Annotated in this window: 46 protein-coding genes; 19 read left to right on the top strand and 27 right to left on the bottom strand. The window is 71.2% G+C overall.

Annotated elements, in window-relative coordinates; genetic code table 11:
• Positions 1-505: 505 nt before the first annotated feature.
• Positions 506-1,504, top strand: coding sequence for a tryptophan--tRNA ligase (trpS, locus tag IE262_RS38805; protein ID WP_134042649.1), 999 nt, complete (start codon positions 506-508; stop codon positions 1,502-1,504).
• A 58-nt stretch (positions 1,505-1,562) separates the two neighbouring features.
• Here the strand turns inward: trpS and proC are convergent, their stop codons facing one another.
• The 5 genes from proC to IE262_RS38780 all read right to left on the bottom strand — a co-directional run bounded on the left by proC (position 1,563) and on the right by IE262_RS38780 (position 5,851).
• Entirely contained in the window at positions 1,563-2,375 is an 813-nt protein-coding gene (gene proC, locus IE262_RS38800) for a pyrroline-5-carboxylate reductase (protein ID WP_134042647.1), read from the bottom strand.
• Between the two features lie 244 nt (positions 2,376-2,619).
• Positions 2,620-3,459: an ABC transporter permease gene (locus IE262_RS38795; RefSeq protein ID WP_189880314.1), complete on the bottom strand. Its 840-nt coding sequence runs from the start codon at positions 3,457-3,459 to the stop codon at positions 2,620-2,622.
• A complete protein-coding gene (locus IE262_RS38790) occupies positions 3,456-4,250 on the bottom strand; it encodes an ABC transporter ATP-binding protein (protein WP_134042645.1) in 795 nt (264 codons plus the stop codon). Before IE262_RS38790 ends, IE262_RS38795 begins: the two co-directional genes overlap by 4 nt.
• Positions 4,251-4,784: 534 nt before the next feature.
• Entirely contained in the window at positions 4,785-5,285 is a 501-nt protein-coding gene (locus IE262_RS38785; RefSeq protein ID WP_134042661.1) for an EamA/RhaT family transporter, read from the bottom strand.
• A 188-nt stretch (positions 5,286-5,473) separates the two neighbouring features.
• Positions 5,474-5,851: an SH3 domain-containing protein gene (locus IE262_RS38780; protein ID WP_189880312.1), complete on the bottom strand. Its 378-nt coding sequence runs from the start codon at positions 5,849-5,851 to the stop codon at positions 5,474-5,476.
• A 178-nt stretch (positions 5,852-6,029) separates the two neighbouring features.
• Between IE262_RS38780 and IE262_RS38775 the strand changes: the two genes are divergently transcribed.
• On the top strand, positions 6,030-8,315 hold the full coding sequence (locus IE262_RS38775; RefSeq protein ID WP_189880309.1) for a serine/threonine-protein kinase: 2,286 nt from the start codon (positions 6,030-6,032) through the stop codon (positions 8,313-8,315).
• Positions 8,316-8,447: 132 nt separating this feature from the next.
• Here IE262_RS38775 and ilvD read toward each other — a convergent pair whose 3' ends face one another.
• The 4 genes from ilvD to IE262_RS38755 all read right to left on the bottom strand — a co-directional run bounded on the left by ilvD (position 8,448) and on the right by IE262_RS38755 (position 13,015).
• The gene (ilvD, locus tag IE262_RS38770; protein ID WP_189880307.1) at positions 8,448-10,301 is read right to left on the bottom strand and encodes a dihydroxy-acid dehydratase; all 1,854 of its coding nucleotides are present in this window, start codon (positions 10,299-10,301) and stop codon (positions 8,448-8,450) included.
• Between the two features lie 135 nt (positions 10,302-10,436).
• The gene (locus IE262_RS38765; protein WP_134042637.1) at positions 10,437-11,051 is read right to left on the bottom strand and encodes a TetR/AcrR family transcriptional regulator; all 615 of its coding nucleotides are present in this window, start codon (positions 11,049-11,051) and stop codon (positions 10,437-10,439) included.
• A complete protein-coding gene (locus tag IE262_RS38760; protein WP_134042635.1) occupies positions 11,048-11,872 on the bottom strand; it encodes a sugar phosphate isomerase/epimerase family protein in 825 nt (274 codons plus the stop codon). Before IE262_RS38760 ends, IE262_RS38765 begins: the two co-directional genes overlap by 4 nt.
• A 210-nt stretch (positions 11,873-12,082) precedes the next feature.
• Entirely contained in the window at positions 12,083-13,015 is a 933-nt protein-coding gene (locus IE262_RS38755; RefSeq protein ID WP_134042633.1) for a Ppx/GppA family phosphatase, read from the bottom strand.
• Positions 13,016-13,085: 70 nt separating this feature from the next.
• Between IE262_RS38755 and IE262_RS38750 the strand changes: the two genes are divergently transcribed.
• Positions 13,086-14,039 (top strand): DUF3109 family protein, encoded by a 954-nt coding sequence (locus tag IE262_RS38750; protein ID WP_189880305.1) that lies wholly within the window; start codon positions 13,086-13,088, stop codon positions 14,037-14,039.
• Positions 14,040-14,107: 68 nt separating this feature from the next.
• On the opposite strand, the gene IE262_RS38745 is transcribed toward IE262_RS38750, so the two are convergent.
• Entirely contained in the window at positions 14,108-15,808 is a 1,701-nt protein-coding gene (locus tag IE262_RS38745; protein ID WP_189880303.1) for a BACON domain-containing protein, read from the bottom strand.
• Positions 15,809-16,025: 217 nt separating this feature from the next.
• On the opposite strand from IE262_RS38745, the gene radA reads away from it, so the two are divergent.
• On the top strand, positions 16,026-17,435 hold the full coding sequence (gene radA / locus IE262_RS38740; RefSeq protein WP_134042626.1) for a DNA repair protein RadA: 1,410 nt from the start codon (positions 16,026-16,028) through the stop codon (positions 17,433-17,435).
• A gap of 81 nt (positions 17,436-17,516) precedes the next feature.
• Entirely contained in the window at positions 17,517-18,641 is a 1,125-nt protein-coding gene (gene disA, locus IE262_RS38735; protein ID WP_134042624.1) for a DNA integrity scanning diadenylate cyclase DisA, read from the top strand.
• Between the two features lie 100 nt (positions 18,642-18,741).
• On the opposite strand, the gene IE262_RS38730 is transcribed toward disA, so the two are convergent.
• Positions 18,742-19,575 (bottom strand): hypothetical protein, encoded by an 834-nt coding sequence (locus IE262_RS38730; RefSeq protein ID WP_189880301.1) that lies wholly within the window; start codon positions 19,573-19,575, stop codon positions 18,742-18,744.
• A gap of 188 nt (positions 19,576-19,763) precedes the next feature.
• Here IE262_RS38730 and IE262_RS38725 point away from each other — a divergent pair, with 188 nt between their 5' ends.
• The 5 genes from IE262_RS38725 to cseC all read left to right on the top strand — a co-directional run bounded on the left by IE262_RS38725 (position 19,764) and on the right by cseC (position 24,503).
• Positions 19,764-20,693: an HhH-GPD family protein gene (locus tag IE262_RS38725; RefSeq protein ID WP_373305238.1), complete on the top strand. Its 930-nt coding sequence runs from the start codon at positions 19,764-19,766 to the stop codon at positions 20,691-20,693.
• Between the two features lie 373 nt (positions 20,694-21,066).
• Positions 21,067-21,618, top strand: coding sequence for a SigE family RNA polymerase sigma factor (locus IE262_RS38720; protein WP_134042619.1), 552 nt, complete (start codon positions 21,067-21,069; stop codon positions 21,616-21,618).
• Positions 21,606-22,313 carry a hypothetical protein gene (locus IE262_RS38715; protein ID WP_134042616.1) on the top strand — a complete coding sequence of 236 codons (708 nt, stop codon included), beginning with the start codon at positions 21,606-21,608 and terminating at the stop codon, positions 22,311-22,313. Before IE262_RS38720 ends, IE262_RS38715 begins: the two co-directional genes overlap by 13 nt.
• Positions 22,314-22,322: 9 nt before the next feature.
• Positions 22,323-23,030 carry a two-component system response regulator CseB gene (gene cseB, locus IE262_RS38710; RefSeq protein WP_134042614.1) on the top strand — a complete coding sequence of 236 codons (708 nt, stop codon included), beginning with the start codon at positions 22,323-22,325 and terminating at the stop codon, positions 23,028-23,030.
• 63 nt (positions 23,031-23,093) lie between these two features.
• Positions 23,094-24,503: a two-component system sensor histidine kinase CseC gene (gene cseC, locus IE262_RS38705; RefSeq protein ID WP_373305237.1), complete on the top strand. Its 1,410-nt coding sequence runs from the start codon at positions 23,094-23,096 to the stop codon at positions 24,501-24,503.
• A 68-nt stretch (positions 24,504-24,571) separates the two neighbouring features.
• Here the strand turns inward: cseC and IE262_RS38700 are convergent, their stop codons facing one another.
• The gene (locus tag IE262_RS38700) at positions 24,572-26,179 is read right to left on the bottom strand and encodes an MDR family MFS transporter (protein WP_189880298.1); all 1,608 of its coding nucleotides are present in this window, start codon (positions 26,177-26,179) and stop codon (positions 24,572-24,574) included.
• 239 nt (positions 26,180-26,418) lie between these two features.
• On the opposite strand from IE262_RS38700, the gene IE262_RS38695 reads away from it, so the two are divergent.
• The 5 genes from IE262_RS38695 (at position 26,419) to IE262_RS38675 (ending at position 36,671) form a co-directional block, all read left to right on the top strand.
• Positions 26,419-27,003, top strand: a complete 585-nt coding sequence (locus IE262_RS38695) for a TetR/AcrR family transcriptional regulator (RefSeq protein WP_134042657.1) — start codon at positions 26,419-26,421, stop codon at positions 27,001-27,003.
• Between the two features lie 109 nt (positions 27,004-27,112).
• On the top strand, positions 27,113-29,671 hold the full coding sequence (locus IE262_RS38690; RefSeq protein ID WP_134042610.1) for an NACHT domain-containing protein: 2,559 nt from the start codon (positions 27,113-27,115) through the stop codon (positions 29,669-29,671).
• Between the two features lie 3 nt (positions 29,672-29,674).
• Positions 29,675-32,278 (top strand): NACHT domain-containing protein, encoded by a 2,604-nt coding sequence (locus tag IE262_RS38685; protein ID WP_189880296.1) that lies wholly within the window; start codon positions 29,675-29,677, stop codon positions 32,276-32,278.
• A 229-nt stretch (positions 32,279-32,507) separates the two neighbouring features.
• Positions 32,508-33,497 (top strand): PDDEXK nuclease domain-containing protein, encoded by a 990-nt coding sequence (locus IE262_RS38680; RefSeq protein ID WP_229877976.1) that lies wholly within the window; start codon positions 32,508-32,510, stop codon positions 33,495-33,497.
• A 27-nt stretch (positions 33,498-33,524) separates the two neighbouring features.
• Complete coding sequence (locus IE262_RS38675) at positions 33,525-36,671, top strand: NACHT domain-containing protein (protein WP_189880295.1); 3,147 nt, start codon at positions 33,525-33,527, stop codon at positions 36,669-36,671.
• Between the two features lie 115 nt (positions 36,672-36,786).
• Here IE262_RS38675 and IE262_RS38670 read toward each other — a convergent pair whose 3' ends face one another.
• Positions 36,787-39,312, bottom strand: a complete 2,526-nt coding sequence (locus tag IE262_RS38670) for an ATP-dependent Clp protease ATP-binding subunit (protein ID WP_134042606.1) — start codon at positions 39,310-39,312, stop codon at positions 36,787-36,789.
• Positions 39,313-39,753: 441 nt separating this feature from the next.
• On the opposite strand from IE262_RS38670, the gene IE262_RS38665 reads away from it, so the two are divergent.
• Positions 39,754-40,386, top strand: coding sequence for an SCO3374 family protein (locus IE262_RS38665; protein WP_189880293.1), 633 nt, complete (start codon positions 39,754-39,756; stop codon positions 40,384-40,386).
• On the opposite strand, the gene IE262_RS38660 is transcribed toward IE262_RS38665, so the two are convergent.
• The 10 genes from IE262_RS38660 to IE262_RS38615 all read right to left on the bottom strand — a co-directional run bounded on the left by IE262_RS38660 (position 40,365) and on the right by IE262_RS38615 (position 49,067).
• On the bottom strand, positions 40,365-40,700 hold the full coding sequence (locus IE262_RS38660; protein ID WP_134042602.1) for a histone-like nucleoid-structuring protein Lsr2: 336 nt from the start codon (positions 40,698-40,700) through the stop codon (positions 40,365-40,367). The genes IE262_RS38665 and IE262_RS38660 overlap by 22 nt on opposite strands.
• A gap of 280 nt (positions 40,701-40,980) precedes the next feature.
• A complete protein-coding gene (locus tag IE262_RS38655) occupies positions 40,981-41,514 on the bottom strand; it encodes an amino-acid N-acetyltransferase (protein ID WP_134042600.1) in 534 nt (177 codons plus the stop codon).
• Positions 41,515-41,523: 9 nt separating this feature from the next.
• A complete protein-coding gene (locus IE262_RS38650; RefSeq protein WP_134042655.1) occupies positions 41,524-42,030 on the bottom strand; it encodes a BlaI/MecI/CopY family transcriptional regulator in 507 nt (168 codons plus the stop codon).
• Between the two features lie 134 nt (positions 42,031-42,164).
• Complete coding sequence (locus tag IE262_RS38645; RefSeq protein ID WP_189880291.1) at positions 42,165-42,350, bottom strand: hypothetical protein; 186 nt, start codon at positions 42,348-42,350, stop codon at positions 42,165-42,167.
• Between the two features lie 79 nt (positions 42,351-42,429).
• The gene (locus tag IE262_RS38640) at positions 42,430-43,200 is read right to left on the bottom strand and encodes a hypothetical protein (protein ID WP_373305236.1); all 771 of its coding nucleotides are present in this window, start codon (positions 43,198-43,200) and stop codon (positions 42,430-42,432) included.
• Between the two features lie 281 nt (positions 43,201-43,481).
• Complete coding sequence (locus IE262_RS38635; RefSeq protein WP_134042596.1) at positions 43,482-44,279, bottom strand: type III pantothenate kinase; 798 nt, start codon at positions 44,277-44,279, stop codon at positions 43,482-43,484.
• Positions 44,280-44,293: 14 nt separating this feature from the next.
• Positions 44,294-45,283 carry a carboxylating nicotinate-nucleotide diphosphorylase gene (gene nadC / locus IE262_RS38630; protein ID WP_134042594.1) on the bottom strand — a complete coding sequence of 330 codons (990 nt, stop codon included), beginning with the start codon at positions 45,281-45,283 and terminating at the stop codon, positions 44,294-44,296.
• A 7-nt stretch (positions 45,284-45,290) separates the two neighbouring features.
• The gene (locus tag IE262_RS38625; protein WP_189880289.1) at positions 45,291-47,123 is read right to left on the bottom strand and encodes an L-aspartate oxidase; all 1,833 of its coding nucleotides are present in this window, start codon (positions 47,121-47,123) and stop codon (positions 45,291-45,293) included.
• On the bottom strand, positions 47,120-48,121 hold the full coding sequence (gene panC / locus IE262_RS38620; protein WP_134042590.1) for a pantoate--beta-alanine ligase: 1,002 nt from the start codon (positions 48,119-48,121) through the stop codon (positions 47,120-47,122). The genes IE262_RS38625 and panC overlap by 4 nt, the downstream gene beginning before the upstream one ends.
• Before the next feature lie 28 nt (positions 48,122-48,149).
• On the bottom strand, positions 48,150-49,067 hold the full coding sequence (locus IE262_RS38615; RefSeq protein ID WP_134042587.1) for a Rossmann-like and DUF2520 domain-containing protein: 918 nt from the start codon (positions 49,065-49,067) through the stop codon (positions 48,150-48,152).
• A 205-nt stretch (positions 49,068-49,272) separates the two neighbouring features.
• On the opposite strand from IE262_RS38615, the gene IE262_RS38610 reads away from it, so the two are divergent.
• Positions 49,273-50,520, top strand: a complete 1,248-nt coding sequence (locus IE262_RS38610; protein WP_189880316.1) for a threonine aldolase family protein — start codon at positions 49,273-49,275, stop codon at positions 50,518-50,520.
• On the opposite strand, the gene IE262_RS38605 is transcribed toward IE262_RS38610, so the two are convergent.
• Positions 50,495-50,719: a hypothetical protein gene (locus IE262_RS38605; RefSeq protein WP_189880287.1), complete on the bottom strand. Its 225-nt coding sequence runs from the start codon at positions 50,717-50,719 to the stop codon at positions 50,495-50,497. The genes IE262_RS38610 and IE262_RS38605 overlap by 26 nt on opposite strands.
• Positions 50,720-50,948: 229 nt before the next feature.
• Here IE262_RS38605 and IE262_RS38600 point away from each other — a divergent pair, with 229 nt between their 5' ends.
• The gene (locus tag IE262_RS38600; protein WP_134042585.1) at positions 50,949-52,070 is read left to right on the top strand and encodes a DUF5937 family protein; all 1,122 of its coding nucleotides are present in this window, start codon (positions 50,949-50,951) and stop codon (positions 52,068-52,070) included.
• 88 nt (positions 52,071-52,158) lie between these two features.
• Here IE262_RS38600 and IE262_RS38595 read toward each other — a convergent pair whose 3' ends face one another.
• The 3 genes from IE262_RS38595 to IE262_RS38585 all read right to left on the bottom strand — a co-directional run bounded on the left by IE262_RS38595 (position 52,159) and on the right by IE262_RS38585 (position 54,792).
• Entirely contained in the window at positions 52,159-52,791 is a 633-nt protein-coding gene (locus tag IE262_RS38595; RefSeq protein WP_189880286.1) for an AAA family ATPase, read from the bottom strand.
• An 82-nt stretch (positions 52,792-52,873) separates the two neighbouring features.
• Complete coding sequence (locus IE262_RS38590) at positions 52,874-53,545, bottom strand: response regulator transcription factor (RefSeq protein WP_131564143.1); 672 nt, start codon at positions 53,543-53,545, stop codon at positions 52,874-52,876.
• A 44-nt stretch (positions 53,546-53,589) separates the two neighbouring features.
• Positions 53,590-54,792 carry a sensor histidine kinase gene (locus tag IE262_RS38585; protein ID WP_134042582.1) on the bottom strand — a complete coding sequence of 401 codons (1,203 nt, stop codon included), beginning with the start codon at positions 54,790-54,792 and terminating at the stop codon, positions 53,590-53,592.
• Between the two features lie 118 nt (positions 54,793-54,910).
• Here IE262_RS38585 and IE262_RS38580 point away from each other — a divergent pair, with 118 nt between their 5' ends.
• Complete coding sequence (locus IE262_RS38580) at positions 54,911-55,948, top strand: SAM-dependent methyltransferase (RefSeq protein ID WP_189880285.1); 1,038 nt, start codon at positions 54,911-54,913, stop codon at positions 55,946-55,948.
• The last annotated feature ends 51 nt before the right edge of the window (positions 55,949-55,999 follow it).

Here is a 55,999-nt window from a genome sequence, read left to right as displayed (position 1 = left end):
GTGTTTCCGACTCTATCAGATCCTTTCGGGCCTGATTCCCAGTCGGCGGGAGTTTGTCTTCGCGGCCGCTGGGCCGTTCCGACGAGTGAGACTTTAGCGGATTCCCGGCTCCCGAGCTAATCGGGGGCTGCGTCCTTTCGAACGCGGATTCCTCATTCCGTAAATACGCATGACAATGCCACGACGACGGATCGCCGTTTGTCGGTTGGTACCTGCGGAGTGGCTGCCCGGGGACCGACCGGAGTCGGCGCTCACGTCGGGCAACCCGGAGAACACTACGTACCGCGTCAGGGCGTGTCAACTCGCTCACGGGGGCCACTCCTGGGGCGTAGTCTGGCCTCCATGACTACGCGTACGTACACCCAACTGTGGTGGGCCGCCTGACGGCGGCCGTACGCACGTATGCACTCAACGGCCGCCGCTTCGGCGGCCGTTCTTGTTTCTCCCTCCTGGAGGACCCGGCCGGCGGGCAGTGGCGGTCCTGACCGGAGAGGTGGAGAGGGAGATGACGCGGGTCTTCAGTGGGGTGAAGCCGACCGGGCATCTGACGCTGGGGAACTATCTGGGAGCCATGCGGCGGTGGGCTGCGGTCGACCAGCACCAGGCGGATGCGCTGTTCTGCATCGTCGATCTGCACGCGCTGACCGTGGACCATGATCCGGCGCGGGTGCGCAGGCTCAGTCGGCAGGCCGCGACGCTGTTGTTGGCGTCCGGGCTCGATCCCGAGGTGTGCACCGTGTTCGTGCAGAGTCATGTGGACGAGCATCCGCGGTTGTCGTACGTGCTGGAATGCGTCGCCACTGATGGGGAGATGCGGCGCATGATCCAGTACAAGGAGAAGGCGGCGCGCGAGGGGGCGCGGGGTGGGAGTGTGCGGCTGTCGTTGCTGACGTATCCCGTGCTGATGGCGGCCGACATCCTTGCGTACGGGGCCGACGAGGTGCCGGTGGGCGACGATCAGGCGCAGCACGTGGAGCTGACCCGGGATCTGGCGGTGCGGTTCAACCAGCGGTACGGGCACACCTTCGTGGTGCCCCGGGCGACGCATCCGAAGGTCGCGGCGCGGGTCATGAACCTGCAGGAGCCGACGGCGAAGATGGGGAAGAGCGAGGACGTCGGGCCGGGGATCGTCTATCTGCTGGACGAGCCCGACGTCGTGCGGAAGAAGGTCATGCGGGCCGTGACCGACAGCGGTCGGGAGGTCGCTTACGACCGGGAGGGGCGCCCGGGGGTCACGAATCTGCTGGAGATCCTCGCGGCCTGTGAGGGTGGGAACCCCGAGGACCTGAGCGGTGTATACGAGTCGTACGGCGCTTTGAAGAAGGACACCGCAGAGGCCGTGGTCGAGGTTCTCAGGCCCGTACAGGAGAGGCACAAGGAGTTGTGCGCGGATCCTGCGTACGTGGAGGGGGTACTGCGGAATGGCGCGGAGCGGGCCAGGGAGATGGCGCGGCCGAGGGTGGACGCGGCGTATCGGGCGATCGGGTTGCTGCCGCCTGTATAAGGAGCGGCGCATGGAGCAGGGGTGGAGCAGGGGGTGGGCCCCGCTCCGCCCGGGGTTCCTAGCTGTTGCTGCCGGAGGCGAGCTCGCGGCTGCGGTCGCGGGCCGCTTCGAGGGCGGCGATGAGAGCGGCTCGTACGCCGTGGTTCTCCAGTTCGCGGATGGCGTTGATCGTGGTGCCTGCGGGGGAGGTGACGTTCTCGCGGAGTTTGACGGGGTGTTCGCCGCTGTCGCGGAGCATGGTGGCGGCACCGATGGCGGACTGGACGATGAGGTCGTGGGCCTTGTCGCGGGGCAGGCCGAGCAGGATGCCCGCGTCGGTCATGGCTTCGACCAGGTAGAAGAAGTACGCCGGGCCCGAGCCGGAGAGGGCGGTGCAGGCGTCCTGCTGCGTCTCGGGTACGCGGAGTGTCTTGCCGACGGCGCCGAAGATTTCCTCGGCATGGGCGAGGTCGGCCTGGCTGGCGTGGCTGCCGGCGGAGATCACGGACATGGCCTCGTCGACGAGGGCGGGGGTGTTCGTCATGACGCGGACGACGGGGGTGCCCTGGGCCAGGTGCTCCTCGATGAGGGAGGTGGTGATACCCGCTGCGCCGCTGATGACCAGGCGGTCGGTGGGGATGTGCGGGGCGAGTTCGTCGAGGAGGGTGGTCATGTCCTGGGGCTTGACCGTGAGGATGAGGGTTTCGGCGGTCTTGGCGGCCTCGGGGTTGGTGACCGGGGTGACTCCGTAGCGGGTGCGGAGTTCTTCTGCTCGCTCGGGGCGGCGCGCGGTGACCAGGAGGTCCTGCGGGGCCCAGCCTGCTCGGATCATGCCGCTGAGCAGGGCTTCGCCGATCTTTCCTGTGCCGAGGACTGCGACTTTCTGGGTCATGGTGCGGGTGCCCTCCGGGGGTGCGTCGTCCTGGGGTCATCCTCGCACTGGGGGTGCCGGTTGGGTGGGAACTGTCCGGTGGGCGGGATGTGGAGCCTGGGTGGCCCGGAGGGGGTTGGGCTCCCGCCGCCGCAGCCCGCCACCCTTCGAGGTCGCGCCCCGCCCCAGACTTCGGGGCTTTGACCCGGCCCCCTTGGGCGGAGCCCCCAGGCGGGACGGGTAGGGGACGGGGGCGCGGCACGAGTCATGTTGTTCGGCGCCTCAGGGTGGCGGCTCCCAGGCCCAAGACCAGGAGGGCGCAGCCGGCCACGATCAGGACGTCGCGGATGAAGTTGGCAGTCACGTCGGTGTGCTTGAGGACCTCGTTCATGCCGTCGACCGCGTAGGACATGGGAAGGGCGTTGGAGATGGCTTCCAGGACGGGGTGCATGTCAGGGCGCGGGGTGAAGAGGCCGCAGAGGAGGAGTTGAGGGAAGATCACGGCGGGCATGAACTGGACCGCCTGGAACTCGGAGGCGGCGAAGGCCGAGACGAAGAGGCCCAGGGCGGTGCCGAGGAGGGCGTCCAGGACCGCGACGACGAGGAGGAGCCAGGGGGAGCCGGTGACGTCCAGGTCCAGGAACCAGACGGCCAGGCCGGTGGCCAAGGCTGACTGGATGATCGCCAGGGTGCCGAAGGCCAGGGCGTAGCCCGCGATGAGGTCGGCCTTGCCGAGGGGCATGGTGAGGAGGCGTTCGAGGGTGCCGGAGGTGCGTTCGCGCAGGGTGGCGATGGACGTGACCAGGAACATCGTGATCAGGGGGAAGATGCCCAGCAGCGATGCGCCGATGCTGTCGAAGGTGCGCGGGCTGCCGTCGAACACGTAGCGGAGCAGGAAGAGCATCACGCACGGGATGAGGAGCAGCAGCGCGATGGTGCGGGGGTCGTGGGCCAGTTGGCGCAGGACGCGGGTGGCCGTCGCCGTCGTACGGAAGTAGTTGATCGCGCTCAGCGAGTTCCGCGAGTTTCGGGAGCCGGGGGCGGGTGCGGCGGTGTTCGGACTCGTGTGCGCGGTGGTCGTCGGGGGTGGGGGCGGAGTGGTCATCGGGCCCGCTCCTTCTCTGGGGCGCTCGCCGCGACGGCCTCGTCGACCAGGTGCAGGAACGCGGCTTCAACGGTCTCGGCGCCGGTGCGGGTGCGCAGGGCGTCGGGGGTGTCGTCGGCGAGGAGTTGGCCCTCGCGCATCAGGAGGAGACGGTGGCAACGCTCGGCCTCGTCCATGACGTGGGAGGAGATCAGCAGGGTCGCGCCGCGGTCTGCGGCGATGGTGTGGAACAGGGTCCAGAGGTCTCGGCGGAGGACGGGGTCCAGGCCGACCGTGGGTTCGTCGAGGACGAGGAGTTCCGGGGTGCCCAGGAGGGCGACGGCCAGGGAGACGCGGCTGCGTTGGCCTCCGGAGAGGTTGCCCGCGAGGGCGTCGGCGTGGGAGGTGAGGTCGACGTCGGTGATGGCACGGGTGACGCTTGCTCGGCGGCGCTCGGCGGCCGCGCGCCCGGGGTCGAGGATCGCGGCGAAGTAGTCGAGGTTCTGGCGGACGGTGAGGTCGTCGTAGACGGAGGGGGCTTGGGTGACGTAGCCGATTCGGGAGCGGAGGGGGGTCGCGCCGGCGGGGAGGCCAAGGACCTCCAGGGTGCCCATGACCTTGGCCTGGGTGCCGACGATTGCGCGCATCAGTGTGGACTTGCCGCACCCCGAGGGGCCGAGCAGCCCGGTGATCTGGCCGGGCGGGACAGTGAAGTCAAGGGAGCGGAGGACCGTGCGGGAGCCGCGGACGATCGAGAGGTCCTGGGCCCGGACGGCCGGGTGGTCGGGCGGGTCCGACACGGAATTCATCATGCGATGAATAGTGCGCGTGCGGGGTGGAGGCGTCAAGCCTCGCTCCTGGAATTCGCTGGGGCCTTTCGGCCCTCGCGCGTGCGAGGCGGGCATGGCGGGAGAAAGGAGATGGTGGTGTGCGGGTGACCATGGTGGTGCGGGTGACAGGCGGTGCCCAGACCCTGCGGTTTCCGGAGCCGCTGGACGGGTTCGCACCGCCTCCGTGTGCCGGCCTACCCGAAGATCTGTGGCCGCCGGACGGGACGAGGGTCAGGGCGAGGTACGAGATCAGTCCGACGTCGTAGACCTCTTCGGCCATGCCACTCAAGGACATGTCGAGGAGTAGGGCGCGCTCCTCGGTGAGGAAGGTGTGGGTGGCCTCCTCGCCGAGGACCAGGAAGACCGAGTGGCCGCCGAGGTACGCGTCGATGCGTTGGCTCTGGGCCTCTATCCACTGGGCCTCTATCCAGGGGGTGTCGGAGGCGCCGGTGTTTCACCGTAGGGGCCGGGCGGCCGGCGCCACACCGGATCCCCCCGGATTACCGCCGCACCGGCCTAACCGCGGCGGCGCGCCGGGTTGCCTGTGCGGCGGGTTGTGCGGCGGTCGTACTGGGCGCGGGCCTTCTCGTACTCCTCGCGGTGGAGCTTCTCGCCGGGGGCCTCGGTGAGGGAGCGGAGGAAGTAGGCAAGGAGGGAGCCGACGAAGCCGATGGTCATGAGGCCGCGCAGGGAGGCCTGGCGGTCGGGGTCGGGGCGCTTGGTGAACGCGCCCCAGGTGTGGCCGAAGGCCAGCGCACTGCAGGCCGCGAACATCACCACGATGAGCAGGCCGACCCAGCCGCCCACGGCCGCGATCTGCAGACCCTGGTAGGCCAGCCGGAGTACCACGCAAGCGGCCGCGGCCGCTGCGAGCGAGCCGGCGGACACCGCCGCGCGGCGGGCCCGGTAGCCGTTGTCGTGGTTGAGCCAGGTCGTCCCGAAGAACCGGATGGGTTCGGGGCGCGGGCCCTTGGGGGTCGCCGCGGTGGGATGGGCTGGAGTGCCGTTGACCGGTATGCCGCTCTGCTCGTCGCTCACGCGGCAATTATGGCTGCGGTCATGGAGGCGGGCTCCGCTGGGCCCGCAGCCGCTCCGGGTGACTCCATCAGCTGTCGCGCCACGCTGCCAGAGGTCCGGGGCCGGGGCCGTGCCCGCGTCTGTTGCGCGGGCACGGCGCGGGTAAGTCGAGTCCAGCCTGGCCGTCATTATGAGCAGCGCGGTGCCACGTACCCGTCGCTTCCCGTGTAGACGTACGCGTCTGAGACGTAGTCGCCGTCGGCGATGTTGTCCCAGAGGTTCGTGGTGCCGTAGGGGCCGCTGATCGTTTCGCCGGGACGCTGGCAGTAGATCGGGACTCGGGCGCCCTCGGGCAGGACGCGGACGAGGCTGTAGTTGGTGCCCGGGCCGCTGCGGACGTTGAGACGGACGCCCGGTGCGACCGAGTAGTAGCGAACGGCCGCGGTCACGGAGGCCGTGACCGCCTCCGAGTCTTCTTTTCCTTCTGCGCCCCCAGCGCCCCCGGCGCCCCCTGTGTCCCTTATGTCTTCTCTGTGCTCTGTCTCCTGGACGCGGTCAACAGACATGCGAATCTCCCCCGTTGAACCCATGATCGACATGGGGTCGCGATGATTCCCCTAAATCCGGCCACGCACACATGTGCGCTCTTGGCATGGCGAGGCTAGCAAGCCGCCTCTGTCCCGTACGAGTCATCGACTAGGCTCGTGCGTCGCGCGTGCGGACGAACAGCACGGGGGTGAGTCCATGACGCCACAGCCGAACGCCGGAACGGGCACGGAAGCGGAACTTCCCGAGTACGCCGGTCAGTACCGCCTGGAGTCGCGTCTGGGCTCCGGCGGCATGGGTGTCGTCCATCTGGCCAGTTCGGCCTCCGGGCTGCGGCTGGCGGTCAAGGTGGTGCACGCCGAGTTCGCCAAGGATCCTGAGTTCCGGGGACGGTTCCGGCAGGAGGTCGGCGCCGCGCGGAGGGTGAGCGGTGCCTTCACCGCGCCCGTCGTCGACGCCGACCCGGATGCCGCGCTCCCCTGGATGGCCACCCTCTTCATTCCCGCGCCGACACTCGCGGATCATGTGAAGCGGAACGGTCCGATGACTGCGGCCCAGCTGCGTCGGCTCATGGCCGGGCTGGCGGAGGCGCTGCGTGACATCCACCGGGTCGGCGTCGTCCATCGGGACCTGAAGCCCAGCAACGTACTGCTCGCCGAGGACGGCCCCAAGGTCATCGACTTCGGCATTTCCCGGCCGAAGGACAGCGAACTGAGGACCGAGACCGGGAAGTTGATCGGCACTCCGCCGTTCATGGCGCCCGAGCAGTTCCGTCGCCCGAGAGAGGTCGGGCCCGCGGCCGACATCTTCGCGCTGGGCTCGGTGATCGTGCACGCGGCGACGGGGCGCGGGCCGTTCGACTCCGACAGCCCGTACGTGGTCGCGTACCAGGTCGTGCATGACGAGCCGGACATCACCGGCGTACCGGAGAACCTCGCACCGCTCGTCCTGCGCTGCCTCGCCAAGGAGCCCGAGGACCGGCCCACGCCGGACGAGTTGATGCGCGAACTCCGGTCCGTGGCCGCCCTGTACGACACCCAGTCCTTCATACCGGCCCAGCGGGCGGACACCGCGATGGAGCAGGTGGATGGCGCGGTCGAGCAGTCGGGTGGGGCTGCCGCAACCGGCGGCCGCCCGGCGAAGCGGGACGGCCTGTCCGAGAGGGACGAGAGAGACCAGAGGGACGAGAGAGACGAGAGCGGCGCGTCCGCCGAGAGCGCCGAGGCGGCCGATGCCACTGGCGCCCCTCGTCTGCGCAGACGGGTGCTCCTCGTCGCCGGAGCCGTGGTCCTCGCCGTGGGGGCGGCGCTCGGCACGGTTCAGTTGCTGGGTGGCGGTGTTCCCGGGGAGCAGGAGGGCGCTCCCCCGGCCGCGTCCGCGTCGGCGGGTGTGAAGCCCTGGGAGACGAAGCCCGCGTCCGCGAAGCCCGCGTCGGCGAAGGGCGACCCCACGGCCGGCGGCTCTACGGCCGGCGGGGCCTCGGCCGGAGGCACGCCTCGGTGCTCGTACGGGGAGGGGAAGCTGCTCTGCGCGCAGCCGGGGCTGGTCTCCGCTCTCGACCCGGCCGACGGCAGCGTGCTGTGGCGGCACGCCATCGCCGAGGGGGAGGTGACCGGGCCGCCTGTCGTGTCGGGTGGGCTGGTGCACGTGTGGGCGGGCGGTGACCAGCGTCTGGAGGCGCTCGACCCCGGCTCGGGCAGGAAACGCTGGGAGCAGGACGTGGCCGCGTACGACAACACGCGTTCCGTGGGTGGCATGGTCCTGCTCGGCTCCGCCGACGGCACGGTCACCGGTCTGGACGGCGCGACCGGTGAGAAGAAGTGGAGTCACCCGATCCAGGGGCACAGGGAAGCGTTGGTCACCTCGTTCGACGGCGACCGCCTGGCCTATCTGGTGACCGCGGCCGACGACGGGTCGAGCACACGGGTCACCGCGGTGGACCCGGTCTCGGGGGACGTGCGGTGGGACGCGCGGCTGCGGGGCTTCCTGCAACCCGTCGGCAGCGAGGAGGGGCGCCTCTTCTTCCTCGCCGTCGACAACGTGTACCAGGACGCGAACGCCGTCGTCCGCTACGACCCGGAGAACAGGAAGTCGCTCCAGGTGCGGCTGCCGGTGCAGCGCCAGCAGGCCGTCGCCGCCGTGCGCGGCGACACGGTGTTCCTCGCGGCCACCGGTGGTTCGCTGGTGGCCGTCGACATGGGCACTGGGAAGCAGCGATGGAGCCTGGAGACCTCCGTGAGCCGGGGTTCCACGCCCGTCGCGGACGGCGAGCGCGTGTACGTCATGGCTCCCGACGGGCGTCTGCTGGCCGTGGACGCCGACACGGGCAAGCTCCTGGGGCAGACATCGCCACGGCTCGGCGAGCACTCCGACCGGGTCTCGGCCGTGCTGCCCGTGCCCGTGGTCGCCGGGGACCGGGTCTGCGCGGGCGCACCCGACGGAACGGTGTTCGCGGTGGACCGGGGCGACCCTTCAGGTTGGTGACATGCGCACACACATGCGCATACAGGGGGCCGCTCCCTGCCGCTCCCGAAGGATCGGCCCCCTGTATGCGGAGAAGACGTAGGCGAAGGACGTACGCAGCGGACATACCCAGCGGACGTACGCCGAGCGGTGTCAGCCCAGTTTCGTCACGTCCCGCACCGCGCCCTTGTCGGCGCTCGTGGCCATCGCGGCGTAGGCGCGGAGGGCGGCGGAGACCTTGCGGTCGCGGTTCTTGGGGACGTACGCGCCGTTCAGGGCCTGCTCGCGGCGGGAGAGTTCGGCGTCGTCCACGAGGAGCTCGATCGTCCGGTTCGGGATGTCGATGCGGATGCGGTCGCCGTCCTCGACGAGCGCGATCGTGCCGCCGGACGCCGCCTCCGGGGAGGCGTGGCCGATGGACAGGCCCGAGGTGCCGCCGGAGAAGCGGCCGTCCGTGATCAGGGCGCACGCCTTGCCGAGGCCGCGGCCCTTCAGGTACGAGGTCGGGTAGAGCATCTCCTGCATGCCGGGGCCGCCCTTGGGGCCCTCGTAGCGGATGACGACGACGTCGCCCTCCTTGACCTGCTGGGTGAGGATCTTCTGGACGGCATCCTCCTGCGACTCGCAGACCACCGCCGGGCCCTCGAACGTCCAGATCGACTCGTCGACGCCGGCCGTCTTCACCACGCAGCCGTCGACGGCCAGGTTGCCCTTGAGGACGGCCAGGCCGCCGTCCTTGGAGTACGCGTGCTCCACGGAGCGGATGCAGCCGTCCTCGGCGTCCTCGTCCAGGGCCTCCCAGCGCTCGGACTGGGAGAAGGCCTCGGCGGAGCGGACGCAGCCGGGGGCCGCGTGCCACAGCTCGACCGCCTCGGGGGACGGGGACCCGCCGCGCACGTCCCAGGTCTTCAGCCAGTCCGCCAGGGACGGGCTGTGCACCGCGTGGACGTCCTCGTTGAGCAGGCCGGCGCGGTGCAGTTCGCCGAGCAGGGCGGGGATGCCGCCGGCGCGGTGCACGTCCTCCATGTAGTACGTGCGCGTCTTGGCGACGTTCGGGGCGACCTTCGCGAGACAGGGCACCCGGCGCGAAACCGCGTCGATCTCGTTCAGGCCGAAGGGGACCTCCGCCTCCTGGGCCGCGGCCAGCAGGTGCAGGATCGTGTTGGTGGAGCCGCCCATGGCGATGTCGAGGGCCATGGCGTTCTCGAAGGCCGCGAAGGTGGCGATCGAGCGCGGCAGGACCGACGCGTCGTCCTGCTCGTAGTAGCGGCGGGTGATGTCCATGACGGTGCGGGCCGCGTCCTCGTACAGCGCCTTGCGGGCCGTGTGGGTGGCCAGGACCGAGCCGTTGCCGGGGAGGGAGAGGCCGATCGCCTCGGTCAGACAGTTCATCGAGTTGGCGGTGAACATGCCGGAGCAGGAGCCGCAGGTCGGACAGGCGTTCTCCTCGATGCGGAGGATGTCCTCGTCCGAGATCTTGTCGTTCACGGCGTCGGAGATCGCGTCGACCAGGTCGAGCGTGCGGACCGTGCCGTCGACGAGCGTGGCGCGGCCGGACTCCATGGGGCCGCCGGAGACGAAGACCGTGGGGATGTTCAGGCGGAGGGCCGCGTTCAGCATGCCCGGGGTGATCTTGTCGCAGTTGGAGATGCAGATCAGGGCGTCGGCGCAGTGGGCCTCGACCATGTACTCCACGCTGTCCGCGATCAGGTCGCGGGAGGGCAGCGAGTACAGCATGCCGCCGTGGCCCATCGCGATGCCGTCGTCGACCGCGATCGTGTTGAACTCGCGTGGGATGCCGCCCGCCTCCCGGATGGCCTCGGAGACGATCCGGCCGACCGGCTGGAGGTGGGTGTGGCCCGGCACGAACTCGGTGAAGGAGTTGGCCACCGCGATGATCGGCTTCCGCCCGATGTCCGCGCCCGGTACACCGGAGGCCCGCATAAGGGCACGGGCGCCCGCCATGTTGCGGCCGTGGGTGACTGTGCGGGACCTCAGCTCGGGCATCGCGCTCGCTCCTTTGAGACTGCGATCAGAGACTTCAGAGACTTCTGACTGTTGCCGAGCCTACGCCCCGTGAACCAAGGGGTGGACACGGTGTCCGGAATGCGGGATGAGTGTCTCGGGGGGAGAGGAGGCGGCTCACGGCCGGGTCAGGTGCGCCTGCACCACCGGCGCCACCCGCGCGATGATCTGCTCCGGGTCCGCGGACGCCAGCGGGTCGACCCTGATCACGTACCGCAGCATGGCGATGCCCACGAGCTGCGCGGCGGCGAGTTCCGCGCGGATCTCGGCGTCCGGGAGGTCCAGCCGGCCGGCGATGCGGCGCAGCAGCTGCGCGACGACGATGCGGCGGAACACGGCGGCCGCGGTCTCGTTGTTCACGGCGGAACGGACGATCGCGAGGAGGGTCGTACGGGTCGCCGGGGTCTCCCAGACACCGAAGAAGAACCGGGTCAGCCGCTCACCGACGCTGTCGAGAGGGCCCTCCTCGACCGTCTTGGGGGCGTCCAGGGCGGGTGCGAAGGCGACCGAGATGGCCGCCTCGAAGACCTGCTCCTTGGTGCCGAAGTAGTGGTGGACGAGCGCCGAGTCCACCCCGGCGGCCTTGGCGATGCCGCGCACGGACGTCTTGTCGTAGCCGCGCTCGGAGAACTCCTCGCGGGCCGCTTCGAGGATGCGGTCGCGGGCGGCCGGGGCGTCGGCCGATTCCGTACGGGAGGGCCGTCCCCTGCGGCGGGGGGTGGCCGCGGTCACGGCCGCGGCACCTTCGCCGCCGAGGCGAGGTGCAGCCGGGTGAAGGCGAGGGCCTCCGCCAGGTCGGCCTCGCGCTCGGCTCCGGACATCGCGCGGCGGGTGTTGACCTCGATGACCACGTGGCCGTCGAAGCCGGTGAGCGCGAGGCGCTCCAGCACCTCGGCGCAGGGCTGGGTGCCGCGGCCGGGCACCAGGTGCTCGTCCTTGTTGGAGCCGCCCCCGTCGGCGAGGTGGACGTGGCCGAGGCGGTCGCCCATGCGGTCGAGCATCTGGAGGGCGTCGGTACGGGCGGTCGCGGCATGGCTGAGGTCGATCGTGAAGTGCCGGTAGTCGTCCCGCGTCACGTCCCAGTCGGGGGCGTAGGCGAGCATCTCGCGGTCGCGGTAGCGCCAGGGGTACATGTTCTCGACGGCGAACCGTACGTCCGTCTCGTTCGCCATGCGCCAGATCCCGGTGATGAAGTCACGGGCGTACTGGCGCTGCCAGCGGAAGGGCGGGTGGACGACGACGGTGCCGGCGCCGAGCTTCTCCGCGGCGGCCTGGGCGCGCTGGAGCTTGATCCAGGGGTCGGTGGACCACACGCGCTGGGTGATGAGCAGGCAGGGGGCGTGGACGGCGAGGACGGGGATCTGGTGGTAGTCGCTGAGGCGGCGCAGGGCCTCGATGTCCTGGCTGACCGGGTCGGTCCACACCATGACCTCGATTCCGTCGTACCCGAGGCGCGCGGCGATCTCGAAAGCCGTCGCCGTCGACTCCGGATACACGGAGGCCGTGGACAGCGCGACCTTCGCATCCGGGATGCGCACCACTGGTTCTGCCACGGGGACAGATTACGGGGTGGTCTCGGTCTGTGGGCCGGGGAGGTGGATGACCTGTGCCTCCGGCGGGCGGGCCGGGGTGCCTTTTGCTCCGTTGTGGACTTCGCCGTGGGCGCCTGCCCGCCGTCGTGGGTTTCGCCGTGGGCGGGTGCGGGGTGTCTGTGGCTGGGCGCGCAGTTCCCCGCGCCCCTTTCGGGGCTGCACCCCGGCGTCCTACGACGAACCCATGTGGTCCAGGCGGCGGAGGATGACGCCCTCGCGCAGTGCCCAGGGGCAGACCTCCAGGTTGTCCACGCCGAAGAGGTCCATGGCGCCCTCGGCGACCAGGGCGCCCGCGAGGAGCTGGCCGGCGCGGCCCTCGGAGACTCCGGGGAGGTCCGCGCGCTGGGCGGCGGTCATCCCGGCGAGCTTCGGCACCCAGGCCTCCAGGGAACTCCGCTTCAGCTCGCGCTGGACGTAGAGACCTTCGGCGGAGCGGGCGGCGCCGGCCAGCCGGGCCAGCTGCTTGAAGGTCTTCGACGTGGCGACCACATGGTCGGGGGCGCCGAAGCGGCTGAACTCCCCCACGGTACGGGCGATCTCCGCCCGCACATGGCGACGGAGCGCCCTTATGTCCGCCGGGTCGGGCGGGTCCCCCGGCAGCCAGGCGGCCGTCAGCCGACCCGCGCCGAGCGGCAGCGACACCGCCCGCTGCGGCTCCTCGTCCATGCCGTACGCGATCTCCAGGGAGCCGCCGCCGATGTCCAGGACCAGCAGTTTGCCCGCCGACCAGCCGAACCAGCGGCGTACGGCCAGGAAGGTCAGGCGTGCCTCCTCCTCGCCGGTCAGGACCGTCAGCTCGACGCCCGTCTCGGCGCGTACGCGCGCGAGGACGTCGTCCGCGTTGCCGGCCTCGCGCACGGCGGACGTGGCGAACGGCAGCACGGACTCGACACCCTTGTCCTCGGCGGCCTGCAGCGCCTCATGGACGACGCCTATCAGCCTCTCGACACCCTCGGGGCCGATCGCCCCGGTGTCATCGAGCAGTTGAGCGAGCCGCAGCTCCGCCTTGTGCGAGTGCGCGGGGAGCGGGCGCGCGCCTGGGTGTGCATCCACGACCAGCAGATGCACCGTGTTCGAACCCACGTCGAGGACACCGAGTCTCATGTACGGAACGCTACTGCCAGTGGGAGCCCGCGCAGTCCTCGTTGTCGCCGCGTGGTCTTACTCTGGACCCGTGCCAAAGACGAAAAAGGCGAAGGACGACAAGGCGGCCAAGGCGACCAAGGGAGCCAAGTCGACCGAGGGGGCCAAGTCGACCGAGGGGGCCAAGTCGGCGAAGTCGGTCACGGCCGCCGAATCCTCCAAGGGTTCTTCGCAGGCGAAGCCTGCCACGTCCAAGAAGCCACGGAAGGATGCTCCGGACACCGCCCCGGAGTCCGACGAGAAGGGGCTCGACTTCGCGCGCGCGTGGGTGGAGTTCCCTGATCCGGCGGACGACGAGCAGGTCTTCCGCTGCGATCTGACCTGGCTGACCTCCCGCTGGAACTGCGTCTTCGGAAGCGGCTGCCAGGGCATCCAGGCGGGCCGCGCGGACGACGGCTGCTGCACGCTGGGCGCGCACTTCTCCGAGGAGGACGACGAGAAGCGGGTGGCCGAACACGTGGCGAGGCTCACACCCGAGATCTGGCAGCACCACGACGTGGGCACGAAGACCGGCTGGGTCTCCGAGGACGAGGACGGGGAGCGTCAGACCCGCCCGTACCAGGGCTCGTGCATCTTCCAGAACCGGCCGGGCTTCCCGGGGGGCGCGGGCTGCTCGCTGCACATCCTGGCGCTCAAGGAGGGCCGTGAGCCCCTGGAGACGAAGCCGGACGTCTGCTGGCAGCTGCCGATCCGGCGGACGTACGAGTGGATCGACCGGCCCGACGACACCCGGGTGCTCCAGATCTCCATCGGCGAGTACGACCGGCGCGGCTGGGGACCGGGCGGGCACGACCTGCACTGGTGGTGCACGTCGGCGACCTCGGCGCACGGAGCGGGCCGGCCGGTGTACGTCTCCTACCGTCCGGAGCTGATCGAACTGATGGGCAAGGCGGGGTACGACCGGTTGGCCGAGCTCTGCGAGGAGCGCCTGGCGTCGCGGCTGCCGCTGGTGGCCCCGCATCCGGCGGATCCAGCGGATCGGTGAATCCGGCGGATCGGTGAATCCGGCGGGCTGAGGGGGCTGCGCCCGAAGGAGGCGCTCCCGCATTCCGGCTACCCCGCCGAGGGGCTCGCCTCGCCACTGCCGCTGGGCCCCGGGTCGGATCCGGTGCCCGGGTCCGACGGGGTCGGGTCCGACGGGGTCGGCGTCGGTTCCGTGGGCTCCGGGGCACTGGGCGTGGGCTCGGGCGCGGACGTCGGAGGAGGGGCGCTCGGCGTGGGCTGCGGCCGGGGCGCGGTGGGCCGCGGAGGGCTCGGCAGCGGAGCGCTCCCGTACCCCTCGATGGTGACGACGGCTCCCGTGGGCCCGATGGACACCTGTGCCCTCCAGTACCCGGCCGGCTCGCGCAGATGATCGACGTACACCCTGATCGTCAACGATGTGCCGGGGGCGAGCGTTCCCGAGGACCGGCTGAGGTAGAGCCAGTCCTGGCCGGTGTACGCGGACCAGTGGACCGGTGAGGTCCCGGACGCGGTGAGGGTGATGAGCGTGGTGTCGCCACGGCCGGCGGCCTTCACCGTGAGTGTTCCGGTGGCCTTTCCGGGGGTGCTGACGACCTCCACGGAGACGTCGGAGCCGTGCTTGCCCGTGTCGTCGTAGCGGGCGTCCGGCCTGGCGCTGGCGTTGCCGGCGTTCTCGTACTCGCCCGCGTCCCCGCCTGCGAGCGCGTCGGGGCCCTGGCTCTCGTGTGCGGTGGCGGTGCGGTCGCCGCCGCCCTCGCCGGTCGGGGGCGCCCCCCGGTAGGCGGCCCAGAGGGCGAGGACGGGCGCGGCGACGACGGTGGCGACGACGGTCGTCGTCACGGCACGCGCGCGCAGGCGGTCGCGGCGGGCCGCGCGGTCCCTGGGGTCCAGGGGAAAGCCGCGCCGGTCGAAGCGTGGGGCACCGCCACGTGCGCGCGTGAGGTGGGCCATCGCTGAGGACAGGGCGGCGCGCGGCGCTTCGAGTACGGGAAGCGCGGCGGGTGTGACGCTGGTGCCGGGCCAGCGGCCGGGGGTGGCGCGCTCGGCGGTGCGGCGGCAGTGGGGGCAGTCGTCGACGTGCCGGACGAGTTCGCGGCGCAGGGTGGCGCTGAGGACGAGCTGGTGGTCGCCGGTGAGCCGGGCGACGCTCGGGCAGGCTCTGGTCTCGACGACGGCGAGGGCGGCGCGGGTGCGCTCCACCTCGCAGGCGGCGGAGGCGAGCAGTTCGCGTGCGGCGGCGGGGGTCCGGCCGATGACGGCGGCGACCTCCTGGGCGGCGAGCTGGTGGCGTACGGCGAGTTCGAGCGCCTCGCGCTGCTCGGGTGTCGTGCCGGCGGCCTCGGGCCAGGCGAGCAGGGCGAGTTCGCGCTGCCGCTGTGCCTGGACCTCCGTGGAGAGGCCGGGTGCGGGTTTCTGAGCGCGCTGCTTCTCGGCGCCGTGGCGGGCGAGGGCATGCACGCCCTGACGTTTCTGCTTGGCCTCGGCCAGTGTGCGCAGACACGTCCAGCGGGCCAGCGCGTACAGCCAGGCCCGGCGGTCGTCGGGGGTTTCGGGGCCCCGGCGGCGCTCGGCGAGGGCCAGGCCGTCGGCCAGGGCGGCGGTCGCCGCGTCGTGGTCGCACAGGACGGACAGGCAGTAGGTGAACAGGCCGTCCAGGTACGGCTCATAGGGCTCGTGGCGGGCGGGCGGGCGCTGTGTGCGGGTGCGCGTGGCCGCCCGGTCGCGCGCCTCGCGGTGCGCTCGGTGTGCGCCGACGGTGCGGGTGGAGATCTGCGGGGTGCTGCTCATCACCCATGGGACCGTATGCGGCGGGCAATGGTCCCTTCTTCTTCCTTGCGCACATTTACTCCGTACGGGTGAAACGATCCCTCATAAGGGGACAGGAACGCCTGATTCCGCCGCCCGGACCCGGACGGGTGGGCCAGAACACGGGGCCTCGGGGCGCCTCGGGACGCAGCCCCCATGAAGCGGGGCCGCGTTGTCGGTGCGCTCCGTTACGGTTTCGTCCATGGCTGCCCGTACGAAGACCACCAAGGACCGGCCGTCCTACCGCTGCACCGAGTGCGGCTGGCAGACGGCCAAGTGGCTCGGCCGTTGCCCCGAATGCCAGGCATGGGGGACGGTCGAGGAGTACGGCACGCCCGCCGTCCGTACGACGGCACCGGGACGCGTCACGACGTCTGCTGTGCCGATCGGCCAGGTCGACGGGCGCCAGGCCACCGCCCGCTCCACCGGCGTGCCCGAGCTGGACCGGGTCCTCGGCGGCGGTCTCGTCCCCGGAGCCGTCGTCCTCCTCGCGGGCGAGCCCGGCGTCGGCAAGTCCACGCTGCTGCTGGACGTGGCGGCCAAGGCGGCGGGCGGCGAGCACCGCACGTTGTATGTCACGGGCGAGGAGTCGGCGAGCCAGGTCCGGCTGCGCGCCGACCGCATCGGCGCCATCCATGACGACCTGTACCTCGCGGCGGAGACCGACCTGGCCGCCGTGCTGGGCCACTTGGACGCGGTGAAGCCGTCACTGCTGATCCTCGACTCGGTACAGACCGTCGCGTCCCCGGAGATCGACGGCGCCCCCGGCGGCATGGCCCAGGTCCGCGAGGTCGCCGGAGCCCTGATCCGCGCCTCCAAGGAGCGCGGCATGGCCACCCTCCTTGTGGGCCATGTCACGAAGGACGGCGCGATCGCGGGTCCGCGCCTGCTGGAGCACCTCGTGGACGTGGTGCTGCACTTCGAGGGCGACCGGCACGCGCGCCTGCGGCTCGTACGAGGCGTCAAGAACCGCTACGGGGCGACGGACGAGGTCGGCTGCTTCGAGTTGCACGACGAGGGCATCACGGGACTGGCCGATCCGAGCGGCCTGTTCCTGACCCGGCGCGACGAGCCGGTGCCCGGCACCTGCCTCACCGTGACGCTGGAGGGCCGCCGCCCGCTGGTGGCGGAAGTCCAGGCGCTCACGGTCGACTCGCAGATTCCCTCCCCGCGCCGTACGACCTCCGGCCTGGAGACCTCCCGCGTCTCGATGATGCTTGCCGTCCTGGAGCAGCGCGGCCGGATCAGCGCACTGGGCAAAAGGGACATCTACTCCGCGACGGTCGGCGGCGTGAAGCTCTCGGAGCCGGCCGCGGACCTCGCGATCGCGCTCGCGCTGGCGTCGGCCGCGAGTGACACCCCGCTGCCCAAGAACCTCGTCGCGATCGGCGAGGTGGGCCTCGCGGGCGAAGTGAGACGCGTCACGGGCGTCCAGCGACGCCTCGCCGAAGCTCACCGCCTCGGTTTCACGCACGCCCTCGTACCGGGCGATCCTGGCAGGATTCCGCCCGGTATGAAGGTCCTGGAAGTGGCCGACATGGGGGACGCGCTCAGAGTCCTTCCACGCTCCCGTCGACGAGACGCCCCACGGGAGGCGGAGGACCGCCGGTAGACTTTGCCCAGGTCTCGCCCGTCCGTACGAACCAGGTGTGCGAAACGGGAGCGCCCCAGAACCTGCGACCGGAGGAGTGCAGTGGCAGCCAACGACCGGGTGGCAGCTCCCGGAAAGTCCGGTGGGAGTGCCGGTTCCGATGGCCTGATGCGCACCTCTCTGAGCGCTGTGGCGCCGGGTACGGCCATGCGCGACGGACTGGAGCGGGTACTCCGCGGCAACACCGGCGGGCTCATCGTCCTGGGCTCCGACAAGACCGTCGAGGCACTGTGCACCGGCGGCTTCGTCCTGGACGTCGAGTTCACGGCGACGCGGCTGAGAGAGCTGTGCAAGCTCGACGGGGGCATCGTCCTGTCCTCGGACCTGTCGAAGATCCTGCGGGCCGGCGTGCAGCTGGTGCCCGACCCGACGATCCCCACGGAGGAGACGGGCACCCGGCACCGCACGGCGGACCGCGTCTCCCGGCAGGTGGGCTTCCCGGTCGTCTCGGTCTCCCAGTCCATGCGGCTCATCGCGCTGTACGTCGACGGGCAGCGCCGTGTCCTGGAGGACTCGGCGGCGATCCTCTCCCGGGCCAACCAGGCCCTCGCGACCCTGGAGCGGTACAAGCTCCGCCTGGACGAGGTCGCGGGCACCCTCTCCGCCCTGGAGATCGAGGACCTCGTGACGGTCCGTGACGTCTCGGCGGTGGCCCAGCGGCTGGAGATGGTGCGCCGCATCGCCACGGAGATCGCCGAGTACGTCGTGGAGCTGGGCACGGACGGACGTCTCCTCGCCCTGCAGCTGGACGAGTTGATCGCGGGCGTGGAGCCGGAGCGCGAACTGGTGGTCCGGGACTACGTGCCCGAGCCGACGGCCAAACGTTCCCGTACGGTCGACGAGGCCCTCGCCGAGCTCGACGCGCTCACGCACGCGGAGCTGCTCGAACTGTCCACGGTGGCGAAGGCGCTGGGCTACACGGGCTCCCCCGAGGGGATGGACTCCGCCGTGTCGCCGCGCGGTTTCCGGCTGCTGGCCAAGGTGCCGCGACTGCCGGGCGCCATCATCGACCGGCTGGTGGAGCACTTCGGCGGCCTGCAGAAGCTGCTCGCGGCGAGCGTGGACGACCTCCAGACGGTCGACGGCGTCGGCGAGGCGCGGGCGCGCAGCGTGCGGGAGGGGCTGTCGCGGCTGGCGGAGTCGTCGATTCTTGAGCGGTATGTCTAGAGGTATGTCCAGCGGTCCAGGGCTCAGCCGCCCAGCCCTTTGGGCCTTCTGGGCCTTCTGGCCCTTCCGGTCCCTCTAGTCCTTCCGGTCTCTGGACCTTCTAGTCCTTCGCCAGTACGAACGACGTCTGCGCCTTGGCCAGCCCCGGAGCCTTCGCCTCCACCAGGTACGTGCCCGCCGGGGCCGAACCGCTCGGCGGGGTCGCGCAGTTGGGGGCACTGTGCTTGCGGTCCCAGGCGACGGTGTAGGTGGCGCTGCCCTCGGCGCGCACGCGGAACGTGAGGCTGCCGGCGCTCTGCGGGCAGTCGGCCGAGGACCAGATCTCGTCGTCGCCGTCGGCCTGGGTGACCGTCACCACCGTTTTCCTCGGGCCGAGATCCACCTTGCAGTCGCTGCCCGAGGAGTTCCGGGCGATCAACTCGAAGGTGGGCTTCTCACCGGGCTCGTACGAGTTCTGCTCGCTGCGCACCGTCAACTTGACCGCACCGGCAGTGCAGTTGGGCAGGCCCGACCCGGCCGGGACCTGCTCGCCGGAGGCGCCGCTTCCGGAGCCACCACCTGAACCGCCACTCGAACCGCCGCTCGAACCGGAACCACCGGTGCCCCCCGACCCGGAGCCGTCGTTCGCGTTGTCCGATCCGCCCGAGCCGCCCGAACCGTCACCGGAACCAGAGGTGTCGCCTCCGGGTGACTCGTCGCGCCCGCCGGGAGCTTCGCTGATGGCGGGCCCGGAACCGGTGGGGCCCGGTGTGATCGAGTGCGCCGGGTTCTTGCCGTCGGACCCGTCCGCGGTGTCCTTGCCGTTCCCGCCGCTGCCGGCGACGACCCAGGTGGCCAGCAGCGCCAACAGGGCGACGACGGTCAGCAGAACAGCCCTCCGACGCCAGTAGATGGAGGAGGGAAGCGGCCCGACCGGATTGCGCAAAGATCCCACGCCGCAAACTGTACGAGAGATCCGCCACTTACCTGGCCCCACCCCGCCACCCCGCACCACTTTCTCCGGATCATCATCCTGGATACGGCGCCTCGCGGGTGCCGTCCGTGCTCGGGGACGGCCACGACCCACCCACCGCAACCCGATACGCACACTCCGCCACCTCTGCATGGCAGGATCGAAGTGCCATGACTGCACCCACGCACACCCCGAGCTCCCACACCCCCACCATGCCGACGTCCGCCGGAGGCACCCTTCACGAGCCGGTCATCGACTGGTTCGACGCACACGCCCGTGACCTGCCGTGGCGGCGGCCGGAGGCCGGGTCCTGGGGGGTGATGGTCAGTGAGTTCATGCTGCAGCAGACCCCCGTCAACCGCGTGCTGCCCGTCTACGAGCAGTGGTTGGCCCGCTGGCCCCGCCCCGCCGACCTCGCCAAGGAGGCACCCGGAGAGGCCGTACGCGCCTGGGGCCGCCTCGGTTACCCGCGGCGCGCCCTCCGGCTGCACGGCGCCGCGGTCGCCATAACGGAACGGCACGGCGGCGACGTACCGACGGAGCACGCGCAGTTGCTCGCGCTGCCCGGTATCGGTGAGTACACGGCCGCCGCGGTGGCGTCGTTCGCGTACGGGCAGCGGCACGCCGTCCTCGACACCAACGTCCGTCGCGTCCTCTCCCGCGCGGTCACCGGCGTGCAGTACCCGCCGAACGCGACGACCGCCGCCGAGCGCAGGCTCGCCCGCGAACTGCTGCCCGACGACGAGCGCACCGCCTCCCGTTGGGCCGCCGCCACCATGGAGCTCGGCGCCCTGGTGTGCACGGCGAAGAACGAGACGTGCCAGCGCTGCCCGATCGCCGCGCAGTGCGCGTGGCGGCTCGCCGGGAAGCCCGCGCACGACGGTCCGGCCCGCCGCGGCCAGACGTACGCCGGCACCGACCGTCAGGTCCGCGGCAAGCTCCTCGCCGTGCTGCGGGAAGCCCTCGCGCCCGTACCGCAGGCCGTACTCGACCGCGTGTGGGACGAGCCCGTGCAGCGTGCCCGCGCCCTCGACGGGCTGGTCTCCGACGGACTGGTGGAGCCCCTGCCGGGCGGCCTGTACCGCCTGCCGCTGACCTGATCACGGGGGCCGACCGCCTCGTGACCGACGGCGGTCGCCCCCGGTATGCGTTCACGCCTGCTCAGGTCCCGCTCTGTGCCCCGCCTTCAGCCGTGTCACAGTCCCCTGCTCACCGACACACAGCACCGCCCGACAAATCACCCCATCCTCACCCCAAAGGGCCCGCCTCTTTAACCCGGCCCTACTTCCGTTACACAACCGACGGACAGCCGAGCGTTCTCCGCAGGCTCTCTCGGACAGCCCCGTGACAACGACTCCGTAGCTTCATTGCCGTACCGCACGAACACACGAACAGCGCGGTACGGCGACAAGTGACAGCGACCGGCGGCGGGCAGGGACACGGGCCGGGACACGGGGAACGGAGGCGGTTGGAATGGCGCACGGCGAGGTGCTCGAATTCGAGGAGTACGTCCGCACTCGGCAGGACGCGCTGCTGCGCAGCGCCCGCCGGCTGGTTCCGGACCCGGTCGACGCACAGGACCTGTTGCAGACGGCGCTCGTGCGTACGTTCGGTCGCTGGGACGGCATCGCGGACAAGCGGCTCGCGGACGCCTACCTCCGGCGGGTGATGATCAACACCCGGACCGAGTGGTGGCGGGCCCGGAAGCTGGAGGAGGTGCCCACCGAGCAGCTCCCGGACGCCTGCGTCGACGACCCCACCGAGCAGCACGCGGACCGCGCCCTGCTGATGGATGTGATGAAGGTGCTCGCTCCCAAGCAACGCAGCGTCGTGGTGCTGCGACACTGGGAGCAGATGTCCACGGAGGAGACGGCCGCAGCCCTGGGCATGTCGGCCGGAACGGTCAAGAGCACGCTGCACCGGGCGCTGGCCCGGCTCCGCGAGGAGCTGGAGAGCCGGGACCAGGAAGAACGCGCCGCCCGCGCGCTCGAACCCAGTAAGGAGCGGGAGCGTTGCGCGGCCTGAGCAACCGGCCGGTGCCGAACGGCACCGGCCAGGCCCTGAAGGCGGTGATCACGGCGGTGGCCGTGGTCACCGCCCTCGGGCTTTTCGCCGCCGCCTGCGCCACCGGCGGCACCGGCGCCCGCGACGAGGGCCCAGCAGGCAACGACTCACGGGCCAAGGGCACCGCCTCGCCCACCGCCTCGCCCACCGAGAGCCGTGAGCCCACGGCCCAGGTGGTCGAACTGGTCAAGGCGGACCCCCGGGTCAGCAAAGCGGTCAAGCGGGATCTCCAGCCGTGCGTGGCCGACGAGTACCCGGTCGACGTGTCGTACGGCAGGCTGACCGGCGGATCCGCCAGCGACATCGTGGTCAACGTGATGACCTGCCGGGACGCGGTCGGCGTCGCCTCGTACGTGTACCGGGCGAAGCGCGGCGGCTATGAGAACGTCTTCAGGGCCGAGGAGCCCCCGGTGTACGCCGAGATCGACCGCGGCGCCCTGGTGGTGACCCAGCAGCTCTACAGCAAGGGCGACCCGGTCGAGTTCCCGTCCAGCGAGGAAGTGATCACCTACCGCTGGGCCATGAACCGCTTCACGGAAGAATCCCGTACGCACAACGACTACAGCAGCGCGGTGGGTGACACGGACACCTCGGAGCCGGTCCCGGCGCCCACGGCGACGCCCGCGGAGTCACTGAAGCCGACAGAGAGCAACTGAGGGCAACGGATGGCAGAGCAGACCCACGTCCTGTTCGTCGAGGACGACGACGTCATCCGCGAGGCCACCCAACTCGCGCTGGAGCGGGACGGCTTCGCGGTCACCGCCGTGCCCGACGGGCTGGCCGGCCTGGACGCGTTCCGCGCCGACCGCCCCGACATCGCGCTGCTGGACGTGATGCTGCCGGGCCTGGACGGGGTCAGTCTCTGCCGGCGCATCCGGGACGAGTCGACCGTTCCCGTGATCATGCTGTCGGCCCGTGCCGACTCCATCGACGTCGTCCTCGGCCTGGAGGCGGGCGCCGACGACTACGTGACCAAACCGTTCGACGGTGCCGTGCTGGTCGCGCGCATCCGGGCGGTCCTGCGGCGGTTCGGGCACGCGAGCGGCGGCGGAGCGAAGGGGGACGGCCATGGGGCGGGCGCGGTCCGCGGCGTCCTGACCTTCGGTGAGCTGGAGGTCGACACCGAGGGCATGGAGGTACGGCGGTCCGGGCGGCCGGTGGCGTTGACGCCGACCGAGATGCGGCTGCTGCTGGAGTTCTCCTCGGCGCCCGGCACGGTGCTGTCCCGTGACAAGCTGCTCGAACGCGTGTGGGACTACGGCTGGGGCGGGGACACCCGGGTCGTGGACGTCCATGTGCAGCGGCTGCGCACGAAGATCGGTCAGGACCGGATCGAGACCGTCCGCGGCTTCGGCTACAAGCTCAAGGCCTGAGCAAGGGTGACAGAGCCACAGACGTTCAGAGGTTCAGCGGCACAGAGGCACAGAGGTACAGACGTGGGACGACCGACAGGCCCCGTGGGACGGCCGGCAGGTGGCCCTGTGGGACGGCTGACCGGGCGACTGGCCGGGCGGCTGGCCGGGCGGCTGACGCGCACGGGCTTCGGCCTGCGCACCGGTCTGCGCTGGAAGCTCAGCGCGGCGATCGCCCTGGTGGGCGCGCTGGTGGCGCTCGCGCTGAGTCTGGTCGTGCACAACGCGGCACGCGTGTCGATGCTGGACAACTCCCGTGACCTGGCGGACGAGCGGATCCGGGTCGCCCAGCGCATGTACGAGTCGGGACGCCAGCAGAACCCGGGGGCGTTCGGGGTGCGGGTCGACGACCCCACGATCCCTCCGGACCTGCTGGCGAAGGTGTCGGAGGGCCGGCGCGCCACGTATGTCGCCGACGGCCCGCACGGCGTGCCGGACATATGGGCCGCGGTGCCGCTGAAGGACGGCAGGGTGCTGTCCCTGCACACCCGGTTCACCGACCGCAGCGCGGACATCATGCAGGACCTCGATCAGGCCCTGGTCATCGGCTCGATCGCGGTCGTGTTCGGTGGCTGCGCGCTCGGAGTGCTCATCGGCGGGCAGATGTCGCGCCGGCTGCGCGAGGCCGCGGCGGCGGCGAACCAGGTCGCCAAGGGCGAGACGAACGTACGGGTCCGGGACGCGATCGGCGGTGTCGTACGCGACGAGACCGACGACCTCGCGCGGGCCGTGGACGCCATGGCGGACGCGCTCCAGCAGCGCATCGAGGCCGAGCGGAGAGTGACGGCGGACATCGCGCATGAACTGCGCACTCCGGTCACGGGTCTCCTGACGGCGGCGGAACTCCTGCCTCCGGGGCGCCCCTCGGAGCTGGTCCGCGACCGTGCCCAGGCGATGCGCACGCTGGTGGAGGACGTTCTGGAGGTGGCCCGGCTCGACAGCGCCTCCGAGCGGGCCGAGTTGCAGGACATCATGCTGGGCGAGTTCGTGGCGCGGCGCGTCGCCGCGAAGGACGCGGACATCGCGGTACAGGTCGTCCACGAGTCGGAGGTCACGACGGACCCGCGCCGTCTGGAACGCGTCCTCTTCAATCTGCTCGCCAACGCGGCGAAGCACGGCGAACCGCCGATCGAGGTCTCCGTCGAGGGCCGTGTGATCCGGGTCCGCGATCACGGTCCGGGGTTCCCGGAGGACCTGCTGGCCGACGGCCCGCGCCGTTTCCGTACCGGCGCGTCCGACCGCGCGGGCCAGGGCCACGGCCTGGGCCTGACCATCGCGGCCGGCCAGGCCCGGGTGCTCGGCGCCCGTCTGACCTTCCGCAACGTACGCCCGGCCGGCGCGCCCGAGGACGTGCCCGCCGAGGGGGCGGTGGCGGTGCTGTGGCTTCCCGAGCACGCCCCGACGAGCACGGGCAGTTATCCGATGCTGCCGTAGGCCCCGTTGCCTCCTTCGCGGTCCTGTAAGGGATCGTGAAGAAGGCAACGGGCGAGGGGACCGCCCCCTCACACAGCCTCAGCAACCGCCTTCGTCACCGGGGCTTCGGTGGCCTCCCCGGCCGCCCCCTCATCCGGGTTCGGAGCCCCGGCTCCCCTGAGCGGAACCTCCTTCACGAACACGGCGGCCACCAGGGCCAGCACAGCCACCCCGGCGCCCAGCAGAAACGCGGAGTGCGTCCCCGCGGACACCGCGTACTGGTACGCCTCCCGAGCCACCGCCGGCAGCTTCGCCAGGCTCGCCGCGTCCAGTTGCGCCGACTGCTCGGTCACCTTGGACCCGAGGTCCCCGGCCCGCTCGGCCATGACGTCCTGCACCCGGTTGTTGAACAGCGCGCCCATGATCGCGACACCGAAGGACGAACCGAGCGTCCGGAAGAGGGTCGTCGACGACGAGGCGACACCCATGTCCTTCATCTCGACGCTGTTCTGCGCGACCAGCATCGTGATCTGCATCAGACACCCCATGCCCGCCCCGAGCACGGCCATGAAGAGCCCGGACGTCAGCCGCGACGTCCCCGTGTCCATCTGGGAGAGCAGGAAGAGCCCCGCCGTCATCAGCACACTGCCGACCAGCGGGAACACCTTGTACTTGCCGGTCACCGTGGTCACCCGCCCCGCCACCATCGACACGGCGAGCATCGCACCCAGCATGGGCAGCAACAGCAGGCCGGAGTTGGTCGCGGACGCCCCCTGCACCGACTGCTGGTACAGCGGCAGGAACAGCACGGCCCCGAACATCACGAAGCCGGTGATGAAGCCGATCACCGACATGAGGGAGAAGTTGCGGCTCCGGAAGATGTGCAGCGGCATCACCGGCTCCGCCGCCCTGGTCTCCCAGAACACGAAGCCCACGAGCGAGACCACACCGATCGCGGTCAGCTCCATGATCACGGCCGAGCCCCACGCGTACTCGGTCCCGCCCCACGTCGTGACGAGCACGATGGACGTGATGCCCACGGTCAGAAGTGCGGCCCCGAGGAAGTCGATGCGCCGCCACGACCGGTTCTCGGTCTTCTTCGGCAGGTGCAGTACGGCGGTGACGGCGATCAGCGCGACCACGCCCAGCGGCAGGTTGATGTAGAACGACCAGCGCCATCCCCAGTGGTCGGTGATCGTGCCGCCCACCAGCGGCCCGAGGATCATGGCGAACGCCATCACGCCGGCCATCATCCCCTGGTACTTGCCGCGCTCGCGGGGCGGTATCAGGTCGCCGATGATCGCCATGACCCCGACCATGAGCCCGCCGGCGCCGAGTCCCTGAACGGCCCGGAACCCGATCAGCTGCCCCATGTCCTGGGCCATGCCGCTGAGCGCCGACCCGATCAGGAAGATCACGATCGAGCTGAGGAAGGCGCCCTTGCGCCCGTACATGTCGCCGACCTTGCCCCAGATCGGGGTGGAGGCGGCGGTGGCGAGGGTGTAGGCGGTGACGACCCACGACAGGTGCGCGAGTCCGCCCAGTTCGCCGACGATCGTCGGCATGGCCGTCCCGATGATCATGTTGTCGAGCATCGCGAGCAGCATCGCGATCATGAGCGCGAGCAGGACGACCCGTACGCTCCTCGGTTGTTCACCGCCCTCGGCCTTCTCCGTGTCCATCACAGCGTCCGCCATCGTCCGTCCCCATTTCCTGAATGCCGCCGGCCCGACTGCTCAGCCCCCACTGGCATCCGCTGATGCCCCCTGGCACTTACTTGTCGACCGGCTAGTTGACTACACTGGGGGAACGTAGACGCGGAACTAGCCGGTCGTCAAGTAAGTTTTCCCAGGCTTGACCGGCGGGGGCGTCGGGGAGCACAAGGAGTACGAGGATGGGCGGCGGCACCATGGATGGCACGGCGAACACGGGCGGCATGGGCGGCACGAAGCACCAGCGCCGGGGGGACACCCGGCGGCGCATCCAGGACGTGGCTCTGGAGCTCTTCGCCGAGCAGGGGTACGAGAAGACGTCGCTGCGCGAGATCGCTGAACGGCTCGCCGTCACCAAGGCGGCCCTCTACTACCACTTCAAGACCAAGGAAGACATCCTCGTCAGCCTGTTCCAGGACATGACCCGGCCGATGGACGAGCTGATCGACTGGGCGAAGGAGCAGCCGCACACCCTCGCCACCAAACAGGAGGTCCTTCGCCGCTACAGCGAGGCCCTGGCAGCCGCGTCACCGCTCTTCCGCTTCATGCACGAGAACCAGGCGACCGTACGGGAGTTGAGCGTCGGCGAGTCGTTCAAGGACCGCATGGTGGTGATGATGGAGATCATCAAGGAGCCGCACATGCCCCTGGTGGACCAGGTCCGCTGTGTGAGCGCGCTCTTCACGATGCACGCGGGGATGATCGCCCTCAGGGACGTCGAGGGCGACCCCGAGGAGAAGCGCAAGGCGGCCCTGGAGGTCGCGATCGACTTGGTGACCCAGGCGCATGGGGGCACCGGCGGCGCCTGAGCGCGGCGAGGCCCACGCCCTGCGAGAAATGTGAGGGCGGCCCGTCGATCCGGAACAGATCCAAGAACAACTGGCCCACCTTCACCGGCAGTTCGCATACGCTCAGTACATGGTCGACGCCGGAGTGCTCGGAGCCCGTCTCGCGTCCAGCGCGGTCGCACCGCTGGTGAAGAAGCTCTTCGTGAGGGACCAGCCGGGGGCCGGCCTGGTGTCCGAACCGGTGCGGATATCGGGGTTGGTGTCGTTCGGGCGGGAGAAGCGCAACGTCACGCCGAAGGACGCCGAGAAGGTCGCTGAGGAACTGGTGCGCAGGGCGCTGAAGGCGGCGCCGCCGGGAGAACGGCCCGTGGAGCACGACGAGGCCGTGGCGGTCAAGAACGCTCTCGCCCACTCCCTCTCCGCGCTGGGGACCATCACCATCCACGACTACGAAGCCGTGGCCCTGGGCCCCGAGGAGTTCGCGCGCAGGCTCCGGTCCCACGCGGCTGTCGTCGCCTTCGGGCTGAGCGCCGACGGCGAGTTCCTCTACGAACGGCTGCTTCGCACCGCCTCGCTGCACATCCTGAACTTCTTCACGCAGCGCTCCACGTACATCGCCCGGCAGCAGACCGTCCAGAGCCAGCAACTGGCCCGGCTGGTCCAGGCCGTGGACGTCCTGCTGGAGCGGCTGCCGTCGCAGTCGGCCGAGGACGCGGGGTTCGAGGCCCGGTACGCGGATCACGTCTCCGGCCGCTACGGAACGCTGACCATCTACGGCCTGGACGCCGGGACACGGGAGTGGCCCCTGGACACGGCGTATCTCAGCCTGGAGGCGACGCGGGAGCGCAACGGCCACACCGGGCCGGGCGGGCTCCATGTGCCCGCCGAGCGTGTGCTGGCCCAGCAGGACCAGGTCCTGCTGCGCGGCGTCGCCGGGTCGGGGAAGACGACCCTGGTCCAGTGGCTCGCGGTGACGACCGCCGGCCGTACGTACGAGCATGGGCTGACGCACCTGGTCGGGCGGGTGCCGTTCGTGCTGCCGATGCGCAGGATTGTCCGGCCCGGAAGGGAGTTCCCGATTCCAGGGGATTTCCTGAAGGCCGTCGGCTGCCCTGTCGCCGGGGAGCAGCCGACCGGCTGGGTGGAGCGTGTCCTGCGGGCCCAGCGGGGGGTCCTGCTGGTCGACGGGATCGACGAGATCGCGGGTGACAGGCGGGCCGCGGCCCGGCGGTGGCTGCGGGAGCTGGTGCGGACCTTCCCGGGGAATCTGTGGCTCGTCACCTCGCGGCCCTCGGCGGTCCCGGAGAAGTGGCTCGACGCCGAGGGCTTCGCCGAACTCACGCTCTCCCCGATGTCCCGCGACGACGTCGCCACCTTCGTACGGCGCTGGCACCGCGCCGCCGGAGCGGAGGAGAGCGTCGGAACGTCACTGCTGCAGTCCGTACGGACCACGTCCGAACTGAACCGGCTGGCCACGAACCCGCTGATGTGCGGCATGCTGTGCGCCCTGCACCGCGACCGGCGCGGCTTCCTGCCCCAGGACCGCAAGTCCCTGTACGAGGCCGCCCTCACCATGCTGCTGGAGCGGCGCGACCGCGAGCGGGAACTGGTTCATCCCGACGGTGTGCGGATCCCGTACGCCACCCAGGTGCAACTGCTGCAGAAGCTCGCGTGGTGGCTGATCCGCAACAGCCGTGCCGAGATGGACCGTTCGGACGCCCTGCACATCATCGGACAGGCGATGCCCGCGGTCGGTCTGGACGGCACCCCCGAGGACGTCAGCCAGTCGCTGCTGCTGCGCTCCGGCCTGCTGCGCGAGCCCGCCGAGGGGCGAGTGGACTTCGTGCACCGGACCTTCCAGGACTACCTGGGAGCACGGCTGGCCGTGCAGGAGCTCGACTTCGACCTGCTGGTGAACAACTCCGCGAACGACGCGTGGGAGGACGTCATCCTGCTCGCGCTCGCCCACGCCCGTCCCAAGGAGGCGGAGCAGATGCTGCGGCGGCTGGTGGCGCAGGACACCGCGCGCGGCAAGCTGCTGGCCGCGGCGGGGCTGCGCTATGCGACGGAGGTGGACGCGCGGGTTCGGGCGGTCGTGGAGCACGGGGTGGAGTCGCTCATTCCGCCTCGCGGGCTGGTGGAGGCACAGGAGCTGGCGCGAGCCGGAGGCGATCTCGTGCTCGCCCTCCTGCCGGGGCCAGAGGGCATCGACGACACGACGGCGGCCACGGTCACCGCGACGGTCGCCTATCTGGGCAGCGAGGCCGCGCTGCACTTCCTGACCCGGTTCCGGAAGCAACCGGGCGAGCAGGTCCAGACGATCCTGGCCGCGTCCTGGCAGCTCTTCGACCGCGAACTCTACGCCCGCGACATTCTCGCCCACCTGCCCCGGCAACGCCGCGTCGTCGTGCGCACAGCGGACGACCTCCGCACGCTCCGCTCGCTGGGCGGCTGGGAGCACATCATGGTCGTCGGCGCCTACCGGGTCGAGGATCTGACGGATCTCATCGTGCGTGAGCGACTCACCCACCTCGCGCTGGACGCGCCTCATCCGGTCGAAGGCCTGGCCTGGCTCTCCGCCTTCCCCAACCTCACGTCCGTCTCCGTATCCACGCTGCTGCACCCGGACGTGGTCCGGCAGATACCTGACCGGGTCAGACTCGACACCTCCCCCACCGGGGAGAGCTGACCCATGGACCCCACCGTCCGCACCCCCTCCCCCCAAGCCCTCCCCCTCATCCACCGTCTCTTCCGCACCCCGGCCCAACCCCCCACCGCCCCCGCCCCCGTCCCCTCCCTCACCACCTGGCACGGCCCCGGCGCCCCCGCCACCCCGGACGACGTCCACCGCGTGGCCGCCGAGTTCATCCAGCTGGCCGCGCCCTACGCCGCCCCCACCGCCGCCGAACTCCCCGCCGTCGCCGACGTCCTGGCCCGTACCCTGCTCGCCGTCGCCGAAGTGGACCTCACGGACGCCGACGCCGTACGCCTGGGACCGCAGGGGTACGCGCGCCGGCTGCGCGGGGCGGTGCAGGGGGTCGACCGGGCGCTGTCGCCCGAGGCCGCGTGGTTCCACGACGCCCTGCTCGTGTCCGTATGCCTGCACGTGCTGCACCACTTCGTGCGCCGCTCCCCTCACATCCAGCAGCAGATGCCCGGACACTCCAGCCGTATCCGCCAGCTCGTCGACCTGGACGACGCGGAGGCGGCGGTGCGCAGCCCCGAACGTTCCCAGGAGGACGCCGACTTCGAGGCCCGGTACGCCGAGGACGCCGTCCGCAGGTACGGCTGGCTGACGATCGTCGGAGTGGACCTCCCCAACGCGCCGGACCGCTGGCTCCTGGAGGACACCTATCTCAGCCTGGAGGCCGAGGAGTTCACGGAGGAGGCGGAGACGGGCACAGGGACGGGGGCTGGAACAGACACCTCCGCCGACGGACCACGCACCGTGCTCCTCGCCGACCGGGCACTGGACGGGCACGAACGCGTCCTCCTGCTCGGCCCCGCGGGCTCGGGCAAGACGACCCTCGTCCAGTGGCTCGCCGTGTCCGCCGCCCGCGCACGCGCGCGCGTGCCCTTCGTCCTGCCGGTGCGCCGCTTCGCCCGCGAGGGTTTCCCCGCCCCCGACGACTTCCTGCACGCCGTACGCCACCCGCTCGCCGACGAGGCGCCCGAGGGCTGGGCGGTACGGACGCTGCTCGCCGGGCGCGCCCTGCTGCTGGTGGACGGGATCGACGAGGCCCCCGAGGAGACCCGCGGCAAACTGCGCGACCAACTCCGCCGGCTGCTGCGCGTGTTCTCCGGCAACGGCTGTCTGGTCACCTCCCGCCCGTCCGCCGTGGAGGACGGCTGGCTGTCGCAGGAACGCCTCTCGGAAGAGGGCTTCACCCAGCTGTCACTCGCGCCGATGTCACGCGACCAGGTCACCCGGTTCGTCCGGGACTGGCACGCGGCGGCCATGGGCGAGGAGCAGAACGGCGGCCGGGACCAGCAGGACCGGGAGGCGCTGCGTACGTACGAACAGCGGCTGCTGCACTCCGTGCGGATCTACCGTGAGCTGCGCCAGCTCGCCACCAACCCCCTGATGTGCGGGCTGATCTGCGCGCTCAACCGGGACCGCTCCGGCTCCCTCCCGCAGGGCCGCAAGGAACTGTACGAGGCGGCTCTGGAGATGCTGCTGCAGCGCCGCGATCCCGAACGGGACGTGCTGTACGCCGACGACGTGCGGCTCCAGCAGGAGCCGAGGGAGCGCCTGCTGCGGAAGCTGGCCCACGCGATGCTGGAGGAGGGCGTCTCGGAGCTGCCGCACCGCCGTGTGGTCGACATCCTCGACGGCGCCCTGCCGAGCATCCCGGCCGCCCGTGCGGAGGGCGGCGGCGAGAAGATCTTCCGCCATCTGCTGCACCGCACCGGTCTGTTGCGCGAACAGGGGGACGGCGCGGTGGACTTCATCCACCACACCTTCCAGGACTACCTGGCCGCCAAGGAGATCGTGGCCCGCGGCCGGCTCCACTCCCTCGTCGCCCACGCCCACCGGCCCGAGTGGGAGGAGGTCATCCGTATGGCCGCCGCCCACGCCCGCCCCGAGGAGTGCGCCGAGTTCCTGCAACAGCTGCTGTCCGCCGCTCCGGAGCTACGGCGCCCCCAGGTGAACCACCGCCGGCTGATGGCCGCGGCCTGTCTGGATCACGTGACGGAACTCGACCCGGCGATCGGGCAGTTGGTGCACGACCGCACGAAGTACCTGGTACGTCCGACGGGCGACCTCGCCGCCCGCAGTCTCGGCTGGGTCGGCCCCATCGTGCTGGAGCTCCTGCCCGATCCGGAGGAGGTGACGAGCGACCAGCAGGCCCTGCTCCTCGCCCTCACGGCGACCCGGGTCGAGGACGACGCCGCGATCGACTACCTGGCCCGGCTCCGCGACCGCTCGTCCCTCGCCATCCGCGCCGAGCTGGCCCGCCCCTGGCGCCACTTCGACACGGAGCGGTACGCCCGCGAGATCATCGCCCACCTGGACCCGGCGGGCCTCTACTTCCCGGTCTCCGACACCGCCGAACTGGCCGCCCTCCGTGACCTGGGCGGCCGCCCCCGCATCCAAGTGGCCGGCGTCATCTCCACGGCCGACCTCCTGAACGGCCTCGACCACACCCAGCTCACCCACCTCTGGCTGAACGCCGAACCCACCGACCCGGACATGTCCTGGCTGTCCGAGTTCACCCACCTCCAGGTACTCCGCGTCAATCCGCGACTGCCCCGGGTACGGAACGTGCCGGAGGGCGTGACGATCACTGCGTAGGGCCCTGCCGTCTTATGCGAACTCTCGCCCCAAACTCACTCGTTCGGATGAGCTGACCCGGTTCGCCCCCGCGTGAAGATCGCCGTACGCGAGCCTCACCCCATGCACAAGAACACCGAGGCCGAGGCCCTCGTCCCCGCCCAGCTCGGCGCAGTCCCCTCCTGGTACGGCGACCTGCTGGGCGAGGTCAAGGAGACCGTCGCGGGCGCGTCTGCGTGCTCAGCGGGCCGTGAACACCGAGCTCGTCCAGATGTACTGGCAGATCGGCAAACTCATCCTCGCCCGGCAGGAGCAGGAGGGCTGGGGCACCAAGGTGGTGGGCCGGCTCGCCGCGGACCTGAAGGCGTCGTTCCCGAACCAGCGCGGCTTCTCGCGCAGCAACCTCATGTACATGCAAAAGATGGCCCGCACCTGGCCGGAGCCAATTGTCCAACAGCTTGTTGGACAATTGCCGTGGGGCCACATCACGGTCCTCATGGACAAGCTCGAAAGCCGCTCCGACCTGGACTTCTACGTCACCGAAGCCGTCCGCAACGGCTGGTCCCGCGCCTTGCTGGACCGCTTCATCCACCAGAACCTGCATCTCACCCAGAGCTCGGCGGCCACCAACTTCGAGGTGACGGTCCCCGACGGCTCAACGGTGCTCAAGGAACTCGCCCGGGACCCCTACCGCCTCGACTTCCTCGGCCTCGACGAGCACCACTCCGAGCACGAGCTCGAAGAGGCGATCGTCGCCAACATGATCCGCTTCCTCACCGAACTCGGCGTCGGCTTCGCCTTCGTCGGCCGCCAGTACCCGGTCCTCATCGGCGGCGAGGAGTACCGTATCGACCTGCTCTTCTACCACCTCAAGCTGCACCGTTACTTCGTGTTCGAGCTCAAGACGAAGGACGTACGGCCCGAGCACGTGGGCAAGCTCAACTTCTATGTGAGCGTGGTCGATCAGATGGTGCGCGACAGGGAGCGGGACGATCCGACGATCGGGTTCCTCATCGGCACCCGGCACAACAAGGCCGCCGTGCAGCTCGCCCTCGACGCCAGCAACAACCCGCTGGCCGTGACGAACTACTCGACGCTGTCCCCCGCCGAGCGGGAACTCGTCCCCTCCGAAGAGGACTTGTCACGCGTCGTCCAGGAAGCCATCGACACCATCGGCGGCGTCGGCGTCGGCGTCGGCGGCCGCCCGGACGGCCCTTCGGGGCCAGAGCGGCTACGCTGACCCGCGTCCGCGCATCGGGGGAGCGACATGGAACCAGCAGCTGTAGGCCTCAGGTTGGCATCGGGCGTGGTGACGCCGCTGGTGAAGAAGCTGTTCGTGGTGGAGGGGCCGGGCGCCGGGCTGGTCGACAGGCCCGTGCGGATAGCCGGGTTCGTGTCGTTCCGGGGCGAGAAGCGCACACTCACCCGGCCCGACCTGCACAAGCTCTGCGCGGAGCTGGTGAGGCGGGCCCTGAAGGACGGTGAGCGGCCCATCCACGCCGACGAGGAGCAGGCCGTCGTCCATGCCCTCTCCGACACCCTGTACGCCCTCGGCGACCTCACCATGACGGACGTCCAGGCAGTGGAACTCGGTCACGAGCACCTCGCCGCCAACCTCCGTTCCGCGAGCGGCAGTCCGGACCGGGAGCTCTCCTTCGACGCGAGCCTGTTCTACCGTCGGCTGCTCACGACGGCCTGCCTGCACATCCTGCACTTCTTCACCCAGCGGTCCACCTTTGTCCCGCGCACCCTGGTCGAGCAGACCCGTAGACAGCGCGAACTCGTGGCGAAAGTCGATGAGTTGATCGCCCGGACAGACCCGCCCGGCGGCACCGACAGCGCCTTCGAGGAGCGCTACCTCGACTACGTCGCCAGGATCCACAGCCACCTCACCATCTACGGCATCGACCTGGTCAACTCCCCCGAACGCTGGCCCCTCGACGCCGCGTACCTCAGCCTCCAGGCCCTGCGCCCGGCCGAGGACACCGAGGCCGCCGGACCGGACGGGCCGCACCCCGCCTCCGGCGCCACCGCGCTGCCCGCCGAACAGGCTCTGGCCGACCATGACCGTGTCCTCCTGCGCGGCGTGGCCGGCTCGGGGAAGACCACCCTCGTGCAGTGGCTCGCGGTCACGGGGGCCCGGGGCGAGCGCGGCGACCGTATCCCCTTCGTCCTGCCCCTGCGGACACTCGTCCGACGCCCCGGCGGGCTCCCCGCGCCCGACGTCTTCCTCGACGCCGTCCGCGTCCCCTTCCACTCCACCCAGCCGTCCGGCTGGACGGACCGCGTGCTCAGCGCCCGCCGCGGGCTGCTCCTCGTCGACGGCATCGACGAGATCCCCGAGCGGGAGCGCGAGCGCACCCGCCGCTGGCTGCGCGAGCTCCTGGACGTCTATCCCGGCAACCAGTGGCTGGTGACCTCCCGCCCCTCCGCCGTACGGGAGGACTGGCTCACCCCGGACGGCTTCACGGAGCTGTCGCTCATGCCCATGAACCGGGACGACGTCGCCGCGTTCATCGCCCGCTGGCACACGGCGGCCCGCGTCGACGTCCCCGACCCGGGCGTCCTCGACGGTTACGAGCGCTCCCTGATCGACGCCGTCCAGACCAAACCGGACCTCGGACGACTCGCCACCAACCCCCTGATGTGCGGTCTGGTCTGCGCGCTGCACCGGGACCGGCGCGGCTACCTCCCGCACGGCAGGCGCGAGTTGTACGACGCGGCCCTGTCGATGCTGCTGTCGCGGCGCGACGAGGAGCGGGACATGTTCCAGCACGGTGTCCAGCAGGGCGAGCGGGGCGGCGGCATCCGGCTCACCGAGCTCCCCCAGATCCAGCTGCTCCAGCGGCTCGCGTACTGGCTGATCCGCAACCACCAGTCCGAGATGGACCGTGAGCGCGCCGAGCGGATCATCGCCGATGCCCTGCCCTCCGTGCCGGCCGCCGCCGCGCAGGGCGACGCCGGGGAGATCCTGCGGCACCTCCTCATCCGCAGCGGACTGCTCCGCGAGCCCGCCGCCGGGACGGTGGAGTTCGTGCACCGCACCTTCCAGGACTACCTCGGCGCCAAGGCGGCCGTGGAGGACGGTGACTTCGGGCTGCTGGTACGGGGCGCCGTGGACGCACAGTGGGCGGACGTCGTACGCATGGCCGTGGCGCACGCCCGGCCGCGCGAGCGGAGCGAACTGCTGCGGGACCTGACCGCCGCCGCGGAACGCCTGGAGGGCCCGGCCGCCACGCGCGTACGGCTCCTCGCGCTCGCCTCACTGGAACACGCGACGGAGCTCGACCCGCGGGTCCGCGCCGAGGTCGAGCGGAACGCCGCCGCGCTGATCCCGCCGGGTACGACGGAGGAGGCGCGCGCCCTCGCCGAGGCCGGGCCGCTCGTACTGGAGCTGCTGCCCGGACCGGAGGGGCTGACCGACACCGAGGCGCGGGCGGTGGTGGTCACGGCGTCGCTCGTCGGCACGGAGGCGGCCGTGCCGGTGCTGGCCCGGTTCCGGTCGCATACGGCGCTGGACGTACGGGCGCAGCTCACCTGGTCCTGGCACCGGTTCGCGACCCGACGGTACGGGAAGGAGGTCATCGCCCATCTCCGCGAGGACGATCTCTTCTTCTCCGTGCAGTCCGGGGAGCAGCTGCGTTTCCTGGGGGAACTGGGGGGTCGGCGGGCCCTCCAACTCGTCGGCGATCTGGATCCGGCCGAGCTGAGCGCCGCGCTGTCGTCCGGCGAGGTGCTCCAGATCCACCTGCGCGGCAACGGCGCGCTGCACGATCTCGCCTGTCTGTCGGGCGCCGAGCGGCTGACTTATCTGGACCTCAGCAGGTGCCCGGGGGTGGACGACCTCGCTCCGGTGTCCCGGCTGCCGCTGGAGTGGCTGTCGTTGGATCAGATGGAGGGTCTGGAGCGGCCGGGCGCCCTGTCCGTGCTGTCCGGTTCCGCCACGTTGCGCTCACTCGACGTCGGCGTGACGCTGGAGGCCGTGTCCCTCGACGAGGCGCTTCCGCCGGCCCTGCCGCTGCGGTTTCTGCGCCTCTCCAAGGGCGCGCTGTGGCGTACGGGCCTGCGGGGGCTGCACCGGTTCCGGTCGCTGCGGCAGCTGAGCCTTGGCCACCTGTCCGGGGAGCTCGCCCCCGAGGACTACGCCGAGGTGGCCCGGCTGCCCGAACTGACGGAACTGCGGATCAACTGGCAGGCCGTCGGCTGGCCCGGACCTCCGCTGCCCGGCATCCGCAGCCTGTGCCTGCGCAGGTTCACCGGGCGCGAGGAGGGCCTCGCGGAGATCCCGGCGCTCTTTCCCAACCTGCGCTCGATCTCCATCGGTCTCGACTCGGAGACCGTCGAGGTACCGGAGCACCTCCTTGCGGCCCTTCCGGTCACCCCGACGATCGAAACGAAGCACAGCGTGCTGTGACGGACCGCCTGGGGGCAGCTGTCCGTCGCCCCCACCCACGCATGCGAAGGGGGCCGGTGCCCGACAGGCACCGGCCCCCTTCTTTCGCGTACAGCCCGCGTACAGCCCGGAGGGCTTACGCCTCCTTGCTCAGGTTCGGACCGGCGCCGCCGGCCGCCTGCTCGATCGGCGGGACGTCCGGCAGGGCCGACTTCTCCTCACCGCGGAAGGTGAAGGTCTTGGCGTCGCCGTCGCCCTCCGTGTCCACGACCACGATGTGGCCCGGACGGAGCTCGCCGAAGAGGATCTTCTCCGACAGGCTGTCCTCGATCTCGCGCTGGATCGTGCGGCGCAGCGGCCGGGCGCCCAGCACGGGGTCGTAGCCCTTCTTGGACAGCAGCTCCTTGGCAGCCTGGGAGAGCTCGATGCCCATGTCCCGGTCCTTCAGGCGCTCGTCCACCTTGCTGATCATCAGGTCGACGATCCGCAGGATGTCGTCCTGCGTCAGCTGCGGGAAGACGACCACGTCGTCGACGCGGTTGAGGAACTCGGGCCGGAAGTGCTGCTTCAGCTCGTCCGAGACCTTGTTCTTCATGCGCTCGTAGTTGGTCTTCGTGTCGCCCGCGGCCGCGAAGCCGAGGTTGAAGCCCTTGGAGATGTCCCGGGTGCCGAGGTTGGTCGTCATGATGATGACCGTGTTCTTGAAGTCCACGACCCGGCCCTGGGAGTCGGTCAGGCGACCGTCCTCCAGGATCTGCAGCAGCGAGTTGAAGATGTCCGGGTGGGCCTTCTCGACCTCGTCGAAGAGGACGACCGAGAACGGCTTGCGGCGCACCTTCTCCGTCAGCTGGCCGCCCTCCTCGTAGCCCACGTAGCCGGGGGGCGAACCGAAGAGACGCGAGACCGTGTGCTTCTCGCTGAACTCCGACATGTCGAGGGAGATCAGCGCGTCCTCGTCGCCGAACAGGAACTCGGCGAGTGCCTTGGACAGCTCGGTCTTACCGACACCGGACGGGCCGGCGAAGATGAACGAGCCACCGGGACGCTTCGGGTCCTTCAGACCGGCGCGCGTACGGCGGATCGCCTTCGACAGCGCCTTGACGGCGTCGACCTGGCCGATGACCCGCTTGTGGAGCTCGTCCTCCATGCGGAGCAGGCGGCTGGACTCCTCCTCGGTCAGCTTGAAGACCGGGATGCCGGTGGCCGTGGCGAGGACCTCGGCGATCAGCTCGCCGTCGACCTCGGCGACGACGTCCATGTCGCCGGCCTTCCACTCCTTCTCCCGCTTGGCCTTGGCGGCGAGGAGCTGCTTCTCCTTGTCGCGCAGGGAGGCGGCCTTCTCGAAGTCCTGCGAGTCGATCGCGGACTCCTTGTCACGGCGGACGCCGGCGATCTTCTCGTCGAACTCGCGGAGGTCCGGCGGAGCCGTCATCCGGCGGATGCGCATCCGGGAGCCCGCCTCGTCGATCAGGTCGATCGCCTTGTCGGGGAGGAAGCGGTCCGAGATGTAGCGGTCGGCCAGGGTGGCGGCCTGGACCAGGGCCTCGTCCGTGATGGAGACGCGGTGGTGCGCCTCGTACCGGTCGCGCAGGCCCTTGAGGATCTCGATGGTGTGCGGGAGCGAGGGCTCGGCGACCTGGATGGGCTGGAAGCGGCGCTCCAGGGCCGCGTCCTTCTCCAGGTGCTTGCGGTACTCGTCCAGCGTGGTGGCGCCGATGGTCTGGAGCTCACCGCGGGCCAGCATCGGCTTCAGGATCGAGGCGGCGTCGATGGCGCCCTCGGCGGCACCCGCACCGACCAGCGTGTGCAGCTCGTCGATGAACAGGATGATGTCGCCGCGGGTGCGGATCTCCTTGAGGACCTTCTTCAGGCGCTCCTCGAAGTCACCGCGGTAGCGGGAGCCGGCGACCAGGGCGCCGAGGTCCAGGGTGTAGAGGTGCTTGTCCTTGAGGGTCTCGGGCACCTCGCCCTTGACGATGGCCTGGGCGAGGCCCTCGACGACGGCGGTCTTGCCGACGCCGGGCTCACCGATCAGAACCGGGTTGTTCTTGGTGCGGCGGGACAGCACCTGCATGACCCGCTCGATCTCCTTCTCGCGCCCGATGACCGGGTCGAGCTTGGACTCACGAGCGGCCTGGGTGAGGTTCCGGCCGAACTGGTCGAGGACCAGGGACGTGGAGGGCGTGCCCTCGGCAGGACCGCCGGCGGTGGCGGTCTCCTTGCCCTGGTAGCCGGAGAGCAGCTGGATGACCTGCTGCCGCACCCGGTTGAGGTCGGCGCCCAGCTTGACCAGGACCTGGGCGGCGACGCCCTCGCCCTCACGGATCAGGCCGAGCAGGATGTGCTCCGTGCCGATGTAGTTGTGGCCCAGCTGAAGGGCCTCGCGGAGCGACAGCTCCAGGACCTTCTTGGCACGGGGAGTGAAGGGGATGTGGCCCGAGGGCGCCTGCTGGCCCTGGCCGATGATCTCCTCCACCTGCTGGCGGACAGCCTCAAGCGAGATCCCGAGGCTCTCCAGGGCCTTAGCGGCGACACCCTCACCCTCGTGGATCAGGCCCAGGAGGATGTGCTCGGTGCCGATGTAGTTGTGGTTGAGCATCCGGGCTTCTTCCTGAGCCAGGACGACAACCCGCCGCGCGCGGTCGGTGAACCTCTCGAACATCGTTAATCGCTCCTCAGAGCGGTCAGGCAGTGAGGGGACGCTCCCCTCGCTGTCCTTCCGCAGCTTAGTCCCGCAAGCGGGGACCGCTCATTCCAACTGCCGACACCGGACCGAGAACCAGCACTGCCTCCTGACCCCGAACGCCGACATCTGCTCCAACCCGATGGTGCGAGACGATGTTCCCGCAGGCCAGGTGGTTAGCCTCACCATCAGTACGCCGATGGCGAACGCGAAACCGCCTTTCCTGCGTGTCGCCCCCTCCCACTAGGGATGTCTTACCCGTACGCACTGACACTCCATGCCGTGCGCACCGGTTCCCTCCGCTACGGGCGAACAACCTTGCGCCGCCGCACTCCCCCGGACGCCCCCCGATCCACCACACTGTGTACATAATCCACCACCCAGAGTAACTCGGGGGCTCTTCGCCCGGTTGTTCCCGGCATGGCTTCCATCGTCCCCCTCCCTCGCCGTCCGCTCGACTCGGGCGACCGGGTGCGGGAGTGGTACGAGAACGAGCTCGGCTGGGCCACGCTGCCCGGATCGCCGGTACGACTCAGTACGGGTGTGCGCTTCGATGTGCTCGACGTTCCCGCGGAGGCGGGGTTCGCGGCGCTGCGGCATCTGGGCCCGGACTCTCCGGTGGCGCTGTGCGGAGGGCGCATGGCGCTGCTGGTCGCGGCGGGCAGCGCGGAGGAACTTCCGGGTCTGCTCGACTGGCTCGACTGGGGCACCCTCGAACTGGACCTCACGGCCGTCGGTGCGGGCGGCCATGTCGAGGCCCCGCGGCCCTGGCCGCACGGCGCCCCGCGCCCCACGCCCCGCCCGGACCGCCACAGCGGGGTCTCACCGCCCCGGCCTCTTCCGCGGGGCGACCGTGCCGGTTCACAGGGGGCCGCCCTGTGGCTGCGGCCCCCCGAGCCGGGATGCGAGGTGGAACTGTCGCTGCCGACCCTGTCGGCGCTGGGGGGCGGTGGGTCCGCCCCTGACCTCGTACGACTCGTGGACACGGTGGCGACGCGGTGCCACCGGATCCGACTGCGACGCCTGTGTGCTCAGGCGTTCGCCTTCTCGTAGGCCTCGCGGATGGACGCGGGGACGCGGCCGCGGTCGTTGACCTCGTAGCCGTTCTCCTTCGCCCAGGCGCGGATCTGTGCGGTGTCCTGGCTGCCGCCCGCGGCGGCACGTGCCTTTCCACGTCCACCCGAAGCACGACCTCCGGTACGACGCCCGCCCTTCACATACGGCTCAAGAAGGCCGCGGAGCTTGTCCGCATTGTCGGTCGTGAGATCGATCTCGTACGTCTTGCCGTCCAGCGCGAACGTCACGGTCTCGTCCGCCTCGCCGCCGTCGAGGTCGTCGACAAGAAGGACCTGAACCTTCTGTGCCACCGGATTTCCTTTCATCGATAACTTGAGGGTCGAGGGTCCGCGGCCGCGGCCGCTGTTTCGAGTCCCCTGTTATATGCAGTACTGCAGTACGTCGGAAAGCAAACCGCTTTTCCTTGAAAAACACAAACCCCTGGGAGAGACCCAGGGACCCGGGGAAGACCGGAAACGTGCGCGTTTCGGACATAGGGAACCCGGGCATGGCAGGTCCGCCGGAATACCACTTGCCGATCCCTGTCGAGCCCTGTTGATCCCTGTCGATCGTTGTGCGGATCCCGGGCGATCACAGATGCAGAAGCATGCGACTGTTACCCAAGGTGTTCGGTTTCACTCGTTCGAGACCGAGGAACTCCGCCACGCCCTCGTCATAGGAACGCAGCAGCTCCGCGTAGACATCCCGGTCGACCGGAGTCTCGCCGATCTCCACGAAGCCGTGCTTCGCGAAGAACTCGACTTCGAAGGTCAGACAGAAAACCCGGCGAACACCCAACCAGCGGGCGGTGTGCAGCAACTTCCGCAGCAACTGGTGACCGACGCCCAACCCCCTGGCCTCGGGGTTCACCGCGAGGGTGCGGACTTCCGCGAGGTCTTCCCACATGACGTGCAGGGCACCGCACCCCACCACCTGGGCGTTGTCATCGCGTTCCGCGACCCAGAACTCCTGGATGTCCTCGTAAAGCGTGACGGTCGCTTTGTCGAGCAGGATGCCCCGGCGGACGTAGTCGTCGAGCAGGCCGCGCACATGCGGGACATCGCTGGTCCTGGCCCGTCGGACGGTGATGGCTTTCGCGGTGGCTTCAGGGCTCGTCGCTGGCATGACCGGACGCTATCGCCCGGTGCCGCCCTGCGCCGAGGCGGGGTTCTCATCGGGGCCCTTGGGGGGTGCCGCTGTTTCGTCCGACGATTCGCCGCCGGTTTCGGCGGAGGTATCAGCCACGGCTTCGCCGGTGGTATCGGCTGCGGCTTCACGGGCTGTATCGACCGGAGCAGCGGCCGTTTCCCCGGGCCCGGGACCTTGCACGATACGGACGGCGTCGTGGAGCGCCTGTCGCTGTTCCTCGCTCATCATGCCGAAGAAGGCGACGAGAGCGGCCGCGGGGTTGTCGCTCCGCGACCAGGCTTCGTTCATCAGAGCAGCCGCGTAGGAGGCACGAGTTGAGACCGCCTCATATCGATAGGCGCGGCCTTCGGCCTCGCGTCGCACCCAGCCCTTCTGATGGAGATTGTCCAGAACGGTCATCACCGTGGTGTATGCGATGGACCGCTCCCGCTGAAGGTCTTCCAGGACTTCTCGAACGGTCACCGGGCGGTTCCACTTCCACACCCGCGTCATGACCGCGTCTTCGAGTTCTCCCAATGGGCGAGGCACAACTCGACACCATAGCGGGAGAGCAGGAGAAGCGGAACAAAAAGGGCGTACGACTCGAAAAGCAGATGAGTCGCACGCCGATGAGAGGCCCCCGGGTTTCAGCTCTGAGCGTCGTCACCCTTGGAGGTCTGCCGGGCGCTCTCCGCGCGGGCGAGGGCGGCGTCGACGGCCGCGTCCTCCTTGGCCTTGTTGGCGCCACCCTGGGACTTCACCATCGTCACGATCACGCCGATGAAGAACGCGGCCATCACTACGGGGGGCAGGAGCGCGGAGACGTAGTCCATGCGTCCAGAGTAGCCAGGGGGGTCCGGAGGGCCCCGGTCGGGCCCCGGTCGGGTGGGCCCCGGTCGGGTTGAGGGGAGCTCAGCCCGCGGCCAGCTGCCGCTGTTGGGGCTTCGCCGGCGGACTGGGCTTGCGCTTGGGAGGGAAGACCTCGCCGGGAGTCGGGATCGGTCGGCGACTCGGGCTCGGGCTCGGAGCCTTGGGCTGCGGCGAGGGGGCCGGCTTCTCGGCGGGCTGCGCCGGGCGGGCGGGCCGGGGAGTGGGCTGCGCCGGGCGGGCGGGCCGGGCGGGCTTGTCCGCGGGGCGGCCGGCGGGCTCCTGCGCGGCGGCACGCGCGCGCGTGCCGTCGGAGAGGTCGCAGAGGCCTCCGGGGAGGGCGGTGAGCCGGGTACGGGACGCCGGAACGGTGGGGGCGGCTGCCGTGGTGGCCGTCTCGGGTTCCGTACGGACGCGGGGCTCGGCGTCCTGCTGCGCGGGGACGGCACGGCGATCAAGGCAGCGGTCCAGGAGGGCGGCCGCGGTGGGGTTGCCGCGCAGGGCGCGCAGGGCGGCGAGGTCGTCCGCGGTGGGCCGGTGGCCGGCGCCCAGGGCGTCGCCCAGGAGCGCGAGATAGCCCGTGGCGGTGCCCGGGAGCGCGGCACGGTAGCGGGCGAGGTCGGCCAGCAGGAAGGCCCTCAGCCGGGCGCTCTCGCGGGCGGCCTCGTCGACGGACCGGGCGAGCCGAAGGCAGTCCTGGACGTCCTCCGCGGTGGCGGAGCTGGGCTTGAGGGCGAGGGCGAGAGCCCGGCGGAGCACACGCAGCTCCTCCGTGCCGAACGCCATGGCGCCGCGGGATCCGTAGGGCGTGGGCATGCTTCGACGATACGCGCTAATCAGACAAAAGCGGCGGCGTGGGGGTGCGTGGCGTGGGGAGCCACTCAGGTGGGTGCGGCGCGTCCGTGGCACGGGCGGGCGGTTTTCGCCCCCGCCGCCCCTACCCGTCCCCCTCCCCAGGGGGCTCCGCCCCTTCGACCCCGCCGGCTCCGCCCCCCTGGGCCCCCAGCGCTTCGGGGCTCCGCCCCGGACCCCGTCTTCGGGGGCCGGCCCCCGGACCCCCGCTCCTCAAACGCCGGAGGGGCTGGATTCACCCGCCGTCACATACGCGACACGTTCCGCTCGTACACCAGGCGCAAACCGATCAGCGTCAGCCACGGCTCGTGTTCGTCGATCACGGACGACTCGCCCAGGACCATGGGCGCCAGCCCGCCCGTGGCGATGACCGTGACGTCATCGGGGTCGTCCGCGAGCTCACGGGCCATCCGGCTCACCACTCCGTCGATCTGGCCGGCGAAACCGTAGATGATGCCCGCCTGCATCGCCTCGACCGTGTTCTTGCCGATCACGCTCCTCGGCCGGGCCACCTCGATCTTGCGCAACTGGGCTCCCTTGACGCCGAGTGCCTCGACGGAGATCTCGATGCCGGGGGCGATGACCCCGCCGACGTACTCCCCGCGCGCACTGACCGCGTCGAACGTCGTCGCCGTACCGAAGTCGACGACGATCGCCGGACCGCCGTAGATCTCGGCCGCCGCCACCGCGTTGATGATGCGGTCGGCTCCGACCTCCTTGGGGTTGTCCGTGAGGATCGGCACACCTGTCTTCACGCCCGGCTCGACCAGCACCGCCGGCACGTCGCCGTAGTACCGGCGCGTCACCTCCCGCAGCTCGTGCAGCACGGACGGCACCGTCGAGCAGATCGCGATCCCGTCGATGCCGTCGCCCAGTTCCTCCCCGAGGAGGGGATGCATCCCCATGAGGCCCTGGAGGAGTACCGCCAGCTCGTCTGCGGTGCGGCGCGCGTCCGTGGAGATGCGCCAGTGTTCGACGATGTCCTCGCCGTCGAACAGGCCGAGAACGGTGTGCGTGTTGCCTACGTCGATCGTCAGCAGCATGGCCCGTACCCGCCCTACTCCGCCGCTCGCAGGTCCAGGCCGATGTCCAGGATGGGCGAGGAGTGCGTGAGGGCCCCCACCGCCAGGTAGTCGACGCCCGTCTCCGCGTACGCCTTCGCGTTCTCCAGCGTGAGGCGACCCGACGCCTCCAGCAGCGCGCGGCCGCCCACGAGGGCCACGGCCTCCTCGCACTCGCCGGGGGTGAAGTTGTCCAGAAGGATCAGGTCGGCGCCCGCGTCCACCACCTCGCGCAGCTGGTGCAGCGTGTCGACCTCGACCTCGATCGGCACGTCCGGGAACTCCTCCCGGACCGCCTTGAAGGCCTGCGCGACGCCGCCGGCGGCGACCACGTGGTTGTCCTTGACGAGGGCCGCGTCCGACAGCGACATGCGGTGGTTGACTCCCCCGCCGCAGCGCACCGCGAACTTCTCCAGGGAGCGCAGGCCCGGGGTCGTCTTCCTCGTGTCCCGGACCTTCGCCTTGGTGCCCTGGAGGACGTCCGCCCACGCGCGCGTGGCGGTCGCGATGCCGGACAGCCGGCACAGCAGGTTCAGGGCGCTGCGCTCGGCCGTGAGGAGGTCTCGGGTGCGGGTCGTGACCGACAGGAGCGTCTGTCCCGCCTCCACCCGGTCGCCGTCGTCCACATGGCGCTCGACCTCGAACTCGTCCGTGCACACCACCGACAGGACCGCCTCGGCGACCCTCAGGCCCGCCACGACGCCGGCCTCGCGGGCGGTGAAGTCGGCGGTGGCGCGGGCCTCCTCGGGAATGGTGGCGACGGTGGTGACGTCGACGCCGTGGTCGAGGTCCTCCTGGATCGCCACGTTGGCGATGTCCTCGACCTCCACCGGGTCGAGCCCGGCGTCGGCGAGGAGCTCGGCGAGCGCGGGGTCGAGGCCGCACTCCATGTACGACTCCAGCGCGTCCGCGTCGGGGTCCGTGCCGCAGGCACAGCCGTCGCCGCAGCCGCCGCTCTGGGCGAGGGGAAGGTCGGGGGTACTCACTTGAACGTCACTGCTCCTGGGGAAGGCGCTCGGGCCGGTGCGTGGAGGTGCCCCCGGTTCGAGCCGGGTCGGGGGTCCGGGGGGCGGTCGGGGGGAAGTCTGGGGTGTCCGTGGTCCGTACGGCCAGTGCGCGGTCGGGATTCAGCCGTACGACGATATGGCGGCGCCAGTGGGTGTCGTCGCGGTCGGCGTGGTCCTCGCGCCAGTGGCAGCCGCGCGTCTCCTCGCGCCGCCGGGCGGCGGCGACCAGGACACGGGCCACGCACAGCAGGTTGGTGGTCTCCCAGGTGTCGACGCCGGGCTCGGCCGTCTTGCCGTTCTCGTCGAGGGCGTCACGTGCGTCGGTGTGCAGCTGGTCGAGGGCCTCGGCCGCGGCCGACAGGGACGCCGCCGAACGCAGGACGCCCGCGCCCTGACTCATGATCCGCTGGATCGCGAACCGTGCCTCCGGCTCCAGCAGCGGGTGCTCGGGCTTCTGCGGGTACGGGACGGGCTGCGGCACGCGCGCGTGGAGGCCGTTCTCCGCGTGGCTCGCGGCGATGTCGGCGGCGATGCGCTCGGCGTAGACGAGGCCCTCCAGGAGGGAGTTGGAGGCGAGCCGGTTGGCGCCGTGGACGCCCGTGCAGGCGACCTCTCCGCACGCGTACAGGCCCGGTACGGTCGTCCGGCCCCGTGAGTCCGTGCGGACGCCCCCGGAGGCGTAGTGGGCCGCCGGGGCGACCGGGACGGGTTCGGTGACCGGGTCGATGCCGTGCGCGCGGCAGGCGGCGAGGATCGTCGGGAAACGGTGCTCCCACATGGCGGCACCGAAGTGCCGCGCGTCCAGGTACATGTGCTCGGCGCCCAGCTCCTGCATACGGCGCGTGATGCCCTTGGCGACGATGTCCCGGGGGGCGAGCTCGGCCAGTTCGTGCTGCCCGGTCATGAAGCGCGTGCCGTGCGCGTCGACCAGGTGGGCGCCCTCTCCGCGGACCGCCTCGGAGACCAGCGGCTGCTGGCCCTCCGCGTCCGGGCCGAGGAACAGCACCGTGGGGTGGAACTGCACGAACTCCAGGTCGCTGACCTCGGCACCCGCGCGCAGGGCGAGCGCCACGCCGTCGCCCGTGGACACGGACGGGTTGGTGGTCGCCGAGAAGACCTGGCCCATGCCGCCGGTCGCGAGGACCACGGCGGGCGCGTGCACGGCGCCGACGCCGTCGTGCTGGCCCTCGCCCATGACGTGCAGGGTCACGCCCGCGGTGCGGCCGTCGGCGTCGGTGAGGAGGTCCAGGACGAGCGCGTTCTCGATGGTGCGCAGTCCACGCGTGCGCGTGCCCGACGTCCTTGCTTCGTTGACGGCCTCAATCGCTTCGTTGACGGCCTCGACGAGCGCCCGGGAGATCTCCGCGCCGGTCGCGTCGCCCCCCGCGTGCGCGATGCGGCGGCGGTGGTGGCCGCCCTCGCGGGTCAGCTCCAGTGCTCCTTCGGAGGACTCGTCGAACCGCGCTCCCGTGTCGATCAGCCGGCGTACGGCGGCGGGGCCCTCGGTGACGAGAAGACGGACGGCGTCCTCGTCGCACAGGCCCGCACCCGCGACCAGGGTGTCGTCGAGGTGCTGCTCAGGGGTGTCGCCCTCGCCCAGGGCCGCCGCTATGCCGCCCTGCGCCCAGCGGGTGGAGCCGTCGTCGAGGCGGGCCTTGGTGACGACGACGGTGTTCAGGCCGGCGGCCTCGCAGCGCAGTGCCGCGGTCAGGCCGGCGACGCCCGAGCCGACGACCACGACGTCCGCGGTGATCGCCCATCCGGGGGCGGGGGCGTGGAGTCGTATGCCGGTGTTGGTCGTGCCTGTGCTGGTGGTCACGAGGCGGCTCCGAAGGTGAGGGGCAGGTTGTCGATCAGCCGGGTCGTGCCGACCCGGGCGGCGACGGCGAGGACGGCCTCACCGGTGAAGCCGTCGGAGATCTCGGTGAAGTCGGACGGGTCGACCAGAGCCAGGTAGTCGACTTCCAGCGGCGGTTTCAGGCGTGCGGCGTCCTCAAGGACGATGCGGGCGGCCGCGACGACGTCGGCGGGGACCGACGTGGTGGCCGGGGCGGCCTTCGCGACGGCGTGCGCGTCGGCGGCGGCGCGGGACTCGCCGATGGCGCTGAGGGCCTCCGCACGCGCGCGCGTGGCGGGCACCTCCCGGGCCCGAGCGCGCAGGGCCTCCTGGGCGGCGTGCCGGTCGCGCCCCGCGAACAGGGCCTGGGAGAGCGCGAGGGCCGTGCGGCGCTCGACGGCGGACAAGTAGCGGTTGCGGCTGGACAGGGCCAGGCCGTCCTCCTCGCGGACGGTCGGCACGCCGACGATCTCCACGCCGAAGTTCAGGTCCCGCACCATGCGGCGGATCAGGGCGAGCTGCTGGGCGTCCTTCTGCCCGTAGAGGGCCACGTCGGGCCGGGTGAGGTGCAGCAGCTTCGCGACGACGGTGAGCACGCCGTCGAAGTGTCCGGGCCGCGAGGCGCCCTCCAGGCGCTCCCCCATGGGGCCGGCGGAGATCCGCACCTGGGGCTCGCCGCCGGGGTAGACCTCGTCCGCGAAGGGCGCGAACACCGCGTCGGCGCCCGCCTGTTCGGCGATCTTGAGGTCGGCGTCAAGGGTGCGCGGGTAGCGGTCGAGGTCCTCGCCCGCGCCGAACTGCAGGGGGTTCACGAAGACGGTGACGACCACCTCGCCGTCGCGGCCCGCGATCTCGCGCGCGGTGCGGATCAGCGTGGCGTGACCCTCGTGCAGGGCTCCCATGGTCATCACGACGGCACGGCGGCCCACGCGTGCGCGTGCGTGCAGTGCTTCGGCGGTGCGCAGCAGGGCGGTGGTCATCGGGCGTCTCCGTTCCCGGGCGCGGGCGTCATCGGGCGTCCCCTTCCGTGCCGTTGGCGAGTACCCCGAGGAGGTCCTCGGCGAGTTCCGGCTTGAGCAGGCCGTGGGCGAGCGCGCGGTCGGCGGTCGCGCGTGCCATCGCCAGGTAGCCGGCGACGGCCCCCGGGGCGTGCTCGCGCAGCTCGGCGACGTGCGCGGCGACCGTGCCCGCGTCTCCGCGCGCGACGGGACCGGTGAGGGCCGCGTCGCCGGAGCGCAGGGCGTTGTCGAGGGCGGCGCCCAGCAGCGGCCCGAGCATGCGGTCGGGGGCCTCGACGCCCGCCGTGCGCAGCAGCTCCATGGACTGGGCGACCAGGGTCACCAGGTGGTTGGAACCCAGGGCGAGCGCCGCGTGGTACAGCGGGCGGGCGGACTCGGCGACCCACTCGGGCTCGCCGCCCATCTCGATCACCAGCGCCTCGGCGGCCAGTCGCAGTTCCTCGGGCGCGGTGACCCCGAAGGAGCACCCGGCGAGCCGCTGCACGTCCACGGGGGTGCCGGTGAACGTCATCGCCGGGTGCAGCGCCAGCGGCAGCGCCCCGGCCCGCAGCGCGGGGTCCAGCACCTTCGCGCCGTACCGCCCGGAGGTGTGCACGAGCAGCTGCCCCGGCCGCACGGCGCCGGTCTCGGCGAGCCCCTCGACCAGCCCGGGCAGGGCGTCGTCCGGCACGGTCAGCAGCACCAGCTCGGCGCCGTCCAGGACATCGGCCGGGGTCACCAGCGGTACGTCGGGCAGCAGCGCCGCGGCCCGCCGTTTCGACGCGTCGGAGACCCCGGAGACAGCGACGGGCCGATGCCCCGCGAGCTGGAGCGACGCCGCCAGGGCGGGCCCGACCCGGCCCGCTCCGACAACGCCCACGGTGAGCCGCGCGGGGCGGTCCTTGGGGTCGGGTTGGAATGTACTCACTCGACGGTGGCCTTCCCGTTCCAGTCCGCTCTGGGTACCGGACGATTTCTCGTCATGTTAACGCGATTGGTTCGAGGGGCGATCGGTTGTCCACAGGCTGTGGGTTTCCCCACGTGGCGCCACGCCACGCGGGCACGGAAAAGGGGGTGCCACGCGCGTGGGCGCACGACATCATCCGGGGGTGAGCGACAGGGCGGAGAGGGCGATGGGGACCGCGGAGCGGGCGGACGTTCGGGGCCAGGGGCGAACCGTGCAGCCGGACGGCGAGGAGGACACGGCGGCGCAGGCCCCTGAGTCGCCGGCGGCACGGCGTCGGCAGCGGCGGATCGCCGCCCTTCGGGCGGCGGAGCGGACGCTGGACCGCCCGGCGTTCCTGGTGACGATCCGGGAGCGGCTGGCGCTGCTGCGGGAGGAGGCGCCGGGGCTGTACGACCTGGACGAGGCGCCGGACATGTACGGCGACGGCATCGTCGAGGCCCTGGAGGAGCGGGTCGCGGGGCTGCTCGGCAAGGAGGCCGCCGCCTTCTTCCCGACGGGCACGATGGCCCAGCAGGTGGCACTGCGCGTCTGGGCCGCCCGCACCGGCGACCCGGCCGTGGCGCTGCACGCGCTGTCCCACCCCGAGGTGCACGAACGGAAGGCGTTCAGCGAGGTCAGCGGATTGCGTCCGCTGCGGGTGACGAGCGAGCCACGGCTGCCGACCGCCGACGAGGTGCGTGACTTCGCCGAGCCCTTCGGCTCACTGATGCTCGAACTGCCCCTCAGGGACGCCGGTTTCGTGCTGCCCACCTGGGAGGAGCTCTGCGAGGTCGTCGCGGCCGCCCACGCGCGCGACGCGGTGGTGCACTTCGACGGGGCCCGGCTGTGGGAGACGACCGTCCACTTCGGACGGCCCCTGGAGGAGATCGCGGGCCTCGCGGACAGCGTCTACGTGTCGCTCTACAAGTCGCTCGCCGGCTTCGGCGGCGCGGCGCTCGCGGGCCCTCGATGGCTCGCCGACGAGGCGAAGACATGGCGGCACCGGTACGGCGGCCAGGTCTTCCAGCAGTTCCCCACGGCGCTGTCGGCGCTGGCCGGCCTGGAGCGGGAGCTGCCCCGGCTGCCGGAGTACGTGACCCACGCGCGCGTGGTGGCCGCCGCGCTCCGCGAGGGCTTCGCGGCCGCCGGGGTGCCCTGGGCGCGCGTCCACCCGGAGGAGCCGCACACCCATGAGTTCCAGGTCTGGCTGCCGTACGACGCCGACGTCCTCTCCGAGGCCGCGATCCGGCAGGGCGAGGAGACGAGGACCGTCCTGTTCGCGGGCGCCTGGGACGCGGGCGGCCCGGGGCTGTCGTACACCGAGGTCGTCGTGCGGGCGGCCGGGCTGGAGTGGACGGCGAGCGACGTGAAGGAGGCGGTGGCGGAGTTCGTGGCCCGGCTGCGGGAGGTCACCGGGGGCGCGGGCGCCGGGTAGGGCGCGTCCGCAGGAGCCGAGCCGCCGCGGACCGTACGCGTCCGCGGGCCGGGCGGCCCGCCGTGACCGCACGGAACCGCCGGAGGTCGCGCAGTTCGCGCACCACCTCCCAGTCGTGGGCACCCGGCGCGGGCGGGGCGGGCTCGCCGAGGCGCTGGGCACGGTAGGTGTCGAGGATGTACTGCTCGGTGACGCTCACGGTGTACCGCCTCTCGGGACAGGGCGACGAGCGGGCAACGGGCTCGTCTCGGGCAGGGCAGGATCGGGGCAGAGCAGAGCAGAGCAGGGCAGGGTGGGGGCAGGAGGAGGACAGGCCGGCGTCCGGTCCGGTCCGTCCAGGCTGCGCCGGCCCGCCGTGCGCGTCGCGTCGATTGACGGGCGCCGTCAATCGACGGGGCGTTGTCAGTGGCCGGGTGCACCATGACTGCATGAGCCTCAGCATCGACATCACCGGGCTGCCGGCCGAGCGGATCGTCTTCGGGACGTCACCGCTGGCCGAGCTGGCCGTCGCGCTGCACGCGCTCTCCGAGCCGGGCCACCATCCCGGCGTACAGGGCTGGGTGACGGCCACCACGGCCGCGCTCAAGCCGGACCTGGCGGACCGTCTGATCCAGGCGGACTTCCTGTGGCGGAACACGTTCTCGGACATCTTCATGCCGTTCGCCGCCCTGCCGGAGTGCGACGGCCACCCGGGGACGACGCTCACCGAGGACCTGGACCTCCTGGACCGGCTGAGCGACGAGCGGTTCGTCGCGGTGGCCCTGGAGTTCAGCTGCGGCTCCCAGTACGCGGCCGGGCTGCCCTCGCCCCTGGTCGACCGGGCCCGGCACGATGTCGTGCTGGACCTCGCGGCGAGCCGCGGCCCCGAGCAGCTCGGCTTCACCCAACGCCTGCTGGCCGACCCCCCGACCGTACGGGCGTGGGTGCGGCGCCTGCTGGAGGACTGCGACGAGGCGTTCTTCGGGGACACCTGGCGCCGGGTGCGGGTCCACCTGGCCGCCGACGCCCGTCACAAGACCGAGATCCTGCGCCACAAGGGCCTGGAGGAGGCGCTGACCGCGGTCTCGGCCGCGCTCACGCTCACCGGGAACGGCGGAGGGACCCGTATCGAGGCCGACAAGCTCGCCCACGGCACCACGACCGCCGTGGACCCCGAGGTCGGCCCCGGCGTCACCTTCGTGCCGACGTACCACGGCTGGCCGCACCTGATGGTGCTGCACGCCTCGGGCTGGCGCCCCACCGTGCTCTACCCGGTCGCGGGGCCCGAGGCGGCGCCCGCCTCCGTGGAGGTGCTCAAGCTGCGCCTGGAAGCCCTCGCGCATCCCATACGCCTGCGCCTGTGCCGGAACATAGCCAGGGCGCCGTACACGACGGGCGAGCTGGCGCACGCCAACGATCTGAGCGCGCCCGAGGTGTCCCGGCATCTCGCCGTCCTGAAGAAGGCGGGCCTGATCACGACGCGCCGCCGCGGCCGCTATGTGCTGCACCAGCTGGACGTCACGGTGGTGGCGCGGCTGGGGAGCGACTTCCTGGAGGCCATCCTCAGGTAGGGGCTGTCAGGTCGCTGAAGGACTGAGTGGGTCACTGAGGGGCTGAGCGGTCGCTGAGCGGCTGAGCAGGTCGCTGAGGGGCACCCGGTCAGTCGAAGCGGATGTGCTTCAGCCCGACCCTCGCCTGCCGCAGTCGCGTCCGCAGCGCGCCCTCCCTGTTCGGCCGCAGCGTCAGCCCGGCCAGGACGGCGATGCGGTCGGCCGTCTTCGGCACCGTCGAGTGGTCCGTCCACAGGTGTTCGGCGAACTCCGGCTCGCCCAGGGCCTCCAGGCAGTGGTCGAGCTGCTCCACCGCCCAGCTCTCCCGGCGCAGTGAGCCGCGCTTTCCGGCGACGTACGGGAGGAGATGGCCAAGACCGCGTTCGCGCAGCCGACGCAGGACGGTCTCGCGCTCCGCGAGGAGCGTGAAGTGACGTACGTCGTGCCCGAGTTCGCGCAGCCGGCCGACGGTCTCCGCGAAGTAGGAGGGACTGGTCACCGTCATGGGGGCGATCACGACGCCGTCGTGCTTGGTGAGTGCCAGATCGAGGACCTCGACGACGCCCTGCCGCCAGGACGCCAGATCCTGGAAGTTCCCGCGCAGTTCGGGGGGCAGCATGCGGCGCAGCCCGAAGCCGGCGTGCTCGGGATCGCAGATGACGCTGTCGGGCAGCCGTCGCTGGATCTCGTGCGCGGTCTGTGTCTTGCCGCCGCCGAAGGGGCCGTTGATCCACAGGAGCATGCGCGCACCCTAGTGGGCGGTGGTCACGCGCGGGTCACATCCCCGTTTTCGCTCCGGCCCCCGTCCGCGCCCCGTACGGTACTCAGCCCTGTCCTCCGGCCCGCACCAGCCCCGTCTCGTACGCCAGGACCACCACCTGCACCCGGTCGCGCAGTTCCAGCTTGGTCAGGATGCGGCCGACGTGTGTCTTCACGGTGGCCTCGGACAGGACCAGGCGGGCCGCGATCTCACCGTTCGACAGGCCCTGGGCGACAAGCACCATGACCTCGCGCTCACGGTCGGTGAGCCGCTCCAGCTCCTTGCGCTGGGGGCCCTTGCCCGAGCTCGGCAGCATCGGCGCGAACCGGTCGAGGAGGCGCCGGGTCGTGGACGGGGCGACCACGGCGTCACCGCTGTGCACCGAGCGGATCGCGGCCAGCAGCTCGCCCGGGGGCACGTCCTTCAGCATGAAACCGGAGGCGCCCGCCTTCAGCCCGGAGAAGGCGTACTCGTCGAGGTCGAAGGTGGTCAGGATCAGCACCTTCGGCGGGTTAGGGTCCGAGCAGATGCGGCGGGTCGCCTCCACGCCGTCCAGCTTCGGCATGCGGACGTCCATGAGGACCACGTCCACCTCGGTGGACCGCAGCACCTGGAGGGCCTCCACGCCGTCGCCCGCCTCGGCCACGACCTCCATGTCCGGCTGGGCGGCGAGCACCATCCGGAACCCGGTGCGCAGCAGCACCTGGTCGTCGACGAGCATCACGCGGATCGCCATCGGAGTCCTCTTCCGTTCCGTTTCTGTCTTCCGTCACACGGTCGTCAGTGAGCGGGTTTGAGCGGCAGCAGCGCGCTGATGCGGAAGCCGCCGCCGGGGCGCGGTCCCGCGTCCAGGGTGCCGCCGACCATGCCCACGCGCTCCCGCATGCCGATCAGGCCGTGTCCCTGACCGTCGAAGCCGCCGTCCTCGTACATCTCGTGGGGGGCGCCCTTGCCGTCGTCCTCGACGAGCAGGCCGAGGCCGTCGTCGAAGTAGACCAGGCGCACGCTCGCGCCCGCGTTCGGGCCGCCGTGCTTGCGCGTGTTGGTGAGGGCCTCCTGGACGATGCGGTACGCCGTGAGCTCCACGCCACTGGGCAGGGGCCGCGGGGTTCCCTCGATCCTGAAGTCGACGGGGAGGCCGGAGCTACGGCACTGCTCGATCAGCTCGTCCAGCTGTTCGACGTCGGGCTGCGGGACGTACTCGCCGCTCTCCTGGTGCTCGCCGGTGCGCAGCACGCCCAGCAGGCGGCGCATCTCGGCGAGGGCCTGGCGTCCGGTGGAGGAGATCGTCTCCAGGGCCTTCTTCGCCTGGTCGGGGGCGGCGTCGAGGACATACGCGGCGCCGTCCGCCTGGACCACCATCACGGACACGTTGTGGGCGACCACGTCGTGCAGCTCGCGGGCGATGCGGGCGCGCTCGGCGGCCACGGCGACCTTGGACTGCGCCTCGCGCTCCTTCTCCAGGCGGGCGGCGCGCTCCTCCAGCTGCGCGAAGTAGGCGCGGCGGGTGCGCAGGGAGTCGCCGAGCACCCAGGCGAGGGCGAACGGCACGGTCTGGAAGACCGCTATCGCTATGTCGCCCAGGGGGCCCGACTGTTCGGCGGGCCAGCGCAGCTGCGCCAGCACGCCCGCGCTCAGACCGCCGACCAGTGCGAACCGGGAGGCCCAGCGGGCACCGGTCACCGCCACCGTGTAGATGATCACCAGCATGGCGAAGTCGACCGGTCCCGGCGGCACGTCGGTGATCAGTTGCGCCACGCCCATCGCGGCGGCCAGCAGCAGCATCTCCTCGGGGAGGCGGCGGCGCAACGCCACCACAAGGCAGAGCAGGATCATGATCGGGATCCACGCGGCCGGGGAGACGGCTCGCTCTGCCCCATGACCCGCGGTTCCGCTCACCGTGGAGATCCCGAGCAGGACGACGGCCCAGAAGCTGTCGACCCATGTCGGGTGCCTGCGGAGGAAGTCGTAGAGGCGCTGCACGTAACCCAGAGTAGGGAAGCGTGCAGGGTGCAGGAGTCAACCGGAGGGCCGATCCACAACCGGCGCGCGTACTCCGCAAGGTGGAGGCTCCGTGGTTCGCGGCGCCTAACCTGGCGCGGTGACTGGTGCGGCGGGCGGCGAGTGGCGCGGGTGGCGCGAGGCGACGGAGGAGGCGCTGTACGGGCCCTTGGGGTTCTATCGCCGCCCCGAGGGTCCCGCCGGGCATTTCCGCACGTCAGTGCATGCGTCCCCGCTGTTCGCCGAGGCGGTGGCCCGGCTGCTGTGCCGGGTGGACGAGACACTCGGCCACCCTTCCGAACTGGCCTTCGTGGACATGGCGGCGGGCCGGGGCGAGCTGGTGACGGGCGTCCTGAAGGCCCTCCCCGCGGACGTGGCCTCCCGCGCGCGTGGGTACGCGATCGAGCGCGCCACCCGGCCAAGTGATCTTCATCACCGGATCGAGTGGCTCCAGGAGCCCCCGAAGGGCGTCACCGGACTGCTGTTCGCCAACGAATGGCTCGACAACGTGCCCGTGGACATCGCCCAGGTGGACCCCGACGGCGTACGACGCCTCGTTCTCGTACGACGGGACGGAACCGAACGGCTCGGGGACCCGGTGGAGGGTGCGGACGCCGAGTGGCTCGACCGGTGGTGGCCGCTGCCCGCCGAGGGGCCGTCCGAAGGGCCGTCCGAGGGGCCGTACGAGGGGCCGTACGAGGGGCTGCGGGCCGAGATCGGGCGCCCCCGGGACGCCGCCTGGGCCTCGGCCGTGGCGAGCGTCGGCCGGGGGCTCGCCGTCGCCGTCGACTACGCCCACACCGCCGGGGCCCGGCCACCGTTCGGGACGCTCACCGGGTTCAGGGCGGGGCGGGAGACCGCCCCCGTACCGGACGGCTCGTGCGACATCACCGCACATGTGGCGCTGGACGCGTGCGCCCTGCCGGGGGCCCGGCTGCTGGCCCAGCGGGACGCCCTGCGCGCCCTCGGGGTCAGCAGCGGCCGCCCGCCGCTGACCCTGGCGACCACCGACCCGGCGGCGTACGTACGAGCCCTCGCGCGCGCGGGCGAGGCCGCCGAGCTCACGGCACCCGGCGGGCTCGGCGACTTCGGCTGGCTGCTGCAGCCAGTCGGCGTCCCGGACGCGCAACTGCCCTAGGTGTTCTGTCCACGGAGGTTGGGGACGGGTGACGGCGATCACTGACGTGTG

The sequence above is a fragment of the Streptomyces bluensis genome, assembly GCF_014650715.1.
GTDB classification, from domain to species: Bacteria; Actinomycetota; Actinomycetes; order Streptomycetales; family Streptomycetaceae; genus Streptomyces; species Streptomyces bluensis.
Note: the sequence above shows the minus strand (reverse complement) of the source record. Positions and strands in the feature narration are given on the sequence as shown.

Excerpts from the sequence above, each read along its gene's own strand:
- trpS (WP_134042649.1), top strand. The coding sequence starts at position 506 with ATGACGCGGGTCTTCAGTGGGGTGAAGCCGACCGGGCATCTGACGCTG.
- proC (WP_134042647.1), bottom strand. The coding sequence starts at position 2,375 with ATGACCCAGAAAGTCGCAGTCCTCGGCACAGGAAAGATCGGCGAAGCC.
- IE262_RS38795 (WP_189880314.1), bottom strand. The coding sequence starts at position 3,459 with ATGACCACTCCGCCCCCACCCCCGACGACCACCGCGCACACGAGTCCG.
- IE262_RS38790 (WP_134042645.1), bottom strand. The coding sequence starts at position 4,250 with ATGATGAATTCCGTGTCGGACCCGCCCGACCACCCGGCCGTCCGGGCC.
- IE262_RS38780 (WP_189880312.1), bottom strand. The coding sequence starts at position 5,851 with ATGTCTGTTGACCGCGTCCAGGAGACAGAGCACAGAGAAGACATAAGG.
- IE262_RS38775 (WP_189880309.1), top strand. The coding sequence starts at position 6,030 with ATGACGCCACAGCCGAACGCCGGAACGGGCACGGAAGCGGAACTTCCC.
- ilvD (WP_189880307.1), bottom strand. The coding sequence starts at position 10,301 with ATGCCCGAGCTGAGGTCCCGCACAGTCACCCACGGCCGCAACATGGCG.
- IE262_RS38755 (WP_134042633.1), bottom strand. The coding sequence starts at position 13,015 with ATGAGACTCGGTGTCCTCGACGTGGGTTCGAACACGGTGCATCTGCTG.
- radA (WP_134042626.1), top strand. The coding sequence starts at position 16,026 with ATGGCTGCCCGTACGAAGACCACCAAGGACCGGCCGTCCTACCGCTGC.
- IE262_RS38725 (WP_373305238.1), top strand. The coding sequence starts at position 19,764 with ATGACTGCACCCACGCACACCCCGAGCTCCCACACCCCCACCATGCCG.
- IE262_RS38720 (WP_134042619.1), top strand. The coding sequence starts at position 21,067 with ATGGCGCACGGCGAGGTGCTCGAATTCGAGGAGTACGTCCGCACTCGG.
- cseB (WP_134042614.1), top strand. The coding sequence starts at position 22,323 with ATGGCAGAGCAGACCCACGTCCTGTTCGTCGAGGACGACGACGTCATC.
- IE262_RS38700 (WP_189880298.1), bottom strand. The coding sequence starts at position 26,179 with ATGGCGGACGCTGTGATGGACACGGAGAAGGCCGAGGGCGGTGAACAA.
- IE262_RS38695 (WP_134042657.1), top strand. The coding sequence starts at position 26,419 with ATGGGCGGCACGAAGCACCAGCGCCGGGGGGACACCCGGCGGCGCATC.
- IE262_RS38690 (WP_134042610.1), top strand. The coding sequence starts at position 27,113 with ATGGTCGACGCCGGAGTGCTCGGAGCCCGTCTCGCGTCCAGCGCGGTC.
- IE262_RS38685 (WP_189880296.1), top strand. The coding sequence starts at position 29,675 with ATGGACCCCACCGTCCGCACCCCCTCCCCCCAAGCCCTCCCCCTCATC.
- IE262_RS38675 (WP_189880295.1), top strand. The coding sequence starts at position 33,525 with ATGGAACCAGCAGCTGTAGGCCTCAGGTTGGCATCGGGCGTGGTGACG.
- IE262_RS38670 (WP_134042606.1), bottom strand. The coding sequence starts at position 39,312 with ATGTTCGAGAGGTTCACCGACCGCGCGCGGCGGGTTGTCGTCCTGGCT.
- IE262_RS38665 (WP_189880293.1), top strand. The coding sequence starts at position 39,754 with ATGGCTTCCATCGTCCCCCTCCCTCGCCGTCCGCTCGACTCGGGCGAC.
- IE262_RS38655 (WP_134042600.1), bottom strand. The coding sequence starts at position 41,514 with ATGCCAGCGACGAGCCCTGAAGCCACCGCGAAAGCCATCACCGTCCGA.
- IE262_RS38650 (WP_134042655.1), bottom strand. The coding sequence starts at position 42,030 with ATGACGCGGGTGTGGAAGTGGAACCGCCCGGTGACCGTTCGAGAAGTC.
- IE262_RS38645 (WP_189880291.1), bottom strand. The coding sequence starts at position 42,350 with ATGGACTACGTCTCCGCGCTCCTGCCCCCCGTAGTGATGGCCGCGTTC.
- IE262_RS38640 (WP_373305236.1), bottom strand. The coding sequence starts at position 43,200 with ATGCCCACGCCCTACGGATCCCGCGGCGCCATGGCGTTCGGCACGGAG.
- IE262_RS38635 (WP_134042596.1), bottom strand. The coding sequence starts at position 44,279 with ATGCTGCTGACGATCGACGTAGGCAACACGCACACCGTTCTCGGCCTG.
- panC (WP_134042590.1), bottom strand. The coding sequence starts at position 48,121 with ATGACCACCGCCCTGCTGCGCACCGCCGAAGCACTGCACGCACGCGCA.
- IE262_RS38610 (WP_189880316.1), top strand. The coding sequence starts at position 49,273 with ATGGGGACCGCGGAGCGGGCGGACGTTCGGGGCCAGGGGCGAACCGTG.
- IE262_RS38600 (WP_134042585.1), top strand. The coding sequence starts at position 50,949 with ATGAGCCTCAGCATCGACATCACCGGGCTGCCGGCCGAGCGGATCGTC.
- IE262_RS38595 (WP_189880286.1), bottom strand. The coding sequence starts at position 52,791 with ATGCTCCTGTGGATCAACGGCCCCTTCGGCGGCGGCAAGACACAGACC.
- IE262_RS38590 (WP_131564143.1), bottom strand. The coding sequence starts at position 53,545 with ATGGCGATCCGCGTGATGCTCGTCGACGACCAGGTGCTGCTGCGCACC.